The organism is Effusibacillus consociatus (genome assembly GCF_042652925.1).
GTDB classification, from domain to species: Bacteria; Bacillota; Bacilli; order Tumebacillales; family Effusibacillaceae; genus Effusibacillus; species Effusibacillus consociatus.
This window is the reverse complement of sequence record NZ_JBHSHC010000153.1, coordinates 1-57,671: the sequence shown is the minus strand read 5'-3', so window position 1 is coordinate 57,671 and position 57,671 is coordinate 1. Positions and strand designations below refer to the sequence as shown.

57 protein-coding genes are annotated in these 57,671 nt (G+C 45.6%); 12 read left to right on the top strand and 45 right to left on the bottom strand.

The genetic code is table 11. From position 1 onward, the window contains the following. Window positions 1-248 precede the first annotated feature (248 nt). From metK to ACFO8Q_RS21985, 5 genes are all read right to left on the bottom strand, one after another. Window positions 249-1,445, bottom strand: coding sequence for a methionine adenosyltransferase (metK, locus tag ACFO8Q_RS22005; protein WP_380029147.1), 1,197 nt, complete (start codon window positions 1,443-1,445; stop codon window positions 249-251). 211 nt (window positions 1,446-1,656) lie between these two features. After that, window positions 1,657-1,890 carry a small, acid-soluble spore protein, alpha/beta type gene (locus ACFO8Q_RS22000; RefSeq protein ID WP_380029145.1) on the bottom strand — a complete coding sequence of 78 codons (234 nt, stop codon included), beginning with the start codon at window positions 1,888-1,890 and terminating at the stop codon, window positions 1,657-1,659. Window positions 1,891-1,996: 106 nt separating this feature from the next. Further along, complete coding sequence (locus ACFO8Q_RS21995; protein WP_380029143.1) at window positions 1,997-2,455, bottom strand: hypothetical protein; 459 nt, start codon at window positions 2,453-2,455, stop codon at window positions 1,997-1,999. A 55-nt stretch (window positions 2,456-2,510) separates the two neighbouring features. Next, window positions 2,511-3,278, bottom strand: a complete 768-nt coding sequence (locus ACFO8Q_RS21990) for a WecB/TagA/CpsF family glycosyltransferase (protein ID WP_380029141.1) — start codon at window positions 3,276-3,278, stop codon at window positions 2,511-2,513. Between the two features lie 32 nt (window positions 3,279-3,310). Next, window positions 3,311-4,270: an LCP family protein gene (locus ACFO8Q_RS21985; RefSeq protein ID WP_380029139.1), complete on the bottom strand. Its 960-nt coding sequence runs from the start codon at window positions 4,268-4,270 to the stop codon at window positions 3,311-3,313. Window positions 4,271-4,453: 183 nt separating this feature from the next. Here ACFO8Q_RS21985 and csaB point away from each other — a divergent pair, with 183 nt between their 5' ends. Together csaB and ACFO8Q_RS21975 are read left to right on the top strand one after the other, a co-directional pair. After that, a complete protein-coding gene (gene csaB / locus ACFO8Q_RS21980; RefSeq protein WP_380029137.1) occupies window positions 4,454-5,563 on the top strand; it encodes a polysaccharide pyruvyl transferase CsaB in 1,110 nt (369 codons plus the stop codon). A 37-nt stretch (window positions 5,564-5,600) separates the two neighbouring features. Next, window positions 5,601-6,497, top strand: coding sequence for a polysaccharide deacetylase family protein (locus ACFO8Q_RS21975; protein WP_380029135.1), 897 nt, complete (start codon window positions 5,601-5,603; stop codon window positions 6,495-6,497). A gap of 215 nt (window positions 6,498-6,712) precedes the next feature. Here ACFO8Q_RS21975 and ACFO8Q_RS21970 read toward each other — a convergent pair whose 3' ends face one another. The 3 genes from ACFO8Q_RS21970 to ACFO8Q_RS21960 form a co-directional block, all read right to left on the bottom strand. Continuing rightward, window positions 6,713-8,323, bottom strand: a complete 1,611-nt coding sequence (locus tag ACFO8Q_RS21970; protein WP_380029133.1) for a stalk domain-containing protein — start codon at window positions 8,321-8,323, stop codon at window positions 6,713-6,715. 172 nt (window positions 8,324-8,495) lie between these two features. Then, on the bottom strand, window positions 8,496-9,359 hold the full coding sequence (locus ACFO8Q_RS21965; protein WP_380029159.1) for a YitT family protein: 864 nt from the start codon (window positions 9,357-9,359) through the stop codon (window positions 8,496-8,498). Window positions 9,360-9,426: 67 nt separating this feature from the next. After that, window positions 9,427-9,606, bottom strand: coding sequence for a hypothetical protein (locus ACFO8Q_RS21960; RefSeq protein WP_380029131.1), 180 nt, complete (start codon window positions 9,604-9,606; stop codon window positions 9,427-9,429). Window positions 9,607-9,747: 141 nt separating this feature from the next. Between ACFO8Q_RS21960 and ACFO8Q_RS21955 the strand changes: the two genes are divergently transcribed. Further along, window positions 9,748-10,284, top strand: a complete 537-nt coding sequence (locus tag ACFO8Q_RS21955) for a peroxiredoxin (RefSeq protein WP_380029129.1) — start codon at window positions 9,748-9,750, stop codon at window positions 10,282-10,284. A gap of 320 nt (window positions 10,285-10,604) precedes the next feature. On the opposite strand, the gene ACFO8Q_RS21950 is transcribed toward ACFO8Q_RS21955, so the two are convergent. The 15 genes from ACFO8Q_RS21950 to ACFO8Q_RS21880 form a co-directional block, all read right to left on the bottom strand. Beyond that, window positions 10,605-11,123: a DNA-binding response regulator gene (locus ACFO8Q_RS21950; protein ID WP_380029127.1), complete on the bottom strand. Its 519-nt coding sequence runs from the start codon at window positions 11,121-11,123 to the stop codon at window positions 10,605-10,607. A 187-nt stretch (window positions 11,124-11,310) separates the two neighbouring features. Then, a complete protein-coding gene (locus ACFO8Q_RS21945; RefSeq protein WP_380029125.1) occupies window positions 11,311-12,096 on the bottom strand; it encodes a TIGR00266 family protein in 786 nt (261 codons plus the stop codon). A 13-nt stretch (window positions 12,097-12,109) separates the two neighbouring features. Beyond that, the gene (locus tag ACFO8Q_RS21940; RefSeq protein ID WP_380029123.1) at window positions 12,110-13,735 is read right to left on the bottom strand and encodes a putative polysaccharide biosynthesis protein; all 1,626 of its coding nucleotides are present in this window, start codon (window positions 13,733-13,735) and stop codon (window positions 12,110-12,112) included. Between the two features lie 115 nt (window positions 13,736-13,850). Continuing rightward, window positions 13,851-14,360, bottom strand: a complete 510-nt coding sequence (locus ACFO8Q_RS21935; RefSeq protein WP_380029121.1) for a hypothetical protein — start codon at window positions 14,358-14,360, stop codon at window positions 13,851-13,853. An 8-nt stretch (window positions 14,361-14,368) separates the two neighbouring features. Next, on the bottom strand, window positions 14,369-15,010 hold the full coding sequence (locus ACFO8Q_RS21930) for a C39 family peptidase (protein ID WP_380029157.1): 642 nt from the start codon (window positions 15,008-15,010) through the stop codon (window positions 14,369-14,371). 125 nt (window positions 15,011-15,135) lie between these two features. Beyond that, complete coding sequence (locus ACFO8Q_RS21925; protein ID WP_380029119.1) at window positions 15,136-15,612, bottom strand: hypothetical protein; 477 nt, start codon at window positions 15,610-15,612, stop codon at window positions 15,136-15,138. 365 nt (window positions 15,613-15,977) lie between these two features. Further along, entirely contained in the window at window positions 15,978-16,118 is a 141-nt protein-coding gene (locus ACFO8Q_RS21920; RefSeq protein WP_380029117.1) for a hypothetical protein, read from the bottom strand. A gap of 53 nt (window positions 16,119-16,171) precedes the next feature. Further along, the gene (locus ACFO8Q_RS21915) at window positions 16,172-16,723 is read right to left on the bottom strand and encodes a sugar phosphate isomerase/epimerase family protein (protein WP_380029115.1); all 552 of its coding nucleotides are present in this window, start codon (window positions 16,721-16,723) and stop codon (window positions 16,172-16,174) included. Between the two features lie 18 nt (window positions 16,724-16,741). Beyond that, entirely contained in the window at window positions 16,742-17,620 is an 879-nt protein-coding gene (locus ACFO8Q_RS21910) for a sugar phosphate isomerase/epimerase family protein (protein WP_380029113.1), read from the bottom strand. Window positions 17,621-17,648: 28 nt separating this feature from the next. Continuing rightward, the gene (locus tag ACFO8Q_RS21905; RefSeq protein WP_380029111.1) at window positions 17,649-18,734 is read right to left on the bottom strand and encodes a Gfo/Idh/MocA family protein; all 1,086 of its coding nucleotides are present in this window, start codon (window positions 18,732-18,734) and stop codon (window positions 17,649-17,651) included. 139 nt (window positions 18,735-18,873) lie between these two features. Continuing rightward, window positions 18,874-19,842 carry a sugar phosphate isomerase/epimerase family protein gene (locus ACFO8Q_RS21900; protein WP_380029109.1) on the bottom strand — a complete coding sequence of 323 codons (969 nt, stop codon included), beginning with the start codon at window positions 19,840-19,842 and terminating at the stop codon, window positions 18,874-18,876. Between the two features lie 16 nt (window positions 19,843-19,858). Then, window positions 19,859-20,878 (bottom strand): Gfo/Idh/MocA family protein, encoded by a 1,020-nt coding sequence (locus tag ACFO8Q_RS21895; protein WP_380029107.1) that lies wholly within the window; start codon window positions 20,876-20,878, stop codon window positions 19,859-19,861. A gap of 50 nt (window positions 20,879-20,928) precedes the next feature. Beyond that, window positions 20,929-21,915 carry a LacI family DNA-binding transcriptional regulator gene (locus ACFO8Q_RS21890; RefSeq protein ID WP_380029105.1) on the bottom strand — a complete coding sequence of 329 codons (987 nt, stop codon included), beginning with the start codon at window positions 21,913-21,915 and terminating at the stop codon, window positions 20,929-20,931. A 203-nt stretch (window positions 21,916-22,118) separates the two neighbouring features. Beyond that, window positions 22,119-22,592, bottom strand: a complete 474-nt coding sequence (locus ACFO8Q_RS21885; protein ID WP_380029102.1) for a hypothetical protein — start codon at window positions 22,590-22,592, stop codon at window positions 22,119-22,121. 80 nt (window positions 22,593-22,672) lie between these two features. Continuing rightward, window positions 22,673-24,676: an esterase/lipase family protein gene (locus ACFO8Q_RS21880; protein WP_380029100.1), complete on the bottom strand. Its 2,004-nt coding sequence runs from the start codon at window positions 24,674-24,676 to the stop codon at window positions 22,673-22,675. A 688-nt stretch (window positions 24,677-25,364) separates the two neighbouring features. Between ACFO8Q_RS21880 and ACFO8Q_RS21875 the strand changes: the two genes are divergently transcribed. Beyond that, window positions 25,365-25,838 (top strand): GNAT family N-acetyltransferase, encoded by a 474-nt coding sequence (locus tag ACFO8Q_RS21875; protein ID WP_380029098.1) that lies wholly within the window; start codon window positions 25,365-25,367, stop codon window positions 25,836-25,838. On the opposite strand, the gene ACFO8Q_RS21870 is transcribed toward ACFO8Q_RS21875, so the two are convergent. The 3 genes from ACFO8Q_RS21870 to ACFO8Q_RS21860 form a co-directional block, all read right to left on the bottom strand. Next, a complete protein-coding gene (locus ACFO8Q_RS21870; RefSeq protein WP_380029096.1) occupies window positions 25,769-26,095 on the bottom strand; it encodes a YnfA family protein in 327 nt (108 codons plus the stop codon). The genes ACFO8Q_RS21875 and ACFO8Q_RS21870 overlap by 70 nt on opposite strands. Window positions 26,096-26,138: 43 nt before the next feature. After that, the gene (locus ACFO8Q_RS21865) at window positions 26,139-27,761 is read right to left on the bottom strand and encodes a CPBP family glutamic-type intramembrane protease (RefSeq protein WP_380029094.1); all 1,623 of its coding nucleotides are present in this window, start codon (window positions 27,759-27,761) and stop codon (window positions 26,139-26,141) included. An 81-nt stretch (window positions 27,762-27,842) separates the two neighbouring features. Next, window positions 27,843-29,342, bottom strand: a complete 1,500-nt coding sequence (locus tag ACFO8Q_RS21860; protein WP_380029091.1) for a S41 family peptidase — start codon at window positions 29,340-29,342, stop codon at window positions 27,843-27,845. A 200-nt stretch (window positions 29,343-29,542) separates the two neighbouring features. On the opposite strand from ACFO8Q_RS21860, the gene ACFO8Q_RS21855 reads away from it, so the two are divergent. Further along, complete coding sequence (locus tag ACFO8Q_RS21855) at window positions 29,543-30,409, top strand: polysaccharide deacetylase family protein (RefSeq protein WP_380029089.1); 867 nt, start codon at window positions 29,543-29,545, stop codon at window positions 30,407-30,409. 208 nt (window positions 30,410-30,617) lie between these two features. On the opposite strand, the gene ACFO8Q_RS21850 is transcribed toward ACFO8Q_RS21855, so the two are convergent. Then, window positions 30,618-34,313: an S-layer homology domain-containing protein gene (locus tag ACFO8Q_RS21850; protein ID WP_380029087.1), complete on the bottom strand. Its 3,696-nt coding sequence runs from the start codon at window positions 34,311-34,313 to the stop codon at window positions 30,618-30,620. Between the two features lie 145 nt (window positions 34,314-34,458). Next, window positions 34,459-35,457 carry a copper amine oxidase N-terminal domain-containing protein gene (locus ACFO8Q_RS21845; protein ID WP_380029084.1) on the bottom strand — a complete coding sequence of 333 codons (999 nt, stop codon included), beginning with the start codon at window positions 35,455-35,457 and terminating at the stop codon, window positions 34,459-34,461. Window positions 35,458-35,742: 285 nt separating this feature from the next. On the opposite strand from ACFO8Q_RS21845, the gene galU reads away from it, so the two are divergent. Continuing rightward, window positions 35,743-36,624 (top strand): UTP--glucose-1-phosphate uridylyltransferase GalU, encoded by an 882-nt coding sequence (gene galU / locus ACFO8Q_RS21840; RefSeq protein ID WP_380029082.1) that lies wholly within the window; start codon window positions 35,743-35,745, stop codon window positions 36,622-36,624. A 19-nt stretch (window positions 36,625-36,643) separates the two neighbouring features. On the opposite strand, the gene galE is transcribed toward galU, so the two are convergent. The 3 genes from galE to ACFO8Q_RS21825 are packed head-to-tail and all read right to left on the bottom strand — an operon-like array spanning window position 36,644 to window position 39,069. Then, entirely contained in the window at window positions 36,644-37,636 is a 993-nt protein-coding gene (galE, locus tag ACFO8Q_RS21835; RefSeq protein WP_380029080.1) for a UDP-glucose 4-epimerase GalE, read from the bottom strand. 15 nt (window positions 37,637-37,651) lie between these two features. Next, window positions 37,652-38,074, bottom strand: coding sequence for a GtrA family protein (locus ACFO8Q_RS21830; protein ID WP_380029077.1), 423 nt, complete (start codon window positions 38,072-38,074; stop codon window positions 37,652-37,654). Then, window positions 38,071-39,069, bottom strand: a complete 999-nt coding sequence (locus ACFO8Q_RS21825; RefSeq protein ID WP_380029074.1) for a glycosyltransferase family 2 protein — start codon at window positions 39,067-39,069, stop codon at window positions 38,071-38,073. Before ACFO8Q_RS21825 ends, ACFO8Q_RS21830 begins: the two co-directional genes overlap by 4 nt. A 498-nt stretch (window positions 39,070-39,567) precedes the next feature. Between ACFO8Q_RS21825 and ACFO8Q_RS21820 the strand changes: the two genes are divergently transcribed. The 3 genes from ACFO8Q_RS21820 (at window position 39,568) to ACFO8Q_RS21810 (ending at window position 41,727) form a co-directional block, all read left to right on the top strand. After that, on the top strand, window positions 39,568-40,755 hold the full coding sequence (locus ACFO8Q_RS21820) for a hypothetical protein (RefSeq protein ID WP_380029072.1): 1,188 nt from the start codon (window positions 39,568-39,570) through the stop codon (window positions 40,753-40,755). Between the two features lie 105 nt (window positions 40,756-40,860). Next, window positions 40,861-41,313, top strand: a complete 453-nt coding sequence (locus ACFO8Q_RS21815) for a response regulator (protein WP_380029070.1) — start codon at window positions 40,861-40,863, stop codon at window positions 41,311-41,313. 114 nt (window positions 41,314-41,427) lie between these two features. After that, the gene (locus ACFO8Q_RS21810) at window positions 41,428-41,727 is read left to right on the top strand and encodes a toxin-antitoxin system HicB family antitoxin (protein WP_380029068.1); all 300 of its coding nucleotides are present in this window, start codon (window positions 41,428-41,430) and stop codon (window positions 41,725-41,727) included. Between the two features lie 354 nt (window positions 41,728-42,081). On the opposite strand, the gene ACFO8Q_RS21805 is transcribed toward ACFO8Q_RS21810, so the two are convergent. Next, window positions 42,082-43,014: a tyrosine-type recombinase/integrase gene (locus ACFO8Q_RS21805; protein ID WP_380029066.1), complete on the bottom strand. Its 933-nt coding sequence runs from the start codon at window positions 43,012-43,014 to the stop codon at window positions 42,082-42,084. Between ACFO8Q_RS21805 and ACFO8Q_RS21800 the strand changes: the two genes are divergently transcribed. Beyond that, window positions 42,995-43,312: an aspartyl-phosphate phosphatase Spo0E family protein gene (locus tag ACFO8Q_RS21800; RefSeq protein WP_380029063.1), complete on the top strand. Its 318-nt coding sequence runs from the start codon at window positions 42,995-42,997 to the stop codon at window positions 43,310-43,312. The genes ACFO8Q_RS21805 and ACFO8Q_RS21800 overlap by 20 nt on opposite strands. A gap of 4 nt (window positions 43,313-43,316) precedes the next feature. Further along, window positions 43,317-44,024 carry an EAL domain-containing protein gene (locus ACFO8Q_RS21795; RefSeq protein WP_380029060.1) on the top strand — a complete coding sequence of 236 codons (708 nt, stop codon included), beginning with the start codon at window positions 43,317-43,319 and terminating at the stop codon, window positions 44,022-44,024. 955 nt (window positions 44,025-44,979) lie between these two features. Here the strand turns inward: ACFO8Q_RS21795 and ACFO8Q_RS23900 are convergent. From ACFO8Q_RS23900 to ACFO8Q_RS21730, 13 genes are all read right to left on the bottom strand, one after another. Continuing rightward, window positions 44,980-45,189, bottom strand: a complete 210-nt coding sequence (locus ACFO8Q_RS23900) for a hypothetical protein (protein ID WP_417323482.1) — start codon at window positions 45,187-45,189, stop codon at window positions 44,980-44,982. An 882-nt stretch (window positions 45,190-46,071) separates the two neighbouring features. Next, the gene (locus ACFO8Q_RS21785) at window positions 46,072-46,530 is read right to left on the bottom strand and encodes a hypothetical protein (protein ID WP_380029058.1); all 459 of its coding nucleotides are present in this window, start codon (window positions 46,528-46,530) and stop codon (window positions 46,072-46,074) included. Then, entirely contained in the window at window positions 46,514-47,368 is an 855-nt protein-coding gene (rfbD, locus tag ACFO8Q_RS21780) for a dTDP-4-dehydrorhamnose reductase (RefSeq protein ID WP_380029056.1), read from the bottom strand. The genes ACFO8Q_RS21785 and rfbD overlap by 17 nt, the downstream gene beginning before the upstream one ends. Beyond that, on the bottom strand, window positions 47,365-48,399 hold the full coding sequence (gene rfbB / locus ACFO8Q_RS21775; protein ID WP_380029053.1) for a dTDP-glucose 4,6-dehydratase: 1,035 nt from the start codon (window positions 48,397-48,399) through the stop codon (window positions 47,365-47,367). The genes rfbD and rfbB overlap by 4 nt, the downstream gene beginning before the upstream one ends. Window positions 48,400-48,417: 18 nt before the next feature. Further along, window positions 48,418-48,963, bottom strand: coding sequence for a dTDP-4-dehydrorhamnose 3,5-epimerase (gene rfbC, locus ACFO8Q_RS21770; RefSeq protein WP_380029051.1), 546 nt, complete (start codon window positions 48,961-48,963; stop codon window positions 48,418-48,420). Window positions 48,964-48,976: 13 nt separating this feature from the next. Continuing rightward, on the bottom strand, window positions 48,977-49,720 hold the full coding sequence (locus ACFO8Q_RS21765; protein ID WP_380029049.1) for a sugar phosphate nucleotidyltransferase: 744 nt from the start codon (window positions 49,718-49,720) through the stop codon (window positions 48,977-48,979). A gap of 29 nt (window positions 49,721-49,749) precedes the next feature. Then, window positions 49,750-51,156 carry a sugar phosphate nucleotidyltransferase gene (locus ACFO8Q_RS21760; RefSeq protein WP_380029047.1) on the bottom strand — a complete coding sequence of 469 codons (1,407 nt, stop codon included), beginning with the start codon at window positions 51,154-51,156 and terminating at the stop codon, window positions 49,750-49,752. 18 nt (window positions 51,157-51,174) lie between these two features. Continuing rightward, the gene (locus ACFO8Q_RS21755; RefSeq protein ID WP_380029045.1) at window positions 51,175-52,317 is read right to left on the bottom strand and encodes a glycosyltransferase family 4 protein; all 1,143 of its coding nucleotides are present in this window, start codon (window positions 52,315-52,317) and stop codon (window positions 51,175-51,177) included. Window positions 52,318-52,360: 43 nt separating this feature from the next. Then, window positions 52,361-53,761 carry an O-antigen ligase family protein gene (locus ACFO8Q_RS21750; RefSeq protein WP_380029043.1) on the bottom strand — a complete coding sequence of 467 codons (1,401 nt, stop codon included), beginning with the start codon at window positions 53,759-53,761 and terminating at the stop codon, window positions 52,361-52,363. 35 nt (window positions 53,762-53,796) lie between these two features. Continuing rightward, complete coding sequence (locus tag ACFO8Q_RS21745) at window positions 53,797-54,822, bottom strand: glycosyltransferase family 2 protein (protein ID WP_380029041.1); 1,026 nt, start codon at window positions 54,820-54,822, stop codon at window positions 53,797-53,799. A 5-nt stretch (window positions 54,823-54,827) separates the two neighbouring features. Further along, entirely contained in the window at window positions 54,828-55,817 is a 990-nt protein-coding gene (locus tag ACFO8Q_RS21740) for a glycosyltransferase (protein WP_380029039.1), read from the bottom strand. Next, window positions 55,817-57,283, bottom strand: coding sequence for an MATE family efflux transporter (locus ACFO8Q_RS21735; RefSeq protein ID WP_380029037.1), 1,467 nt, complete (start codon window positions 57,281-57,283; stop codon window positions 55,817-55,819). The genes ACFO8Q_RS21740 and ACFO8Q_RS21735 overlap by 1 nt, the downstream gene beginning before the upstream one ends. A 28-nt stretch (window positions 57,284-57,311) precedes the next feature. After that, the gene (locus tag ACFO8Q_RS21730) at window positions 57,312-57,563 is read right to left on the bottom strand and encodes a DegT/DnrJ/EryC1/StrS family aminotransferase (protein ID WP_380029155.1); all 252 of its coding nucleotides are present in this window, start codon (window positions 57,561-57,563) and stop codon (window positions 57,312-57,314) included. On the opposite strand from ACFO8Q_RS21730, the gene ACFO8Q_RS21725 reads away from it, so the two are divergent. Next, window positions 57,477-57,671, top strand: a 195-nt coding sequence (locus ACFO8Q_RS21725) for a hypothetical protein (protein ID WP_380029161.1), incomplete at its 3' end; no start/stop codon positions are given. The genes ACFO8Q_RS21730 and ACFO8Q_RS21725 overlap by 87 nt on opposite strands.

Here is a 57,671-nt window from a genome sequence, read left to right as displayed (position 1 = left end):
CTCTAATCCTTTTGACCTATGTATTCCATACACAAGTCCTATTTTCCTGCTTCCAAGACCTATTTTTTGCACTGATTCGACAAATTCAGCCAAAAGCTTACAGCCGCAAGCGATAATTCCACAAAAAAATGCCGAAAAAAATTGGGAGGACACGGCAAGTACCGTGTCCTCAGTGCAATGGGGTAAGGGTGATATGCTAAAGTATACGGTGGGTAATTTTGGTTTGTGGGGGTGGATTTTATTTCGTATTATACCCCCGCTTGCTGACGCAGGATCGCCGCTTTGTCGATTTTTTCCCAAGGAAGATCAATGTCGGTGCGTCCAAAATGACCATATGCAGCTGTTTGACGATAAATCGGCCGCCGCAGGTCAAGTTCTTTGATGATGCCTGCCGGGCGAAGATCAAAGTTCTCTGTTACAAGACGAACAATCAAATCTTCATCGACTTTGCCGGTACCGAAAGTATCGACCATGATGGAAACTGGGCGAGCAACGCCGATTGCATATGCCAATTGAACTTCGCACTTATCGGCCAGTCCGGCCGCAACAATATTTTTCGCCACGTAACGTGCAGCATACGCGGCGGAGCGGTCCACTTTTGTCGGATCCTTACCGGAGAATGCACCGCCACCGTGACGAGCATATCCACCGTAGGTATCCACAATGATTTTGCGGCCGGTCAGACCTGCATCCCCTTGCGGGCCACCGATTACGAAGCGGCCGGTAGGATTAATGAAATATTTCGTGTCCTCTGCCAGCAGGTGGGCAGGAACCACTGGTTTGATCACATGCTCGTGCAGATCTTTTTCAATCTGGGCATGTGTTACTTCTTCCGCATGCTGAGTGGAAATTACGATCGTATCAATGCGAACCGGCTTGTTTCCTTCATACTCGACGGTGACCTGAGTTTTTCCGTCCGGACGCAGGTAATCGAGAGTTCCGTTTTTCCGGACTTCCGTCAAGCGGCGTGAAATCTTATGTGCCAACGAGATCGGCATAGGCATCAATTCTTCCGTCTCATTGACCGCGAACCCGAACATTAAGCCTTGGTCCCCGGCACCAATTGCTTCGATCTCCGCATCGGTCATCGAGCCTTCACGCGCTTCCAAAGCTTTATTGACACCCATTGCAATGTCTGCCGATTGCTCATCAATGGATGTGATCACCGCACATGTATCGGCGTCAAATCCGAATTTGGCACGTGTATATCCAATTTCGCGAATCGTTTCCCGAACTACCTTCGGAATATCAACATATGTATTGGTAGTGATTTCTCCGGCTACCAGCACAAGACCTGTAGTTACCGAGGTTTCGCAAGCAACACGAGCATTGGGATCCTTTGCCAAGATGGCATCAAGTACGGAATCGGAGATTTGGTCGCATATTTTATCCGGATGTCCTTCTGTAACAGACTCCGATGTAAACAAGTAACGACGTGTCGTCACGGGTATCCCCCCTAAGATAAAGAAAATAAATGATCTCTAAGAATATAAATCAATTAGCAATACTATCCTAAATCGACGGGACTGTCAATGCATAGCGTTCATCAACCGGCAAAAAGATATTCGTTACATAGAAAGTGAAAAATACGGGAACAAAAATACAAGGAACACTCGCGGTAACGAGTGCTCCCGTTCAATAAAAAATTATTCGGTTTTACTGGGTACCCATTTGGCCGGCCAGTTGACGCTCAGCGAATGCGACCATCCGTTGGACCATTTTTCCCCCTACGGCTCCCGCATCCCGAGTGGCAATATGCCCCCAGTAGTCTTCACTTCCTTGGTAGACCGGCAATCCAAGCTCTGCCGCAATTTCATACTTCATGTCATCCAGTGCTTTATGTGCTGCAGGAACAAGTTGATCGCCTTTTCTTCCTGATCCTAATGCCACGCGGATCGCCTCCTTGACCAGAATTCCGGATCCATCAGTCTCCGGTACTTCTAGTCTGCACCCTGACCAGAAAGCTACACTGCTAAAATCATGGGTCAAAGGGCAATTATTGTATCGTGTACGCTCCCCGTACCACCAGGTAGCTGTCGCCGCCGCTGGTAATCTTGAGACCTCGTCCGTCATTTCTCGCAAACAGCAACAGGTGGTTCGTCGCCACCGCATTCCCGGTATTCAAGTCAACTCCGGCTGTTACATCAGACAACCCTCCACCCGGCCCCGAAATTGCAGTTGCCGTTCCGTTCCGGAGAATCACTTCCAGTCCGGCTTCCGTGGATGCTTTCAAAATTTGTCCCTGCTGCATCTTCACCACAGCAAAACTTCCGGCGGCGGTACCCGGCGTTCCCCCTGCAAGTTTGCTGTCCACGTAGCTCTTTGTTACAACCGGATCATCCGCAGACCCGGGCACGGCATCGTTGGTGGCTTTCCCAACCTGTCCAAGCATGAATCCAACACCAAGAGTTAACACCATCGTACCGAGAAAAGCCGTGCGTTTACGAAAAGACATTGAATGTACGTCCTCCTTAAAAAGGTGGTTTCCGATGGTATTCGACACTCTTTAGTCAAATCCTTCCGCTTCTTGTCAAAAAACGCTGTCGCAGAACAGCAACGGCAAACCGCGGAAGCGCCAATTGCCTGCGCCAACGGCTTGGTTGTTTGAGCAAACGATACAACCATTCCAACTGCATTTTTCTCCAGAAACTCGGTGCCCGCTTGACGGTGCCCGCATAGATGTCAATACATCCTCCCACTCCGATGGAGACAGGCACGTTTAATTCATGCAGATGATCCGCTATAAACCTCTCCTGTTTTCCCAACCCGAGTCCGACCAGCAGCAAGCGGGGCGACTGCCGGCGTATGTCCTCAATTATTCCAGGAATATCCTGCTCCTTGAAAAATCCGTCTCTGCCGGCAAGCTTCATGTTCGGATATATACGGGACAAATTCTCTAATGCCAGCCGATTGGACTCCGGGTTTGCTCCCAGCAGATAAACCGGCCACCCTTCCAGATGTGCATTTTCGAACAAAGGGGGCAGCATGTCCGCTCCCGTGACCCTTTCCACGATTCGGCTGCCGAAGAGTCGGGCGGCATAGACGACCCCAATTCCATCGGGAGTGATCAAATCCGCACGCTGCAAAAGGCTCATCATTTCCCTGTTTTGATTTGCAAACATCACGATTTCCGGATTCGCAGTGACCACTTGGCGAGGCAGCCCGTCCTCCATCCAGGACAAGATCAGCTTTATCGTATCCGCAAAAGAAAGGGTGCTGAAGGGCACCCCCAAAATGTCAACTGTATTTGCAGTTCGCACCTGAGTGCCTGACTTCATGACTGATTCCCCCGCATAGCGCGACCCGGCACCTATGGTGCCTCGTCGCGACTTGTACTCCCTGAGTGTAACCAATTCGCGAGCAGCTTTTGAAGCCGTTCCTGCTCGTCCCTCTCCACAAAAAAATACCACAATCCGTCTTCGGGGGCTACCTGATTTACTCCCTGAATCGATTCTGTCTGCAAGACGCTTGGATTGAAACGATAGTACGATTTCGCAAGCAGCCACAATTCTCCCGGGGGTATCGAAGTTTTCAGATGATCTCCCAAGATCTCCAGAATCTGAAAGGTCTTCGGAAACGTATCGATCGTCATTCCCTTGTCGATCAGAACGCGCAATACCTGCTGCTGCCTGCGCATCCGTCCCGTATCGGCTTCCGGATCATAACGAAAGCGCGCATAATCCAGAGCCTGTTTTCCATTAAGCACTTGTTCCCCTTTTCTGAGATGAATGTGTGTTCCGTCAGAAGGATCATCATAGTCCATGTTTTTTTCGACATGAATGGGAAGACCGCCCAACAGATCGACAAGCTTGCGGAAGCCGGCAAAATCCACCACCACTGTATGATCAACAGGGTTTTTCAACCATTCCTCCACCGTGCGCTTCATCAGTTCCGGTCCGCCGTAGGTCATTGCATGATTGATTTTCGTATACCCGCGCCCTGGTATTTTCACGCAGGTATCCCGGGGTATTTGAATCACATTGACGCCCGCATGTTCCGGATCGCATACCGCAAGCATGATGGTGTCGGCGCGTGCTGGTTCCCCCGCGCGCGAATCAAGTCCCAACAACAGAACTGACATAGGGCGGATTTTCTTTCGAGACAGGATCGATTGCGACAAATCCTGTTCCGCTTCAAAAAGGGATTCCGGCAGGTGATTGGGCCCGGCAAAATTCTGTTTGTCCATCTGGTGAGTAGAAGCCTGATATCGAAAGCCCACTGCTAGTATGACAAGCATGGCAATAGGTAATACGATTCTGCGAAATCGCATATTCATTCCCCTTTGGCTCCGAATACTTGTACAACTAGTTTTCTCGAATCTTGCTGTTTGCTTCCCATGAATCTTTTGCCTGCAAGCGTTTGAGAGTCTAGAGTCCCTTTCCAGAATCGAGGGGAATTGATATACTTATTCTGTGTTTTTCGTGCTGGATCGACAAAACGGAGGGGGACAAGCATGCCACGAATTCTCATTTCCGGTTACTACGGATTTGACAACCTGGGTGATGATACGGTTTTGTTTGGCATCTTGTCAGCCATTCGGAAATTGGATCCCGACGCTGAATTGGCAGTCCTGTCCAATCAACCGAACAGAACACGGGAACTGTTTGACATAGAGGCATTCAACCGCTGGAGTCCGGCTGTGATCACTCGCGAATTGATGCGTTCCGATCTCCTGGTTATGGGAGGCGGGTCCTTGTTGCAGGATGTGAGCAGCCCTCGCAGCGTTCTTTATTATCTTGGAATTGTGGCGATTGCCAAAATGCTCGGCAAACCCGTTGTGTTTTACGCGCAAGGGGTAGGTCCGATCAACAGCCCGATCTCCAAAAGGTTAATCCGAAATATAGTCAACAAAGTGGATCTCATCACAGTAAGGGATGACAAATCGTACGACGATTTAAAAAGATTTGGTGTGCTCAAGCCGCCCATCTATGTAACAGCCGACCCGGCGCTGGCGATTGATACCACCCTTTTTTCAAAAGATGACGGTGCCAGAATCCTGAAGGAATTCGGTATTACTCCTTCGTCTCAAGACAGCACAAAACGGCTTGCAGGGATTGCCATCCGCAACTGGAACACGACACATCCTTATCAAAAGGTATTGGCAAAAGCTTGTGATGAACTGTCCCGGCGCGGCTGGCAGGTCGTGTTTATTCCGATGCAGTATCCTCATGATGTCCGGGTGTCAGAGCAAGTTGTTGAACTGATGCAGGAACCGGCCGTGGTTCTGGACCGCCAATTTTCATTCCGCGATATCTCCAGCATTATCGCCAACATGGATATGATCGTGGGTATGCGTCTTCACTCCCTGATTCTTGCATCTCTGTACGAAGTTCCATTTGTCCCGCTGTCTTATGATCCAAAAATTGACCGCTTTGTGCATCGGATGGGTCTTCCGCAAGGGGAAAGGGTAACCAGTGTCACATTTGAACGTTTGCATGACCAGATCAAAGCTGTCGAGCAAAATCGGGAAAAAATCAAACTCAAAATGCGGGAACCGCTAAGACTCCTCCGGCAGGAGGCGGAAAAAAGCGGGGAGCTCGCAGTGAAATTTTTAAAGCGGTAAGACCTGTTCTGTTTCTCCTGGGGAGGGGAATCCTATTTTGCGGAAAAATCCTATATTGAAGAAATTATTTTTAGCGGGTGTTTTGCTGTTTTCTGTCGGATGCACACCGGGCGTAAACAAATCGGTTCAACAGGATCTTCGACCAACAACTGTTGTGCAGACAAGCTCCGTTAGCCAACCGGCCACCGTGGCTCCTGCCGCGGTGCCAGAAGAATCCAAAACTCCGGAACCGGCGGTGAAACCAGCCGACACGGCTGTGAAAACAGTGGAGAAAGCTGTGGCCAAAAGCATCCCAATCTTGATGTATCATTCCATATCGGACAATCCGAAAAATTTGCTCTGCCTTTCACCGAAACGGTTCGCGGAGCATATGCAGCACCTGAAAGATGCGGGGTATAACACGATTACATTCAGGGATCTGGAAGATTGGGAAGCAGGAAAACCAATACCGGTCAAACCGGTCCTAATTACGCTAGATGACGGTTATCGGGACAATTATACTGACGCTTATCCGGTATTGAAACAATTGAACCTGAAAGCCACCATTTTCATGACAACCGGATTTTTCAATCAGCGGATGAACCTGACGGAAGACATGGCCAAAGAGATGATGGGCAGCGGTTTGATTGAATTCGGATCCCATACGGTGTCTCACGGAGATCTGACCACACAAACAGACGAACGACTGCACAGTGAAATCATTGAATCGAAGCTGGAACTTGAATCAAAACTGGGCGTTCCGATCACCGCATTCTGTTACCCGGCCGGTCGCTTTAACGAGAAAACTCTCAGTTATGTGAAACAGGCCGGTTATCGATTGGCCGTAACAACACGACCCGGATGGGCCGAATTGTCCCAGGGGGTTCACACCCTGCACCGGATTCGGATTAACGGCGATTTAACGACGGAACAATTTAAAAAGATGCTTCCTTAACGGACCGCTTTTCAAGCGGTCTTCCTCTATTTCTGGAAAAAACAGTAGAAAGTTGGGTTTCAACAAATGGTGGATGAAGCCTGTCTATGCGGTGGCACTTGCATCGGTAATATACGGTTTGTACTTTCTGCTCTACAAACAATATGGGTAACTAGATTCGGATCCGCCCAAACGCACAAATGACCGCCTCTCGGTCAAGAGGCGGTCATTGCAGTTTATAAGGACTGAACGTTAAGAATTTGTACGCCCAAAATGCTGTTGGTTTCGGGGAAGTCTGTTGTACCGTTTCCGTACGCCTTCCAGCCGTTGAGCAAATAATATTCGCCATACGCGTACTTAAGAGCGAACCCGGCAAAGTTAATGACATTGCCATTTTCCACTACAGTTGGGCTCGGAGAAAGTCCTATATACACCACATCATATTCAGGACCTCCGGAAGACCGCTGCAAACGGCTTTCCGTCAACCCGGATACAGTTCCATCCGGATAAACGATCACCGTGTACTCACCCGTAGGCAGGGCCAGCGAACGCCAATTGGTCTGCCCCTTGGGCATGATCAGGAAGCTGCCTTTAAAACTGTCGGTTACTTTAAACGTAACCTTTACACCTTTATCAGCTCGTCCGATCAGACTGTCCAGATGGGCGTTAAAGTTCGTTTCAAAGGTTTGCTGGGAGATGCCAAATGCACGATAAAACGGATTCGTGACATTTGCTTTCACATGGGAGATGTAGGTTTTTACCTTCTCGAATCCGTACCGGTTGATCAGATAATCGACGGCCATCCAGTCTTGAACCTCGACGTTATAGCCGGGACTCGCCTCAAGGGTATCTTGCGATTCGTTGAGAAGGCCAGTCAATTTGCCTGCCTTTTTGGCGTCCAGCACATGGTGGCGAAGTTCTGTTTTTCTTCCTTCTGCAACTACGTTGGAATAGTTCTCATATTCAACTTTCAATCCTTCCCGCCAAGCAAGGCCTTCGTTGATCCAGCTGGGCATCGCATAGAGCCCGTTTTGGTTGAACAGCACGTGAACCAATTCATGGGCGAGAACATTCTTGAAGTCTTTCTCGGACGGCAGCTCCGACAAAGGGATATAAATGCTATTGCCATATGCCAGCCCCGAACTGACTTCTACGGCAGCGTTGACAGTTTCAGCGGGGTGTCCATGATTGAGAAGAATTTGACGGTAGCCTTCCTTGTCTGCAGCGAGGTAAATACGAACCGGGTGGGTAAATGGGAGCGTAAAAGATTGACTCACCTTTTGACTGATCTTTGAATTTGCAAGCAGAGTCTCCACTTGCCGAATCCTCTCGGCGGGTACCTTCCCATCCCCATTCAGGACCTCGATTTTGGCAGCTGTTCCTGTTTCGGAAGCGGATGTGCTTTTCACAGTTACCGTAAACGGCGTGGTAGCCGTCTCGGCTTTCCAATCCACTTCCGCCCCCAAAGCTTCAGATACAAAACGAAGCGGAATCAGGGTTCGTCCCTGTATGACCTGTGTTGCCACATCCATTTGAATCGGCTGGTCATTGCGAAAAATCCGGTTACTGTCCAACGGGATCCGGATTCTTACCCCGTCCTTCTCCGCGAAGGCGCTCCAGGCAGTCGGATCCCACCACACATTTGCCCCCATAGCCTCAAACAAAGCACGGAAGGGGACAAACGTCCGATCCTTGATCAACTGCGGTTGTACATCAAAACTTACTTTTTTTCCGTCTACTAACACGAGAATCTCTTCACCTGATGCATGAGCTGATGGAGGCACCAGAGAGAACCCCAAAATCACGACTAACCAGGCGGCGATCCAATGCTGCAGCTTTTTCCCCATTGTCCAGTTCCTCCTCTTGCACTCATCCTAGCCTCCAACATCCTGCCCGGCAACAGTCCAAATGTTGGCAACCCGTTGGACTAAGTTCGTCCGTCGTCGTTATCACTATTTTATAGAGAGCACTAGCGAAAAAACTATGGGAAAAAAGGATTATTTTAACATGGAACCTTATTTAGTGAATGTTTCGTTTCTTGAAACGCCCGCCGCGCACTTCCGCGATCGTTCCCACAGCCAGGAATGCCTCTGGGTCCACCTCTTCCACGATCGATTTCAGTTTCGCTTCCTCCAAACGGGTGATCACGCAAAAAATTACTTTTTTGTCGTCACCGGTATAACCACCCTCCCCGTTCAAATAGGTGACCCCACGGCCAAGCCGTGCGAGGATTGTTTCCCCGATATCTTTGTGTTTTTCACTAATAATCCAGACCGATTTGGATTCTTCGAATCCCTCAATTGTGATATCGATCATCTTAAAGGCAATGTAGTAGGCAATTAGCGAATACATCGCGCGATCCCAGCCGAATACAAATCCCGCACTTGACAGAATGAAGATATTAAAGAACATTACCGTTTCGCCAACCGAAAAAGGAGTTCTCTTATTGATCAGAACAGCAACCATTTCAGTTCCATCGAGAGACCCGCCGTAGCGGATTACCATACCGACGCCGATTCCCAGAATAATTCCCCCGAAAACCGCTGCCAGCAACGGATCGTCGGTAAGACTCGGAACCGGATGAAGCAGCTGTGTGCCAACCGACATAACAGCAACTCCCAAAAGCGTCGAAAGAGCGAATGTCTTTCCGATCTGTTTGTACCCCATTATCAGAAACGGCAGATTCAGAAAGAATAGAAAAATACCAATCGCCCAGCCGGACAAATGGGCAAGAATAATGGAGATTCCCACAATTCCGCCGTCGATAATGCGGTTGGGGATCAAAAAGATTTCAAGACCCACAGAAACCAAAACAGCACCGACAAAAATGAACAATGCCCGTTTTGCATTTTTAGTAATTGTCTTTACTTTCGTCTGACTCATTTGTTTCATTGTCGTGTTCGGTTGGCTCATTCTTCTCCTCCTCCAGACTCTTCCTGACTTGTTCTCTTTATTGAAATTCCTTGTGAAGTTCCTCAATCACCAAATCAATCGCGAACAGCTGCCCTTTAATAAAATCCCGCTGGTCTTCGTACTCCGGTTGTTTCAGTTTGTTTTGCAGAACAGACTGTCTGATTTCCAATCGCTCAATAAACGATTGGATCTTTTCCCTTCGATAGGTCATCGCCATACCAGTTCCTCCGAATCGCAATCTTTGTATACAATTGTATACCAAACCGGCCATTTTTGCAAAATGGGCATGGTCATATGTCTCCTCCGCTGCTCCCCACGCATATGGTGTGCTGAGCGAATCCCCAGGGAGGAAATTCGAATGGATATGCCTTTTTGCGCCAGCCGAGACGATCGGGCACCGTTTTTTTCGGCCAGCGCCTATTCACAAGGAAAAACGATCGAAGTCCAATCTGATGAGTACCAGGGCCGCTGGTTGATTCTGTTTTTCTATCCCAGTGACTTCACTCCTGTTTGACAGACCGAATTGGCAGCGGTCGCTGCCATTTACCCTCAGCTGCGCCAATTCAACGGCGAGGTTTTGGGCATAAGCACGGACAGTATTCCCTCACACAAAGTTTTTACTGATCTCTCTCCGGCGGTAAGACAGGTGCAATTTCCGCTGGTAAGTGACCGGAATCACCGGATCAGCCGCGCGTATCGAGTGCTGGATCCCCACACGGGGGCGGCCCATCGGGCGACAGTGATCATAGACCCGGAAGGAATCATTGTGTCCAAACTGGTGTATCCCAAGGAAGTGGGCCGAAATATCCACGAGATTCTGCGTTTGCTCATAGCGATCCAACACGGAAGACAGACCGGTAAGGGCGTTCCGGCCAACTGGGTTCCGGATAGGTAGGATCCGGTTTCTCTGCTATTTGCAATCTTCTCTCGTGCGTTGATTGCCGATTGTGCCTCGGCAGCAATGGATTGGGAATTTTCTGAAGGAGGAGAAAATGAGGGGACAAAACCCGCCTAAACGAAAGGAATTTAGTATCAACGGATTTTGAGGGCCTTATTTTCTGTTTTTAGAGATCGTTTTTAAAAATAACAGATTTTCAAGTCTTTATATAAGCATTTTGGAGTCGTGATGGCTGCAAAATCATAGAATAGGGCCCCGAAAATCCCTTATTCGGAAAATTGACGTTCCAAACAGCGAAATAAGGCCTCAAAAATCCTCTAATCCCATCTTCCATCTAGAGAATAAAATTTTTTCCCCTCCAAATCAGGCTGGTACGAGCGAATTCGTACTTGACCGCTTGCGGGTTGGAGCCATTTTTTCATTACGAGACTGTGCAGCAATTTACGTGCGTATTTATTCTCGATCTTCAGGTGGGTACAAACATCTTGTGGAGTAATGGGGTGGGCTAATCGGAGGTGATTTTGCCTTTGACACTGATCCGAAAACTGCCACCGGCTCAAGTCCCGCCCATGGGGACCGTATCCGTCAATTTCGAAGGCGACGCGAAAATACGGTCGAATGTAAGCAAAATCGAGGTATCGGTGTCCATCTTTAAAGTCGTACACTTCATATTCCGGATGCAAATGGTTAAATTGACCGAAAGCGGGCCACCAGACTTGTTGCAAAAACAGTTTTTCCGCATGTCCATGCCCTGCTTTCAACCGCCGCAATCTTTCTCCTCTGCGTTTTTCCTGATGGAACTTGATAAATTCAGAATGATCCTCATCAAAAGTCACACACTCGCCTCCTGACAAATAGACGCCGCTCAATTCCTTTGCAAATATAACCGAATTACGCGGGATACCTGCTGATGGCTGAGCGGCGCAGCTTCATTTTTGACAGTTAAATTTTACCATGCAATAGTGGGTTTGTAACATCAAAGTTAAATGGCCTTTTGCGTCAATTCACTTCGTGGATTATTTATCAATCTCCGTCAAACAGATCCCCGATACCGCCTAAGATGCTGCCTTCGCCGACACGGCTGCCGCCCGCCTGCGGTGCTGCGGCGAATACCCGGCTTGCCAAGCGGCTGAACGGCAGGGATTGTACCCATACCTTACCGGGTCCGCGCAGCGTTGCAAAGAACAACCCTTCTCCGCCGAACAGAGCGGTTTTCACTCCGCCAACAAACTGAATGTCATAATCGATCTCTTGCGTGAACGCCACAAGACATCCTGTGTCGATTCGCAGAAGCTCACCCGGCTGCAGTTCTCTTTCATAGATAGTGCCGCCCGCATGAACGAAAGCCAAACCGTCACCTTCCAGCTTCTGCATAATGAAGCCCTCGCCCCCAAAGAATCCGGTACCGAGTTTGCGCTGCAGTTCGATTCCGACAGATACGCCTTTTGCGGCACAGAGGAACGAATCTTTTTGGCATACCACTTTACCGCCAAGTTCGCTCAGATCCATCGGAATGATTTTGCCGGGATAAGGAGCCGCAAAGGATACGTGCCGTTTCCCTTGTCCCGCATTGCTGAATACGGTCATGAACAAACTTTCGCCGGTCAGCATCCGTTTCCCGGCGCTGAACAGTTTACTCATAAAGCCTTTTTCGTTGCCGTCTCCAAAAATGGTCTCCATGGTGATCGCATCTTCCATCATCATCAAGCCACCCGCTTCTGCAATGACGCTTTCCTGCGGATCCAGTTCAATCTCGACAAACTGCATGTCGTCTCCATAAATCTTGTAATCAATCTGATGAGCGTTCATGAAAAATTCCTCCTTATTGTCTCATGAGCCATGGATAGCGCTCGATTAACCGGTTGAGTTTGGGCCCGATTTTTGGAATGAAAGACAGTTCGCGGCGGGTAATACTGCCCATCACGAGTGTCAGTATGCCATAGAAAATTCCGCCGAGCGGCAGGATAATCATCAGTTCAACGGTTGCAAGCAAACGGGCTGATTCGATCACATCCTCGAACAATCCCAGCAGGACCCGATGACTGCCCCAAAGCATGAATCCCATCACAATCGATGCCGCTAAAGGGCGGGTCAGCATCATTCCCAGCTTCAGCCTGACTCCTGTCAGCTTAAACACACTTCGAATGTTTAACCATGACGAAAACAAGTACGCGAGTGAAGCGGAAACAGCAGCCCCTTCGATACCGAGAACCGGAATCAACGCAAGGTTTAATGCAAACTTGGAACCGGTACCAATCAGCATATTTCGAACCGGAAGATACATATATCCGATGCCCTGCAGCATATAAGTGGTAAGGATCTCAAATGACATCAATATGCCCATGAACGAGACGATTCTCATCACATTCGCGCCATCCGTGTGCCGGAACAACATCATATCGATCGGTTCCGCCAACACAAACAGGACAGCGGTTGCAGGAAGAATGGTCAAACTGATCAGGCGAAACGAAATATCAATCCGTTCCTTCATGAGGGTTTCGTTCTTGCTGCTGACTGCTTCCGTGATTGCCGGCAAAAGCGAAGTTCCGATCGCGGTAGCCACCGTGACAGGAAGCTGAATCAAGCGATACCCGTCGTTGGTAAGAATTCCGAAAGACTCGGTTGCTTCTTTTTGTGCAACCCCGATCCATTTCAACAGGTTAATCACCGTATATGTATCGACGAGCTGAGCGATCGGCAGCACCAAAGTCCCCAGAGAAATCGGAATGGCGTATGCAATCAGTTTTCGCAGCATCGGCCAGGAGTCCGGGCTTGTCCTTCCGGTTCTCCTGTTCTGAAAACCTCGCCGCATTTTCGCAACAAAGTACATGACCATCAGAAGACTTGCAACAGCGCCGACCATGCCCCCGAACGTAGCGGTGGCAGCCCCGTATGAAACATCGTATCCCAATTTTAAAACCAGGTAAGTGCCAGTCAGAATGACAGCTACCCGGACAAATTGCTCAATCACTTGCGACATGCCGGAGGGCGCCATGTTTTGATACCCTTGCAAATACCCCCGGTAAGCGGCCAAAATCGGCACCACCAAAATGGCAAAAGCCAGCGCACGAATCGCCAACGTTGCCTGCGATTCACCGGCAAGAGCGGCAAGCCAGGGAGCCCCGAAGAAGAGAATGACAAATGCGGTGACACCCGTTGCCAGCATCAATCGCATGGACAGTTTGAAAATCTGTTCGGCACCGTCATAATCGTTCTCGACTGTTCGCTCCGCAATTGCCTTCGATAGCGCGAGCGGAAACCCGGCTAACGCAAGATAAAGCGCGATGATGTACAAGTTATATGCAATTTGGTACAATCCCATTCCGTAGCTCCCGATCATATTTTGCAGCGGAACTACATACACAACACCGAGAATCTTCGAAATCATCCCGGCTAGCGCCAGAGCGACCGCACCTTTTACAAACGTTTGGCTTTTCGTTGTGTTCATTGATTCCTCCCTAGTCTCACTACGCTCCCCAACATGATACACCATTTTCCGACCCCATCCAATAACAAAGACTTTGACAAATATGTGTGAACAGAAAGACCCTCCCAACGGAGGGTCAAAAAGATTTTTGATAATGTTCCACCAGTAATTCTCCCGTTTTAAAATCAAATACGAAGGAGTGTTGATCCGGTCCTTTCATGTGGACACACCAAACGATTCTTTTTGCATTGTAGTCCTGGGGAGCCACGTAGATATCCTCGATTGTGTCAGAGTCAAACCCCTTCTCTTTAATTTTTGATAGAATCTCGTTCTTTGCCATCCCATCTTTCAACAAGACCGAACCAGTCAAATGAATATAGCCCTTGCTGTCTCCATCAAGCCAAACGATTTTCTCGTTTCCTTCTCCATCTTTGCCAATTAGCATCGTAACTACGGGTCCGGGAGGCGTACGGCGCACGATGTCAATCGATTTTAAGAGACCGTTCTTTAATGTATACTCTTTTGCTTCATTGACGGATGGTGCAAATGATTTGCCGACAATCTCAGTTTGATTTGTGCATCCATTTAAGCTGAAAATCAGGAATGCACCCGATAAAAGGGTAAACAGTCGTTTGATGGCAACCACATCCTAGACTAATTGTATAGATAGGGAGCAAATTTTACCGACCAGAGGCCTGAGTAGTTTCTTCCATATGCGACATAAACTAGCTCTGGTGTAGTGCTCCAGTTATCGTGAATTTGCATATACTGATGGCCGGAAGAAGATCCATTATACACATATTCATCCCAACCAATTCCCGTTACCGTATGCCCCCTGTTTGAATCTCCCTTATTATAATAAGTTTGTCCGGTAAATGTGATGACGCTTGGACCAATCGCAAGGTCAGATTTCACGGTAGCCCAAGTGGGTAGGTAATGTTCAACGGCTTTTGCATACGAATAACCGTGGTTTCTTGCATAATTCTCGATACCTGGACGAATATTGGAGATCAGGGTTGATCCCTCATTGTTTTGAGAATCATACTTCGTTCCCATGTAGTAACGGAGGTCAGAAATTTCCTGGTCATGTGTCATTCCGGAGGTAAGCCTGCTGTATCCATTTGCAGACCAGTATTCAATTACATTCGATGCAGCAGTCGGAGCGCAGCCAGATGGTCCTTGCCAAAGGCTGCTGTATGTTTGGTTCCAGTCAGGGACTGAATTATTGTAAGAGGCATTGTGGGAGCCAGTCTCAAAACTTAAATTGTCAGTAACTCCATCTGAATCAGTTCCAATATCTCCCGTGACAACCTCACCAATCGTTTTCCATAGTTTACGGGATTCCTTGTTATATTCTTTTACCTCTTTAGCAATCGCTTTGTTGTCATCTTTGGACAGTTGAATACTTCCATCGTCTGTAATTATTCCGCAGTGCCATCCTCAAAGTCTTCTTTTAAACCAAAATAGGAAGGTCCTAGCAAAACAATCTTATCAGAAACCACCTTTTTATTGGATACCTTCTTTTGTTTGAATCTACTAATTTGAGCGTTATCCATTACGCTCCTCTTCTTGCTGAAACTAAGAACGGGATATTCATCTTTGTTAGAGCTGACTTCAATGTAGCCAGCCGGAGAACCATCGACAGTAAGATTCACGATATAACTGATTTGGGTGTGAGATGCGTCAAATACCGGTATTGGGTCTTCCACCTTAACAGACTTATTCTTCCAAGGAGACTCAGCATTTGTCTTGCGATCTAAGATGACTTGAAAGAGAGCCGCTTTCCTTGCTTCCTTCACCGATACTGCTGATGAATCGGATGCAGAGGATGTAGATGGAAAAACCATACTTGTGAGCAGTACCAGCGCAGACAACACATACAACAACTTGCGTTTCATACTATTCCCCCTTTTATACAATAATTTGGTATTCGAGTAAACATATTCAATATCATATTACCTGATTCCTTTTAAATTACATTTGTACATTAAAATTTAATACAAAAATATTTTTAACAATAAAAAAAGAAATTGAAAGTATTACCAATGAATTGGACCTTCCCGGCTGTTCGAAGAGTAAGTGTGACTAAATACTTTTAAAGGACTCGATGATGCTGTACTTAAAAGAGGAGTGTAAAGAGGAAAAGTGAGGAATGCGACTATACTATAAAATGCGGGATCTTGAATCATAAGTCGCAATAAAAAAGAAAAACTTCTGTAACGATCGATTCGAAATCCTTTCGTTCAGAAGTTAAGATCGAAAATTATGTATATCCCTTTGTCTTCAAATTCCGGTAACTAACCGCCACACTTTCTAGTGCTGAACGTTTGCATACATCTTGCTCGACAAGCAGCCAAGTTGCCCCCACCACTTCACTTGTCCTGATGATCGAATCAATATCCATCCTGCCCGTCCCTATCTCGGTAAATGACCGTTCCGGCGTATCTTCCATGTCCTTTAGGTGAACGAGGGGACAACGATTGGCGTATTTTCGCATATATTCGGTCGGTGATACATCGGCATTTGTGCCCAGTAGACATCCATCTCCAGCATCAGGAAGTCAGGATTGGTCCGTGCAAGAAGAAGATTCAGAGCATATTCCCCGTCAAACCGTACACACTCAAAATCGTGGTGATGATAACAGAGCTGGATGCCTGCCCTTTTACATGCTTCCCCGATCCGGTTCAATGACTCCGCCAGCTCTTCGTAGTCTCGCTTCCCGCCCTGGCTGTCTTTTGGAAAAGGGCAAACAATATATTGCAGGCCAATCTCGACACCGAATTCAAGGACTCGAGACAATTTATTCTCTAACTCTGTAATGGGAACATGGCTCGAAACGGGCGTCAGTTCAAGATCACTCAAGACATCTTTTAATTCCTTCCCTGTAAAGGAACCGTATCCGGCAAATTCAACTCCCGTATAGCCGATTTCCTTCACCTTTTGCAAAGTGCCGATAAAATCCTGTTCGATTTCTTTGCGCAATGTGTATAGTTGTACCCCTACGTTCAAAGACATCTCCCTGATTTCTTACCGGTATTCGTGAACCACAAACTGATCCAGATGCTTGAGTGACAAAAGAAGCCCTTCCCGCTCCCGGTCATCCTTAAAGACCTCGTCGTGCAGCCCCTCAATGTCAAGGTTGCCCCGATAGCCGATTTCCGCCAGAGCGGAGACGACCTTTTTCCAGTCCACATCGCCAAATCCGGGGGTCCGGTGACGGAACGTCCCCTTTTCAAAGATCCCGTTTCGCCGCAGCTTCCATGGAATCACTTCTGCATCTTTGGCATGTACATGAACAATTCGATCGCCATATTCATGAATCACTTCAATATAGTCGATCATCTGGCACACCAGATGCGAGGGATCGTACTCCAACCCGATTGCTTTGGAAGGAACCGCTTCAAACATGAGATCCCAAGCGTTCGGTGTAAACGCGATGTTGATGCCGCGAAATGGATGGTTCTTAAACATCGGGCAATTCTCGAAACCAATTTTTACACCTAGAGTTTCAGCCTTATCTGCAATAGGAGTAAATACGTCCTTAAAATCGGGAATATTCTCTTCCACAGATTTTTCCGGATCACGCCCGGCAAATGTACCGACAACCGGGACATTCATTTTGGCTGCCATCTCCATAAGACGCAGGAGATGATCATTCGCCTCTCCCCGTTCTTTTGGATCCGGGGCCAGATGATTGGGATAATACCCGAGCGCTGAAACTTCAATGTCCAGACCGCTCAGATGTTCAAATACCTCACCGATTTCCCGTTCACTTGCAATTGACGGATCAAGCGGATCACCAGGCCAGATCAACAACTGCAGGCTGCGAAACCCATTCCGGCAGGCCCACTCCGCCTCTTCTTTCGAATAGCGGGTAAGATAGCCGATTCTCATATTCTTCGCCACACTTCATCCCTCCACCCGAGTCCCATTTTTATTGATCCAAACGAATCTCTCGTCCTTCCTGAGCCGAGCGATACAATGCATCCAGAATCCGCGAAATGCGCAGTCCTTCCTCTCCCGAACAAAGCGGTGTCGTTCCCGAACGAATCGCTCGGGCAAATTCCCGGATCATCGGAAGACCCCCGTCTCTTTCCAGGGAAGCCTGCTCATCAGTACCCCAAGAAAACTGCGGCAACATCCCAACCAGCTGTCCACCCCGTTCTCCGTAGTACATCACCCGATCATTCTCACACTCAAGGCCACCCGTTTCGCCGAGCAGTTGCAGGAACCTTCTTTCCTTTTCAATGTTCGCCGCCCAACTTACATCCAGCGTTAAGGTGGATCCGTCCGTACAGCGAACAAACGCGGAGGCCATATCCTCAACGTCAAACACCCCTTGCGGGTTCGCGACATTCCATGTCCGTATCTGCCGGTCAGGCCGGTCACCGAACTTGCGATAGGTTACCCCGCTCACAGCAACCGGTTCCGGATTGCCCATCAGCCACAGTGCCAGGTCCAGCATGTGGACACCCACATCAATCAAGGGTCCGCCGCCTGACAGTTCCCGAGTTGTAAACCATCCGCCCCAGCCTGGAATGCCCGCCCTGCGCATCCAGCCGGTTTTTCCGTGGTAAATGGGACCCACAGCCCCTTCCGCAATCAAATTCTTCATCCAATGGGAATCCGGACGAAACCGGTTGTTGAGGGCAATCATTAAGGTGCGTCCGGTTTCCTTTTGAACACGGACCATTTCCTCCGCCGCTTGCAGTGTGGAAGCCATCGGCTTCTCGCATAATACGTGCTTTCCGGCTTGCATCGCGTCTATCGCAATCGGCGCGTGATAGACATTTGGGGTCGTGATGAGAACCGCAGCAATATCTTTTTGCTCAAGCATCTGGCGGTAATCGTCAAACACCGTCGGGATATTGAATTTGGCGGCAGCCTGTCTGGCAGTCTCCTCCACCGCATCAAAAACGGCCACTACCTCGACATCAGCTATTGCGGCACAGCACGGAAGGTGCCGATAGCGGGCAATCCCTCCCGCGCCTATCAGACCAATTCGTATTTTGTCCGTCATAAGTAACCCTCTCTTCCAATCTTTCGGGTCCCCATTAACATGGCGAGACTTGGGCTTTAGCCCTTAGCGAGACCTTGCGCGGCCGTGCCGCGGTTCCCGTTTATTCCTACTTTGCCTTACGTCACTTTGATGGGATGTTTTACGCCCACCACGCTTCGGTTACCGGATCGTTAAGTATCACCTGCTTCAGGTTGGCCACACCTTTGCGGACCCCCTCTTCAACCGACATCAATGCATCTTCATGCTCGATACTCAGCACATAGTCATAGCCAACCAGGCGAAGTGCAGAAACAATGTCCGCCCAATGCTTCAGGTCATGACCATATCCAACAGTGCGGAAGATCCACGAACGCTCTTGTACATTCCGGAAACTCTGTGCGTCAAGCAGCCCGTGTGTGTTTACATTCGTCGGATCAATGATCGTATCTTTTGCATGGAAGTGATGAATCGCATTCTCTTTTCCGAGAACCCGAATCGCCTGAATCGGATCAATCCCCTGCCAATACATGTGGCTCGGGTCAAAATTGGCCCCTACGACTTCCCCAACCGCCTCGCGCAAACGCAGCAGAGTTGCCGGAGTATGAACCGAAAACCCGCCGTGCATTTCGAATGCCAGCTTTACACCGTGACGGGCAGCGAAGGTTCCCCATTCACGCCAATAAGGGATCACTTTTTCACGCCACTGCCACTCCAAAACTTCCGTATAATCATGCGGCCACGCTGAAATCGGCCAGTTCGGATACTTCGCATCCTCATGATCCCCCGGGCAGCCCGAGAACACGTTGATCACCGGAATTTCCAGCAGCTGTGCGAGTTTGACCGTTTTGACATAGGTCTCATGAAATCCTTTTGCAATCTCTTTGTTGGGATGCAGCGGGTTGCCATGACAGCTCAATGCCGAAACCATGAGTCCTCTGTCCTCAATCGCATTTTTCCATTTCCGTCGTGCGTCCGCATCTTCCAGAAGCACATCCGGGTTGCAATGGGCATCTCCCGGATAATTCCCCGTTCCGATCTCTACCGCGTCCAATCCGTGAGCTTTCACGTGATCAAGCATCGCTTCAAAGGGCATTTGTTGGAACAATACTGTGAACACACCGAGTTTCATACTGGTTCCCCCTTTATTAAATCCTGACGATTCGTTTCGTCTCGGCCGATTCCAAAGCTGCCAAGATCACTTTCAGCGATTTGTAGCCTTCTTCCCCCGAGATCGCCGGCTGCGTTCCCGTCAGAATATGGTCAATGAATGCATCAATAATTCCGCTTGTCGTCTGTGCGGTATTGGTAGCAACAGCACCGACCTGATGCAGGGTACGATCCCCGTTCGAGTACTCAACGATCACACCGTACTCGGGATCTTCCGCCAACCGCAAGGTCCCTTTTTCACAGTAAAAAACGGTGCTGTTATCTTCTTTCGGTTGATAGCTCCAGCTGGCAACCAGTGTTCCGATCGCCCCGCTTTCCGTCTTGACAATGCACACCGCATTATCGTCCACATCCGTATTTTGCTTGGCCAGTGTATCAACAAACGCTCCCACTTCAACGATTTCTTCCCCGAGCAAGTAACGGAGCAGATCCGCTTTATGCACACCCAAGTCACCCATCGCACCGATGAAAGCCTGCTTTTTCTGGAAGAACCAACCTCCAGCCCCATCCACACTCCATTGTTCCGGTCCTCCATGACCGAATGCCGTGCGGAATGTCAGTACGCGCCCGAGCTCACCGCTCGCCAAAATCGCCTTGGCTTTCTGATGAGGCGGCATTAAACGCTGGTTATGACCAATCATCAGCAATTTCCCGCTTTTTTCTGCGGCCGCAATCATGGCCTGCGCTTCTTCGTGCGACGTTGCCATCGGCTTTTCGCACAGGACATGCTTTCCAGCTTCCAACCCCGCAATGGTGATTGGAGCATGTGACACATTTGCCGTACAAACGCTTACTGCATCAAGACCATCGTGCTGCAGAAGCTCCTGATAGTCGATGTACGCTTTCGCTCCGTACTTCTCCGCAACTTCTGCTGCACGTTCTTTGTTTCGATCACATACAGCCACAATCTCCGCGTTTGGATTCAGGTGATACTCCGGCAAATGCCGATGCTTCGCGATACTTCCGCAACCGATTACTGCAACTTTCACTTTCGACATGTCACATTTCTCCTCTCATGAAATCGATTACAACATCCTGCAAGAGGGCATCAAGCCCCGCATGACTGACGAATTTCCAAGGTATACGGCAAAATGGTATGCAGGACCGGATCCGGTTGTCCCTGCAGCATGGCAATCAATTTGCGCATGGCTTCCGCCCCAATTTGATATTTCGGTTGGGCAATTGTGGTGAGCGGCGGATCGACAATCTGAGCCATTTCGATATCATCGAATCCAACGACCGCCAGCTCTTTCGGGACTTTTACACCGTGCGCTTTCGCTTCCAGAATCGCCCCGATCGCCATTTTGTCATTGGCTGCAAACAGAGCGGTCGGGCGACGTTTCTCCTGGAGCAGCTTGCCCATTAAACTGCGACCCGATTCAAGAGAAAAGTCTCCTTGCAAGACCCACTCTTCCTTGATTCCATTTTCCCGGAGCGCCCTTCTGTACCCGAGCAGCCGATCCCGGCTCAGAATGATGTCGGAAGGACCTTCGATATGGGCAATATGAGTATGGCCCAAGCGGATCAAATGGGAAACAGCTTCATAAGCGGCTGCTACATTATCGATCGCCACAGATGAGAATTCCCCCTCTTTGAAATGTTCGCAAGCGAGTACCACGGGGCCGATTTTCCGGATCGAATCAATCTCCTCGACAGATGAACGGGCAAGGGTCAATATGATTCCATCGGCCCGCCTTTCCTCAAGCAGCTTCAAGTAGTTGTTCTGACGCTCCGAGCGGTTGTCCGTGTTCCCCAAGATGACCGTATAGCCATGAGCAGACGCCTCATCTTCCATTCCCCGGATAATCTGCGAGAAAAACGGGTTGGTAATGTCCGGAAAAACGGCAATCACCGTCCGGGTTTCCTGTTTGCGCAAATAGCGGCCAAGCCCGTTTGGCTGGTAATTCAATTTTTCAATCGCTTCTTTTACTTTTCTCTGCGTCTCGGGAGTATAGGGCCCTTTGTCGGTTAACACGCGGGAAACCGTAGCGGTGGACACTCCTGCTGCTCTCGCCACATCCTTGATGGTTGCCATTTTACCCTCCTGTAAACGATTACATCCAAGTTGAAAGATTTGCATACGAATTGACTCGTATGCCCCTGGTTACTAACAACTACAATTATTAGAATATTATGTTTCTATCTTACGATTAGGAGAGTCGGAAGTCAATCTGTTTTGAGAGGTTTTTTTGAAGAATGGCTAAGGGTTAGCATGAGAAAAAGGATAGGATACTTTCGTTAGCACTCATAAATGTCATTTAAAATTTCACCCGTTTGGTCGTCCACTTCCATGTGCGAAACTTTGGTGCATCCAGGCATATGGTAATAAACGATATACTTTCCCCATTTATGTTCAATTCCATCAAATGTTACATCTTGCTTAACTTCTTTAACGATTCGTACAACATCGTTTTCTTCTATTCTTATAAACCATTTCGAACCCCAATCATAATACCAAAGTGCTGGAAGTACTAAGATTAAAAACACGATGATCATTTCAATGCGCGGAAACTTTCCATTCTCTTTATAACGACGTAAAAGTCGAAGAGTTAAATAAACTAAAAAAATTGCTAAGTAACCAATAGCCCCTGCAAGAAGGGTATACGTTAAATAATAAGCTAACCCCATCTCAGTTTGGGTAAAAATAACAAATAAAAGTATAAGAAAAAAAAATATAGTAAAGACTATTAAACTATTCTTGATCAATTTCATTCACAACACCCCCTTCAATTTATACAAAAAATAGTTTTAACCGCAAAAAAGTCTGTCTCTTTTTTGCGGTTAGATTTAACTTAGTAATCCCATGAACCTTCTAGCATTTGTGCAACATAATCATCCATATATGGATATTTTCTCATCTTCGAATGATTACCATAGGTTTCGTGGAATAGGTAAACACGATCATTTGCAGCTATTTTTGGTAGATTGAAATTATAGTCTGGGTCTTGATCCGACCCCATAGCGGTATCAATATTTATTACATCATCGGTAATATCTTCGTACGTTAAGGAAATACCAGCATTCAGAAAACGATTCCTTACATCTTTGTCATAGCTCCCGCTGAGCCATCCAACAAAATTGAATCCACGAACTTTGTCATTAATTTTATCATACCCCGGATCAAATCCACCAAAAATAAAATAATGGGTATATGAGTGTTGATTTGTGAACGGACTACAATATGGGTCTGTGTCTGTTTTCGTATTCCACAATTCACTGTCATCTCGGTCCATATCATCATAAGTCGATAATGAAGAACCGAAATGTGGTGTACCTAAGGTAATCAAACGTTTTACACTTGAAGAACCGGATAAATTTTCGATGTAATAACGGGAAACTAATCCGCCTTTACTGTGTGCAAGTAAGTTGACTACCTGATATTGACCTATTTTACCTATTGATTTCATACCACTGATAAAATTTTTTAAATGTTGAGCAGCTTCTCCAACATGGGCAGCAAGTTCATTGTGATATTCGAATGCAAACAGATCACTGTTCGCCGTGTAATAGTGGCTACTTTCTAAAACTGCACCTAACTCTGCGTAATCGGATGTGGAATTAATCTTGTGTACATCAACATTACTGTAAGTTGAATAAGAATACGAGTCATAGGATTTACCGGTATATGTCTGAAAAGTTGCAATATAACCTGCGGCTTTAGGTTTTGGTTCTGTATTATACCAACTATTTGCATACCCCCAAGTTCCATGATGGCCCCATAAACCATGAACCATTATTGCAGGAGTATTACCGCTTTCAGTCGTAATGGCAGACAGGGTAACAATATTATTAGTTCCATCTGAATAGAACTTATTTACTTTATAAAGTGCTTGGTAGGTTTTCGACTTTCCTTCTTTCTGCTTTGTCTCCTCAAATGAGATCACTCCGGTTTCCGGGATTTCTTCAAGGCTTGGATCGAGTTCTACAATTAAATCCGATTTCTTTGGTTTATCTTTGATACGTTCAGCATCAATCTCTAAGCCGGGAAAATTTGCAATTTTAACTTTTCCCTTTGGTTTCTCTTTCCTAATATCTTTTTCTGGAATATTTTGTGGAATAGATTGTTTGAATTGACTATCTGAAGCAACCAACAATACCCCGCCGCCAATTAAGTCCGCCTCAAACTTTCCTTTAGCTGATTTTACCTTTTCAACCGGCTTTACCTTACCCATCCCAAAATCATATGTAAAAAGTTTTGGATCTTTTACCTTGGTGGCATCTTCATCGTACGGAATAGAAATATTAAATCTGAGATCTTTATTCTTTGTGCTTAAATAGACAGTCTTTAAGGACGATACTTGGTTTAACATAATTATCGGATTCTCTTTTATCAAGAACTGTCGCAAAATAGGTCCAGTCCCTGTGACCGTACCGGTAATTCCAAATTTATTTTCAGGAATTTGAACAGTACGTTCTTCCGCACCGTCTAAGATCCCGTCATTATTTTGGTCCGGATTAAGTGGATCGGTATGAAAATCTTCAACCTCAACTTGGTCATCTAATCCATCACCATCCGTATCTGCTTTTGTGGGATCTGTACCGTATTTTTGATTTTCTTCATTGTCAGGGAATGAATCAAAATCAGTATCTGCCTCTAGAATAAATAATCCAAGCTTATCTTCCTGTGCATTTGATAAACCATCTTTATCATAGTCTTTGTTAGGATCAAATACCAAACCAGCATTAGGCCCATGACCTTCAACTTTTTCCGTATCGCTAAAGTTTTTTGCATAACCGGTACTTGTAAGGAGCGATAATGTGAGACACATACTTAACAATCTCAAGCTTCTTTTCATAAATCGAACACCTCTCATAACGAAATGAAATTTGTTCCATAGTTAGTTTTTTGAGTAAATTTTTTAATACTTACTCACCTTTTTCACGCGTGTTTAATTTTAATTTACAATATTTTCATGTTCTATTCAACTTATATTTTCCGACAATTATCGACGGTTTGTGACGAAGTGGGTACTTCACAATAAAATTCTGTTTTTTCAACTTGTGGTAACACCGAAGTCTCGTAATTAAATGACGGATGACCTGGTCGTATTGTCAAAATTCAACCTTTCGAAACCAGACTCGCTCTTGTTTTCGATACATTTGGTATCCATTGACCTTTTAGTCTCCTACTTAGATAATTGATTCATGCCGAAAATATCCAGGGAGGGGCATTACTGAAGGGAGCAACACAAATTCTTCAAACAATCAAGAAATGAGTACTAGTTTAGAAGGAAGAATGGATTCTTGGAAACGAAAGTTGAGGTTTGACAGGTTAGAAACCAAAATGCCCAGCCTGGAAAGCAGAAAGGATCATCTCGAAATTACGGTTGGTCAAGTAAAATTGAATTACTTACTTTAATCACAATTCTATTGAATAAGTAACGCAACATTTTCCGATTCCTGATCGCATAACAGCCTGCCCATCGACAACCTCTTTTGCAATAATTGATAATCATTCGACGCGCGGAAATTAATGATGCTTTGGTGGTTAAACGAATTATAAGAGAGGCGTATCAAGTTCCTATTAAGTACGAGGTTCGTTTTCAAGCTGCCCGTATATCCCTGTCGAACAGCAAAGAAGATATTAAACGCCATAGGGTCTACTTGTTGTATGTCGATAACAAACCTATTGGGACAGTCACCATCAAAAGGCTTTCGTTCGGATGCGAAATATCTCATTTGGCTGTGCTTCCTTACATGCAGGTGGAGGGATGGGGGAAGTGGTTGCTCCGGTTTACCGAACGAGAAATTTGCAAATTGGGGCGGAAACGAGCTTTTCTCTTCACTTCGGAAGACCATCCTTGGCTGTCAAGGTTTTATCAAAAAAATGGATACAGAAGAGTTAATATACGCAGATCGTCGTTCACGGGAATACGAATGGCCCAGATTTATTGCCGGGGAGCCCACAGCATCACAGATACCCCCAGCAAACAGATCATCACTCCGATCCAATCATAGAAGTCAGGTGTTTTCCGGTCAATTCCCCATCCCCATAAGACGGAGAGGATTATAAAAACGCCGCCGTAAGCAGCGTATACCCGGCCAAAGGAAGGGAACTTTTGAAGCGTTGGAAGGATACCGTACAGAACCAGAATTAGGCTCCCAACTATCCCGTACCAAACTGGCTTGGCTTCTCGCAGCCACAGCCAAACCAGATAACCTCCTCCTATTTCCGCTAATCCGGCCAGGATAAATAAGAAGACAGCGTATAACATCACAGATCTCTCCCTTAGAAGGAAATTGCAACCGATCCCCCCTTCAGGGGGAACCTCCTGTTGACGAAGCAACATCCTGCTGTCCAACCCACTTCGGCTGCAAAACGCGGGAATACCGGCCCACGAGAGCGGGCAAAACCATCCAGCCGACCGCCCATACCTTGTCTGTCCACTCCCCGTCGATGAACAGCGGCAGACACATCCAGACCGTATCAAAAATCACATGGGCAAAAATCACCGTCTCCAGATCATAGCGCAGGAAGCACCAGCCGATGAGCATGCCAAGCAGCGTCAACTCAAGAAATCGGGTATAGAAAGGATGCACCGGATAGAGAGAATGGGCAAGAGCCCAGACTACTGCCGGGATCAGCAGAGCCAGAAACGTACTGCGCAGGTATCTTTTCAGAAGACTCATGCCAAGCAGTCGGAATGTAATCTCTTCCCCAATCCCCGCCGTCCATGCAAGCACGGGAAACAAACCGGGTACAAGATAGTTCCAGGGAGTCATTGTAAAATCGGCCTCCTGCCACACGCCGAAATACTTTTCCGAGATCCAATAGAAGATTGCCTGCAGCCCCAGCCACAAAAACGCGAGCAAATACCCGCGATACGCAGCCGACCGAATTCGTTCCGGCCAGGCTCGATCTCCCCAAGGCAGCCATTTTCCCGGCCACAGCCGATTTTGCAGGGCACTTCCGGCCACTGCTGTGACGTAGGTAGCCCCGCTTGACAAGACCCCAATAGCACAGACAACCGTAGCAATGATCCAAAGGTTCACTTCTACCGGCCAAGCGGCAGGCAGGAGCCAGCTGGCAACGAAAAACGGCCATTCATTCAAGTTCGAAACCAGCGCGATTCCAAGCAGAACCAACCCCAAGACCAGTCCTCTTTGCCAATTGACCTCATGCTTCGGATAGACAAATGCCACTACGATCGAGAATACCACGAACAAAAACATTCCGAGCAGACTGATCCCCGTGAGAATCATGCCGTAAGAATCCTGTTTTTTCAACCAAGCCCGATCGGCTTTCGGGATCAGATATTGGCTCTGAAAGGCGGACACGTGACTCCCCGTGATTCCTACAGTGTAGACAAGCTCGGATTCACCAACCTTCCAGCGCATATCCCGGAATTTGTACACATACGATTCACCCCAATAGCCCTCTTCGTCCCCATTCAGCTCTTGGGTCACTACATTCGAATAGTCGATTCCTTGCCGTTCCAATTCTTCCCGTGCCAATCGCAAAGCCTGTTCTTCAGTAAGTTCCGGTTCATCCGCCCATTCGTCGCGACTTATTTCATACCCCAATACCCGGCCGTCCGTTTCGTCGATTGACACCTTGTACGAGTCCCTCCGGGGGGTGAAATGGGTCACTTCCCAATAGGACAGCGGTCTTGCGAGCTTGTTCTCCGCAAACTCTTCAGACAATTCGTGCCGCTGCAAGTACGCATCCATGTCGGTATCGCCCTGATAAAGCTCGGTACGGATCATCCCGGACACACCCAAGCCTTGACTCCGTAAAAAATCGGCAGCGCGTTGGGCCGCATCCGAGCGATTCACGAATGCCTGTCCGTTTGGCGATAGATCCCCAACTGCTATCCAACCAAAAACAAGAAGTCCAAGCAAGGACAATATCCAGAGTACAGGGTACTTGCTGCGTCGCATCCAGTCCAATCCTTTCCGATCTGCCGTTCCCTCTTTCTGCCCATATATAGCATATTTCGGACGACAAATCCAGCAGTCCGCTTATTGATCCTGAATCTGAATCAACGCCCCGGTATTTTGCAGTGTATCCGGGAGCAAAGCGTCCTGAAGAGCCTCCAGTGACAGATAGGAAACCCCATTCTCTATAAAAAAGGGTACAGTTCGTTGAACCGGTTGATCATTAACGGTCATTGTTCCGGCGGGAACCGATAGTTTGGCAAGGCGATCCTTGTATTTGAAGGAGATCGACTGATCAGTTGGATTCCACATTACTTCCGATCCGAATGCCTCCAGAATAAACCGCAGCGGAACATAATACTTACCGTTCTTTTGGATGGTTTTCAGGTTCGTGATTTCAATCTCATTGACGTAAGTTTTGTTCTTGGCGAGATCAAAACGGACACTTTTTCCTCGTTCGGGATGAAGCACTTGAAGGGCAAACGGCACCTGCAGCTCCCGAACATGAACGGACAAGTCCGGTTTTAGGCCGCTTCCCTGCGGAGAGGTCCCATCCACGAAATAAAACTGGCCGATCGTAAACTTCAGGATAGATCCGTTCTCCAATTCCTTGCCCGCCTGCATCACGCCCTTACCGAAGGAACGCTGTCCGATCAGCTTTGCCCGTTTGTGTGCCTGCAGCGTACCTGCAAGCAGTTCCGAAGCGCTAGCACTGTCGCCATCAATCAAAATTGTGAGAGGCAAATCGACACCTTCCGAATCAGCACTGACCCGGTGCTCGTAGTTCCGTTCTTTTGCATGAACGATCAGTCCGCTTTTTAAAAACCGATCCGCAATATGAAGGGAAACATCCATCAATCCGCCGCCATTTCCCCGCACATCCAGGACCAGCGATTTAACTCCCTTGCGCTGCAGGTCGGCCAACGCCAAATCAAATTCGTCCCCTGCCGTCTCGCCGAACGACAGCAGCCGGATATACCCCGTCTCCGCATCCAACATGCTGGAAGTAAGATTCGGAAGCTTGATCGCCTGTCGGGTAATCGTTACTGAAAATGGGGTCTGGCCAGTACGCTCAATTTGCAGAGTGACCGGAGTTCCTTCCTTCCCGCGGAGCCACCCCGTCACCACATCAAGCTGTTGACCTTTTGTGGTCTTGTTGTCTACGGACACAATGCGGTCCCCTTTTTTCAGACCGGCAGACTCAGCCGGTGTTGAGGCAAACACTTCCTCCACCAAATAGCCGTTGTCATCCTGACCCAGGCGGATTCCAATCCCTGCATAGCTTTGATTGATTGCATCGACAAACTGCTTGTATTCTTCCGGAGTGAAATATTCGGAATAAGGGTCGTTCAATACATCAAGCATTCCCTGTACCGCTCCACGCAGTAATGTATCTTCATCTACATTCGACCAGTGAAGATCCCGCAATGTTTCAAACACTTGAAACAAAGTGGATTGATTCTTATTCTGCGACTGTTCCTGCGCCAGAACAGCAGCCGGCATTCCCAGAACTGCCGCCGGAACCGCCAAGCTGAATGCCAATGCCCCTGCCGTGAACCTCTTTTGCCATGAACGTTTGTGCATATGTACCCCTGTCTCCTTCCAGTATCCCGTCAATCTGTCTACAGAATTCGACGTCTGGGGACAGTTTCCTTTTATTGCTATTGTCAAAAAACACTTGACTAAAATTACCGGACTCCATTTTGAAAAAACCAGAGGAATTTTACTCTCTCACATGCTAGTATTATTTTTGAAATACCAGTTAATGTGGAAGGAGAATCACTTTGAAATATATTTACCATCTTCTTCTCTTCCTCCTCATTGGCGGACTCGTGTCCGCTTGCGAGCCATCTGCAAAGGCGGTCGAGAAAAAGCAAGGTCCCGTGTATTACCAGGACAAAGTGATTGTTCTGATGTACCACCATATCGACCCGAACGAATCAGGAATCACCATCTCTCCTGAACGATTCAAGTCACACCTGGATGCCCTTCAACAGAAGGGATACAACGTGATCAGCATCGAGCAATATCAACAGTTCTTGAAAACAAGAGCCGCGATTCCACCAAATGCAGTTGTCCTGACATTCGACGACGGCTACGAAAGCTTCTACACTCATGCATTTCCGGAACTGAAAAAGCGGTCCCTGCCTGCAACGAATTTTATAGTGGTGAAGTCAACCGATGTGGTGAATCCGAATATCCTGCCTCATCTTTCGTGGGATCAAATGCGAGAGATGAAAAAACATGGAATCAGCTTTTATAATCATACCTATGACCAGCACCGGGTGGGCCAAACAAGCAAAACTGGCGAGAAAAACCCATTACTCGCCAATCCGCTGTTCCTTCCTGGTGAAAATCGACCGGAATCAGCCGGAGAATACCGTGCCCGAATTAAAGAAGACCTATCCTTGGCCGAAAAGCGTCTGGAAGAGGAGCTTGGAGAACAACCGAAATTCCTTGCATTTCCGTATGGGGCCTATAATGATCAGGTAATCGAAGTGGGAAAAGAACTGGGGATCGAGTTATTCTTTACTATTGAAGAAGGAATCAACGATCGCAACCAGACTCTAATTTACCGCCTGAACGCAGGGCGTGCGGACTTGTCGGCGAATGATCTGATTGCGAAAATTGAGACCTACCGCACAAAATAAATCTGAATAGAAACGACTAAACCTGCAAAACTGCGGAGCTGCTCAGGTTCTGTGATAACGGAATTTCGAGTCCTTATTTTTAATTTTTGTGAGCTTGTTTGGACACTCAAACTAGAGGAATAAGGCCCTCAAAAACCGTTAAACTTACCGTTTCGATGAAAAAGAGGATCCCAGCCTGGCTGAGATCCTCTTTTTGCAAAGTCACATATTACTTAGGCAGCTTCTTCAGATTCTGCATCATCTTGTAGGCGATAGATGAAGCTTCTGCCCGGGTGAGTGGAGCTAACGGATTAAAACTGAAGGTTTGCTTCTTTTGTCCCTGCAGCAATACGTTTGGCGAACCTTTCATAATACCCAGTTTATTGACTGCAAGAACTGATGGCGCCGCATAATAATCAATTACAGTTGAATCTGTAAAGACTTTGCTGAGAGCTTTCTGTGCAGCTTCCTGGTCGCTTCCAACTTTCGCATTGACTGCACGGGCAATCATGATTGCGGCATCCTGTCGCGTCAAACTTCCTGTTGGATTAAAGGTGCTCGGGCCTATGCCTCGCACAATCCCTTTGCGATATGCAGTCTCAATATGTTTATAGTCATATAACTGCCCGCTGATTTCTACATTTGGTACGTCATAGAATGTCAGGTTGTTAGGATCATAATCAAGAGGGGCATCAATTGCCTTAACCATAATCTGAGCAAATTCACCGCGGGTAATGAGGTCATAGACACCGAAATCACTATTGTTTTTGGGCAGCATGATTCCTTTTGACATCATCGTTTCAAGGAAGTCGCGTGCCCAAGGATGTCCCTGGACATCATTATACCCACGACGCAGCATCATTACGGTGTAGTATCCGAATCCGTCAAATTCTGCTGTAATAGTATGTTTGCTTGTATTTACGACTCCGCCAAGGTTTTGCCATTCGTTGTTATAAAAACGCCAGACTGACAAAGTGTTCCCTATGGCATCCCGTAAAGCCGGATCATACTGAAGGACTATCTCACCGCGATTCGTGGGCTGTAACCACTTACGTCCGGCATAAAACTCCGTTCCGGAAGAATAAGGATCCAAACCATCGACCGGCTTGTAAATCGAACTCGATTCGTCATAATATCCTGCATCCACCCAATACAGCGGGCTTGCAAACATATAATTATAGATTTTCGGATTGTTAATCAACAGATTCTTGCCCGCAGTCGTAATACCGGATACTTTTTCAACAGTTCCATCGTTTTTGCTCGCCATTCCGAAACGAACCTGCTGCTGATCGAACAAATAAGGCGGTGAATTGTCTATTCCACTAATATTTCTTACATTCCGGAACAGAGTATTTTTAGGCAATTTTATTTCAATCGACTTGTTAAATGCACTAATGGTATTGCCGCCCAATGGTGTTTTGTATTGAGCACCAATGGTATTTTGATTTGCGTAATACAAATCGATAGAACCGTTTATCGGGGTGCCTGCCCGAGTCACAGTAAATTTGATTGTATTCTTTCCGGGTTTCAAGTTCCGAACTTCCACCCCAAACAAATGCTGCTCTGTCGGATCATTCGGATCAGGAATCCGAGCGGCTGTCTCTTTATTGATTATCACGGAATCGGCATTTTCGGCCCGAATCTTTACCATCCAGAAGTTCTGATTGATGATCCGTTCTTTCGGCAATTCCGGACTCTTGATTTCATACGGAAGCACCTCGCGTATCACTTCAAACGTCATATTTGCGGGTACACCGGCTTTAGTACCGATTACTGTCACGCTTGTCGTACCAGGACTTGCCAACGCCAACTTAAGATCCACCCATTTTGGTGCGGCATTGACCTCGAACCAATGTGTCGCTGTGGTCTTGGTTGTTCCGCCGTAATAATAGGTGTTTGTCAGTGTTGCTGCGTCTTTCTCACCTCCAAAAAGGTCCGCTCCATTAATCAAGATCTTAACATTATCCATTCCACTGTATGGAATCCGGAAATAGCCATCTTTATCGGTCGTGTAATATTTATTGTCCCCTGTATCCCGAACTGTCACGTTATTGACTGTGCTATCAAAAGCACTGGTCTTGGGAATCGGTTTCCCAATCTGAGGCAAATCCTGAGAGAAGACAAAAACCGTCAAGTTGATCTCAATCGGAATGCCATTGGCATCTCCATGAACCAGGATCGTATTTGCACCAGGTTGCAGGGATATTGGAGTACCCGATACCTTCAACTCAATCTTGTAATTATCCGGACTTGTATTCGTCCATGGGGCTGTAATTTCTGTTTCATTGACATAAACCTTGGTTGAAGTTTCCGCCCCATTGAAGTTGGCAAATCGGGCTTTAATCTCCGACAATGCAGTTGTTGTCGTGAAAACTTGGCCATTATAGACATTGGTTAAGTGAATGGTTGGGGCCGGTACATAATTGACTGTAAATTCTTTTTCGTCGGTTTCGGTCCCTTCGGTGAATCGGATTCTAATCGTCTGCAAGCCTGTTAAAAGCTTAGTTCCTGCAATCTGCACAACATGCATGGTGTTGTCCGTTGATTTGGCTGTAGTCACATCGGCAGTTATATCAGTCCAAGCAGTGGATCCGTCCTGTTTTTGTTCAACAGTAATCGTTGGGGCCGTCGCATTTCCCAAAGTAAATCCTAATGTCAACGGTGCTTGAAAAAGATCGAAGCTGGATGCTGCTTGTGTTTTCGATGAGTAATCAAATGTACTCCCGTTGAAATTCGCGCCATACAATTGGTTACTGTCGATGATATACAGATCTGTTGTTCCACGGTAGGTAAATGCAAAAATATTGGTCTGGACTGTCGATCCATTATAAGTTAACGAGGCTTTAATCTCGTATTTTTTCCCGGATTGAAGACCGGATAAGCTGGTTGATGTAAAAGTATAGACCTCATGAACTCCGCCATTTACGATTTCCGGCGAAGCCGTAACTAAAGCAGGAGTAGTATCTGTACCAATCGAACTGCCGGTTTGAACATCAATCAAATCCAAACTAAGCCCAACCTTCGTCGGATCCGGATAGATGCTCTTTGTTACAATAATTTTTCCTTTAAGCGACCCCAGCGGGTTACCTGCATTACTGGAAGTTTCCCCCAAGGTTGGATATACCCTTTCAGAAGGCTGTTTGGCTGTTTGGTCCTTTAAGCTTTGATTCTTGCTCGTTCCTGCAGCCGGGTCAGTTTCCAGATTAAAGGAGGCTTTCTGATTAAAGAGTACCGCTTGTCGTGTTGCGGTATAACTTTGACTGGAGTTTTTCGCAACGATTTTAATTTCGTTGGTTCCATATTCCAAAGGGATTCCTGAGGCGATCCACATGTTCCCTCCACCAGGAACACCAACGATTCCGTTGATCGATGTTTCCGTGGCGTTTGGAGCATTAAAAGTAAAACTGATCGTTTTGGAATTGGTCGTACTCTCATCAACATAAACGGTGCTGTCAAATCGAGTGCCATTGGTTAATTTTACATCATAGACTATAGGAACATTCGCAAAGTATACATAAGCGGATTCAGCAGGGGAATCCTGTGTCTGAATATCGTTTCCTGATGTATTTTTACCCTTAATAATAATCTTGTTTAAGCCGGAAAACAGCTGAACATTTTTAAAGGTGAATGTTTGGGATGAAATGGTTGGCGTCTGTGTACTTTTGGCCGTTTGTGCCGGCTTGTCATCTGCAATTTGTTGTATTTCATAAGTAATGGAAGACCCAACCACTTGTGTGCTGAATATACCTTTAATATCGACTGTAGGTGCATTCACTGTAGTCGGATTGTTTTTATCCGTGCTGAACGAAGTTATCGAGAAATAATTAAAAGCAAATGCTTGCTTCACCGCCCCTAACGGTAAGAGCGATGCCAAAAGCGTGAGACTCATTATCGCTGCCAGGAAGCGGCGACTCAAAATACTCATGTGTAAAATCCTCCCTCTGCACAAATTGACTCGTACCTACATATTTCGTCAGGTTCGGGACGCATGCCTGCAGTCTTATGCGGTTTTCAGCAAGTTAAAAAGCCTGCCGCATTGCAGCAGCAGGCTCTTTCCCTTACGCGTGGTCTTATTTAACGATTACCATGCTGGATTGTGCATCCCATTGTACTTCCTGCCCGAGGAATTCAGAGATAAATCGGACCGGAACCATGGTGCGGGCACCTGTGATCTCAGCAGCTTTATCAATCTTCTTCACCTGTCCGTTGACCTTGATCTCTGCGGAACCGATTGGAAGCTCAATTGTCTTCCCGTCTTTTTTAATGATGACCGTCTGAGTTTCCGCTTTCCAGTTGACTTCAGCCCCAAGCGCGTCAACAATGGCTCTCACCGGAACCATGGTGCGTCCTTCTTTAACGTAAGGCATCGCATCAAATCGAGGTTTTTTGCCTTTCACATATACTTTTACATCCTTGGTATCGCCCTTTTCTTTATACACCTTGCTTAACAATTCATACAGCTTGTCCGATTTCGGATTGGCGGAAAGCAAAGATTCCACATTCTCTTTGGCTTTGTCAACCTTCTTGCCTTTGATCTGAATGGTTACCAACACTTCAACTTCAGATTCCGTTGCAGTGCCTCCTTCAATATCGGTTTCGATCTTTTCTTCCACCGCTTCTTCTGCTACTTCGTCAGTCGGTGCCGTACCGTCTTCCTTCAGCATAGCTGTCAATTTCGCAATGACAGCTTTTAATGCTTCATCGCTCGGAGCCCCTTTTCCGTCTTCAAGATTCTTCAAGAGGCTTTCCAGAGCACGTTCAATTCCCTTGTATTTGTTTTCGTGCTTCTTCTGATGACCTTTCTTCTTGCCCTTGCCTTTTCCATCTTCTTTGTCTTCGTCTTCCTTATCCTCATCTTGATCCTGATCGTCTTGGTGTTCTCCATCATCCTCACCAACAGTTGTATCAGTTGGCGCAGTGGAATCGGCAGGGTCAGTGGTCGTGCCATCGGTTGTTGTAGTGGTTTCGGCTGTGGTGGTAATCGTAGTGGACGATGTTGTTTCGGCTGCAGCCGCCGGGGCTACCATAGTCATAAACAGAGCTACAAACCAGGTCAGAACCTTTCTCATTCCCTAAACACTCCTTTATGCGTAGTTGGAAAAAATTTGAATTCCTTAATGGTGAACATCACCTGTATCGACACTATACCCATTAACCATTTTCCATCTCATGAGTCCTAAGCCCCATTTTTAATTAAAATTAATTCCATAAAAAGTCCTACCCACAAAAACGGTCACTCTCCCCACCGGCTAGATTTAGCCAAAACGGATAAAAATAACATTGAATCACTGAAGGATTTCGAATGATCTTGTAGAATATATTTCTGTTATTTCGTAAAAAAAAGGAGTTCTGCCATGACTATTCGCAAAGCGGTGATTCCGGCAGCCGGACTCGGTACACGCTTTCTTCCCGCTACCAAAGCACAACCGAAGGAAATGCTGCCGATTGTGGACAAACCGACGATCCAATATATTATCGAGGAAGCCGTTGCCTCCGGTATCGAAGATATTCTCATCATTACCGGGCGCAACAAGCGGGCGATCGAAGATCACTTCGACCGTTCCGTAGAACTGGAACTGCTGCTTGAAAGCAAAGACCAACAAGACTTATTGGAAGAGACCAGGCGGATCTCAGACATGGCGAACATTCATTACATCCGCCAAAAGGAAGCACTGGGTCTGGGGCACGCTGTCCTGTGTGCCAGGAACTTTATCGGGAATGAGCCGTTTGCCGTGATGCTGGGTGACGACATTGTGAACAGCACACAGCCTGCTCTCCGCCAATTGATCGAAATTTTTCACCAAAACGGCGCCAGTGTATTGGGTGTTCAGCAGGTGCCATTGGAAGAAACGAATCGTTACGGCATTATCCACCCGGAACAGATCGGGGAACGTTCCTATCGTGTGGATCATGTGGTGGAGAAACCCTCCGCGAATCCGCCATCCCAGTTGGCAATTATCGGACGCTACATTCTGGAACCGGAGGTCTTCAAGTACCTTGAAGCAACAGAGCCCGGAGTGGGAGGAGAAATCCAACTGACCGATGCGATTGATGCTCTCTGCAAATACCACAAGGTCTTTGCATGCGAAATTGCAGGCAAGAGGTATGATATCGGCGACAAGCTCGGGTACCTGAAAGCGAACATCGAATTCGCCCTGCAGCGGGAAGAGATGAAGGGCAAGTTACATGAATACTTGAGTTCTCTTGGCGGCGAATACAAAAAAGATCCCATGTAATAACGGGATCTTTCTTTGTTTATCGTCTGTATCCCTCCGGATGAGTCGAATGCCATTTCCAGGCCGATGCAATCATCTCCCGCAAGGTAAATTGCGGCTTCCAGCCAAGCAATTGTTGGGCCAACGTGGAATCTGCGACCAAGACCGCAGGATCGCCCGGGCGACGTTCCGTTTCCACAACCGGTATCTCTCGTTCCGTCACTTCTTTCGCCATCTCGATCACTTCGCGAACCGAATAGCCATTCCCGGTTCCGACATTCAGCGCTCCGCTGCTCATCCCCTTTTTCAACGCTTCCAGGGCGAGAATATGAGCGTCCGTCAGGTCGAGGACGTGAATATAATCCCGGATACAGGTACCATCCGGCGTATCGTAATCGGTGCCAAACACTTGAATGGCCTCTCTCTTCCCCAAAGCAGTCTGCAGCACCAGAGGAATCAGATGGGTTTCCGGATTGTGGTCCTCACCTATCACCCCGGTCAATTCCGCCCCCGCCGCATTAAAATACCGCAAGGCCACCCATTTGATCCCATGCGCCTGTTCCATCCACTGCAGGGCTTTTTCCACCATCAGCTTCGATTCCCCATACGGATTGACAGGCTTCTTTTCGAGGTACTCCGGAATCGGAATCTGTTCGGGAAGCCCGTAAACAGCCGCTGTGGAGGAAAAAATGATATTGCGCACTCCGCACTCCTTGAGAGTAGTGAAGAAGCGAACACTTTTTGCGGTATTATCCCAGAGATACATCTCAGGATGTTTCATGGATTCGCCCACCAAGCTTTTCGCGGCAAAATGGATCACGGAATCAACACCGTGTTTCTCTACGATACTCGTAACCAACTCATCGTCCGCAATATCACCCTGGTAAAAATGGGCTTCATCCACCAGCACGGCCTGGCGATGTCCCGTCGAGAGGTTGTCCAACACAACCGCTTCATACCCTCGTTTCAACAGCACCTTTACCGTGTGACTGCCAATGTATCCGGCTCCGCCCGTAACAAGTACACAGGACATTTCCCCACCCCATTTCTATTCGACGACCGCCTCGTTCACTTTCTGTCGAAACGTAAAAAGCCGATGCCCAAAATAGTTCGACACAGTATAAACCCCTGTGCTGATCAACACAGCGAGGTTCTCCACGATCTTTGTATCTGCCCGGTCAAAGATCGACAGGAATACAGAGGAGACATGCAATCCAAGCCAGTACGAGAAAGCGTAACAAACCAGAATCACCAGAATAAACTTCCAGAAACTTGCTCTCACGCTGACATCCGACCGGAAAGTGAAACTCCTGTTCAGAAAATAGCTGCACACAGCACCGACACCGTTCCCCAGAAATGTCGACCACCAATAATTCAATTCAAATACATTCAGAAACACATAAATCGACGACAACCCAACGAGTGTGTTGAGAACACCGACCAATAGAAACCGGATAAACGAGTTGTTCATATTTGTACTCTTTCTTCTATGATTCCACGAAGCGATTCAAGTTCCTCCTCCACAATATAGAGAGGCCGGCGCTTCACTTCTTTGTAGATTTTTCCGATGTACTCCCCAATCAACCCTAAACAGACGAGTTGAATTCCGCCAATAAACCAGATGGAAATCATCAGGGATGCCCATCCGGCAATGGTTTGCCCCTGCAGTCTTTCCACAAGCGCGTAAAGAGCCGTAAAAATGCTGACAATGAATAAAATAAATCCTACAAGCGTTACCAAACGGATCGGAGTCACGCTGAAAGAAGTGATTCCATCAAACGCGAACGCCAGCATTTTTCTCAGCGGATACTTCGATTCACCGGCGAAGCGCTCATGTCTGTCGTAGTAGACTTCTGTCGATTTGAAACCGATCAACGGGATCAGTCCACGCAAAAAGAGGTTCACTTCTTCAAAATTGGCCAGGTTCTCCAAGACCCGCTTGCTTGTCAAGCGATAGTCCGCATGGTTATAAACAATGTCAACGCCCATCCACTTCATGAGCTTATAGAAACCCAACGCGGTGTTCCGCTTGAAAGAGGTATCTGTGGCGCGGCTTTTCCGTACACCGTACACCACCTCATACCCCTCATGGAATTTGAGCATGAATTCCCGGATCACTCCGAGATCATCCTGCAGGTCCGCATCTATTGAGATTACACAATCGGAAGTGTTTTTCGCTTTCATCAAGCCTGCAAGCAGCGCTCTCTGATGCCCTGCATTACGGGCCAATTTGAGACCTGTGACAAATCTGTTCGATTGATTGGATTCTTCAATGATGTCCCAAGTCTTATCTTTACTGCCGTCATCAACCAACAGCATTACGCTTTCCTCTGCGATCAGATTCTCTCGAATCAGATCGGTCAGTACTCCGCTTAATCGGCGGATCGTTTCGGGCAATACTTCTTCTTCATTGTAGCAGGGAACCACGATACTCAAGATCGGGGCGCCTCCCGCGTATGTCTTCATTACAAGAATTCACTCCTTACTGTGCATCCATCAACATCTCCGAGTATACCATAATCGAACCCAAATTCTGTAGGTGGGTTTCACCAAATTCATGATTTTACCAATTTCATTTGCTATAATCATAATGTACACAAAAAATAACCACCGGAGGTTGGCAGCCAATGGTGGTTACTTCTTAAGCCACTTCATTTTAAACTAGCTTCACGTTGAGCGGAGGAAGAACTCCACCCAAGGCGGGTTGTATAGAGTCCGAGTGTTCCAGCACTCGGCTCTTTATTATTTTATCCAACTGTAATCAAAAGTTTCCAAACACGAACTTTTTTTCTTTAGCTTCGTAAACATTTTCTTTAGATTCATCATAGCGCACTAACCGAAAAAGTTCAACAGTTCAAACAAGGCTAGATCCGACTCAATAGGACCAGATCAGAAATTTGTTCGACCAGGTGCAAAATGGTATCATTAGTAAGGCATTTTTCGATAGGAAAGGGAAGATTTCAATTGAATTTCAGATCGGATCGACACGTATTCTTTTTTGTGCTGCTGCTGTTTGCTGTAAACAAACTGCTTGTGATGTCCGCGGTGGTGTGGGCAACTAAACATCTGATAGATAATCTTTCAGTAGCAGGTTATCTCAAGTACATAATCATAGACAACTTCTACAAATGGGATTCGGGATGGTATGGAAGCATAGTGGAAAAAGGGTACACCCCGAAGAGTTCCGCTTTTTTCCCACTGTATCCGATGCTTATCTACGCAGGACATCATCTGTTCTCCTTATCGATTCCAATGGCGGGGGCTTTGATCTCCAATCTCGCTTTTCTTGCGATGCTTTATTTTGCATATAAACTGCTCCGCGTCGATTACGAACAAAAAGACGCCCGAAAAATCATGTGGCTGCTTTGCCTGTTTCCGACTTCGTATTATTTTTCGGCAGTTTATACAGAGTCTCTCTTTCTCTTGTTGATGGCTATCACCCTCTACTGCATCCGGACACAAAATTGGACAGGCGCTTTGGCAAGCGGATGGTTTGTCAGCATCACTCGGAATACCGGGGTGTTTTTAACCGTCCCTTACGCACTGGAAACTTTCAAAATCAAAACTTGGGGAGACTTATTCTCTTTCCTTCGCGGCAGCAAGACCCATTGGATCCAGATCCGCTGGAAACCTTTTTTCCTTGTGTTTCTGATGCCGTTACCGTTTTTCGCTTATATGGGATACTTATGGTTCAAGTTCCAGGATTCTTTTGCGTTTATGCACTCCCAGGATCAGTTTGGCCGAGGATCTTTAAATCCGTTTGTAACGATTTATAAAGGATACGAGACCAACCTTGCCTACCTGTTGAAAACCGACCACATCGAATGGTATGGGATCTATTATTTTGTCGAAGTATTCGTGGTTTCTCTCGCCTTGCTCGTCTTGGTGGGAACAATTCGCAAACTACGGTTGTCCTATTGGATAATCATATTATATTCGGTACTGATTCCATTATCGGCACCCGCCAACGGCCAGGTCATTGATTATTTTGTTAGTTTTATCCGCTATTCTTTAGTGATTTTCCCTTTATTTATCGGTCTTTATGAATTGATAAAAGGGAAAAAGCCGCTTTATCTCTTGACGCTTGGAATATTTGCGGTCTTGCTGCTGGCTCTTACTTTCCACTGGTCGGTTGATCAATGGGTTGCATAAGAAAACGTCGAATTTTGTTGTTGATTTTAAAATTTAAATCTGATATCTTGTTGCTACCTCTTTATTAATTGCATTACATTTTTAAATGTAAGGAGGATAGTTCCAGTGAAGGTGTTAATTGTTGACGAATCCACAGTGGCTTACGGGAACATTTCCCTTCTGGTGGAGCGTCTCGGGATCGAAGTCGTGGGGAATGCCACAACAGAACGAGAAATCGAGAGCACCATTGCCCGACATCAGCCGGAACTGGTGCTGATTGACACTCGCTGTTCTTATCTCCAAGGGCCAGACACCATTCGTAAAATCAAACGGCTGAATCCCGGCACAAATGTGGTAGCCATAAGCGTGTTCGAAGATCAACAAGATGTGAAACAAATATTCGAATCCGGAATCAGTGACATCATCACCAAGCCCATCGAATCGGAACGGCTAATTGATTCATTACGTCGCTTGGGATTATTACAGGAACACAGTTCGAAATCCCTGAATGAGTCAGTTAATGTTGAGGAAACTGTCGAAGAAGCTGCTTCCGTGACAGAAGAAAAAGAAACTGTTTAAGGACGATAAATAAAAACGGGTCTTCGTCGAAAAAGCGGAAGATCCGTTTTTGGTTTATTAGTACTTAAACTTTCCTTATCGGACGTAGTCCACCCCGCTGATGAGGGTGGGTGCGTGATTGAAGTCCTTGAACTACCCGGTTGCTTAAGCCAAGGTGAGGCCATCCAGGAAGCCTTAGAGATGATTGAAGATGCAAAACGAGCGTGGTTAGAAGTGGCACTGGAGGATGGTCGCGAGATCCCCGAGCCGGCACGAGACATAGAGGAATATTCCGGGAAACTCAATATCCGGATTCCGAAGTCCCTCCACCGAATCTTGTCCGAGAAAGCGAAAGAAGAAAACGTGAGCCTGAATCAATATATCAATTACCAGTTGTCCCGAGGAGTGGGATATCAACAGAAAAAACCTCTTTAATCCCGGCTATGTGCCGGGATATTTTTTCCTACTCCGCCATTATGCACAAGTTTCTGCGGTTGGAATATTTTTCATTTCAATTTATGAAAGGAATTGTTTAGGTTGCATGGTATAGTAATTAACTATTGGTCAAAAACCGGGAGGAACATATCCGAAAACAATCGGGAAATTCAAGAGAGAATGCGGTGAATAAGAAGTGAGGATACTTAAAGGTAATAGCATGTCGTACAAGACGGGTTGTTCGACATGATATTTTAAAAAACGACCAGAACCGACAAATAATTTTTTATTTTTCATTATACCCCAAAAAAATACGATTGGATACGAATATTATATTATTGTCTTATTTAGCTTCTATAAAATATCTTTTAAGCAGTCTTCCACAAAATCGGGGGCTGCTTTTTTCATTTGTTCAACTGTATGCAGATATCGTTGGGTAGTTGTGATTTCTGAATGTCCAAGGGTTTCCTGAACTTGTTGCAATGAAGCTCCGTGAAGTAAGGCTAACGTAGCGTTCGTATGTCTAAGCCAATGAGGGGTCACCTTTTTCACCAATTTGCTTTGTTCACGAGCTTTCTGAATAATTCGCTCCACTTGCCTTGTTGATAGAGGGAAAAGCCGTTGAGAGCGAATAGGCAGTTGGCAGAGTAAGTTCCACAATGTTTGCGGTACTTTCACTTCACGTTGTTTTCCTCCCTTCCCCTCCATCACTGTTAACCAAACAGAAGTTTCCGCCGGATCGGTATGAAAATGTCCCCATTCAATAGATACCAACTCTGACACCCGCAGCCCCAATAAAACAAGCGTTAAGCCAAGCAGATAATCACGATACCCCTGTTTTCTTAATTGATTCAATAGCTGTGTAAGTTCTCGCTTGGTGAGATAGTGATTTTTGCTGGTTATCGGCACTTTAGCTGTATGTACAGAGGTTGTCGGATTATGGGAAAAAACACGAATATTAGGGTCACTTCCCCATTTGTACAGGGATCGCAACGGGTCGATCAGACTGGCCACTGTTGCGGGAGCCAGAGATTTGCGACTTTTGCTGCAAAAGCCTTGCTCTAAGGAAATCTTATACACTTCAATTTCTCGCCATGTAATTTCACGTAGAGGTTTGAAAGAAATGAATTCACGGAATTGATCAATGGCTCGACTATAATTGCGACGAGTATACCGGGAGCGATTACATGTCGTTAAAAATATCTCAATGATTTGCTCATCTGAATATTCTTCGGTGTATTCCGTATAATTGGAGACTGGAAGCGACATGATTCCTTGCTGTATCATGAATTCTTTTATCCCCCTTCTTTGTGTCGAACAACCCGTCTTGTACGAACTTCATTTTACTCCAACATTTTACTCCAAAAACAAGAAAGGAAAAGTAACCGTGAAAGAACAAGCCAATCTGGAACAACTAAAAAAACGAATAGAGGCAATACGGGGACAACTTCATGTTGCTTTTCAAAGCAAGAGGGCATTTTCTGATCCGGATGTTTATCGTCTAAGCCTAGACCTGGATGATCTTATTGTAGAATACCAAAACCGCAGCCGATTGGATTTCAGGCAGATTAAATCATTGAGGTGAGGTAATGAATGGAAATTTATGGAATGGAATCGAATTGTTCCCTCTGTACCAAAGGATTGTGCGCTTAACCCAGTCTTCAACTGACTTTGCGTATGAAGCGACGATTCGAGGAAAAGCGGCTTCCGGGAAGTATCTTTTGCCTTCTGTATTATTTCGGCAAGCGCAAGGAAAACAGATGTTGTTAGATTACAAGGCACGGCATATCGCAATTCGTGAAGCTGCTTCGTTTATCAAAGACTCCCTCTTGTTTCTCAACTGCCACGCTCTGTCGTTACAAGCGGGATTTATTTTTGAAGATGTAACGAAGCTGGAACTTCCAATCCAGCAATTAGTATTGGAAATCACCGAACAAACCCGCATTGATAATGTAGAGTCTTTAAAACAAGAGTTGACCGCGTTACGGGAACTGGGCATGAAGGTCGCACTTGATGATTTTGGTGCAGGCTTTTCAAATTTTTGGCTTGTTGAAGCACTAGAACCTGACTATATCAAGCTTGATCGATCCATCACCGCCAATGTGGATCTGTCAGATCAGGCTCGCAGGGTCATCGAAGGCATGGTGGCATTTGCTGATAAAGTCAAAATCCAACTCATCGCAGAAGGCATTGAAAGAGAAACACAGAGAGATATATTGCTGGAACTGGGTGTTACGTACGGACAGGGGTTCTTCCTTGGTCATCCGTTCGCGCTTCCAAAAACACAACAACTATGAGGGAAAAAATGGCTAGAATCGAGGGTAACTCATCAAAGGGACGAGGCCCAATGTGTGAAGGAACGGGACATTCACACATGGGCCTCGCCACCCACTATGAGAATTCAGGCTGCACCAACAACGGTGCAACTAGCAATCAATGTAACACAAAACGCCCCTTTCCTCAACGAAAAAGGGGTTAGAAATTTATTACAAACGCCAATTTTCAGATTTTACCAGTTTTCTCTACGAAAAAACCGTGGTAAAATTTTAATAGAAAAAGCAAAGGTGAGCGTCTTCACCCTTTTGTTTTTTCTCCTCTTAATCTTTAGGGTCTGGGTACGAACCAGATCCTCTTTTTTTCTGTTTATATCTTTTTTGTTTATGCATTATTATTTGTGTGTTCTTATATTATATCAATCGACAAAATATTTACATAGGCCCTAAGTCCTATTTAGTTCGGTAACTATCGTTAAGTTAGTGACGATTTTCCTGTCGTGCCAATTCTTTCATATAGGTCTGAAGAACTAAATAAATTCTTGCATCCAGCAACAGCATCCATATAATTTGTTATGTGGCCACATTGCCATCATCCATAGGAGAGGGGAATTTCCGTTGAAACTATTTAGGGCTTGCTGAACACTTTCGATTGTAAGCCACTTGGGGCTGACGGAATACGTTGAATAGAAATCTGAAAAACGGCAAAAAGAAAATCCGCAGCTTGCGTTCGAAATTCATCGCAAGCAGTTGCAGCGCAATAACCGTCTCACTTGACTCACGGAGGCGTGCTAGAATACGCCCCAGACCGAAGGAGCGTTTCCCTTCTCAGAATTTCCCTTTGATAGCATTTCGTGCCGATGCATCCCGTCGCCTGATTTCGATCACGTTCCTCTTCTTTTTTCGGACGACCGTGACTCGGACCGCTTCAAGGCGGTATAGTTCGGAAATAATGAGCAATTGCGGTATTGCCAAGCATTCAGTCTTTCAATCCACTTTTTGAGGCGAGGATTTCCACAAGCGGGAGATTGCGCGACACGTAACGAAGCTGTTTGCCTATTGCTTTGCGAATGACTTTGACACCGGCCAGGCGTTTCTTGGCAACCCCAAGGTAACGTTTGTGGGCCGCTTGACGATACGTTCTTGATTTCCTAGCTTCACCGACGAATGGCTGATGCAACCAACCCATCGATGATCTGATCGAGTTTCTCCCGTGCTTCGTCCCACAACTTCAAGTCGGTGGGATACGAGATGTTCACCGGTGCGCATGTCGCGTCGAGGATCAAGGTGCCTTTATTATGGGGTTGCTCATCGCCAAAGCAAGTATTGATAGTACGGGTTTTTCGTGATCTGATGGACGGTCTACCGGTCATCAAGTTTCATACGCTCCTGAATCTAAAGCGCACCCAGCCATGCGGACCGACAAAGGAATTTGACCGCACATCGATTTCTTGAATGGACTTGGCGCATTTATCTTCTGCGCGCCAATACGGGATCATAGCGCCAATTGGCCCCCATCGATTGTCTTGATTCAATTTGCCTCCAAAGGGTAAGAAATGTTCCAATAGCTAAATTTGGCTTTCGATTTTACGGTACATAATTGGCTCTCTCCAAGTGCACAATTTTCCAGGAAAATCTCGCGATTTACTTGTACTTTATTTTCGACTTGAAAGTCTTCAATCCCTTGTAAAACCTGAAGAAATTCACTATTCAGCAAGCCCTATTTAATTCTCCAAACAGCTCGTCTATTGTCGTAAATAACCCTGGCCCCACATCACTCCAAAATAGTAATGGTATATAATCATCCAGTTTGAGGCTGGATCTCAATCACTTGCTGTCCAAGGAACTCCGAAATCAACCGCACAGATACCAAGTCCAGCTCGAAGTAATTTGAGCTGTAGCATCAATGTGACTGTTTCCCCGTTTCCCTTCATAGTAACACTTCCAATTGGATGTATATGATAACCGCAGTTGGAGAATAATTGACCCATTCGACTTTGGAGCCCAAAACTTAAGATACGGCACGAACAGGTATCATCGTAGACCAAACAAGGGTGTTGATGGGAGATAGTTATTTCTGAATTGCTTGTTGCAATGCTTTCAATTCTTCAAGTGAAAAGCGAGATAGTAAATCTTGCTTCATCGCTTGTTTCTGTTCGGGAGTCAAATTTTCTTTGTTTCGATATTGGTTCGCATAATTTATAATATCTTCGGTTGAAAATTTCGATGCAGCATAGGAGATCACTTCTTCCTTATTTTTAAACTGCACATTTTGCCCCGCACCATTACCGTCAGACCCTGCGGAACTTGGGACATTCTGTAACCCCGCTTTGGCAATGGCTTCATCGATGGTTTTCTTAACTTCAGGATCTTCTGTCAGTTTTACTACTTCATTAGCGAGCTTGTTAGTGACATAAGCCTTGGCGCCCCATGCCCCTCCGAGAATAACTACTCCAACAACACTGAGAATCACCAATATTTTTTTCATGTGTAAAATTCCTCCATCCAGCGTGTCATTCCGTTTTTTCACTATTTAAGAACTCCCGCAATCCTTCCCTCCAATGCCGCAAATCCTGAAGTCCATTTAATCGGATCGACATATGATCCAAAACAGAATAGCCGGGGCGGGGAGCTGGCCGCGGAAAATCCGGCGTAGTACAAGGATGAACGTTTATTTTAATTCCTGCTTCTTCAAAAATCGCAACCGCGAACTGATACCAGGAACAAGTTCCCGAATTTGAAGCATGATAGGTTCCATATAACTCTGTCCCTATTAATTCTTTAATAAAATGAGCCAAATCCACGGTGTAAGTTAGGGAACCGATCTGATCATTCACAACCATCAATTCATCACGCTCTTGGGCTAATTTCAACATTGTCTTGACGAAATTTGTCCCATGCTTTCCATACACCCATGAGGTTCTAACAATGAAGTAGCGACTCGAAAAAGCCTTAACAAACTCTTCCCCGATTAACTTTGATTTGCCGTAGACATTAACTGGATTTGGACTATCAAACTCGGTATAGGGGGAGCCTTTCTTTCCGTCGAAAACATAATCAGTGCTAATATAGACAAGTTTTGCGCGGACCTTCTCGGAGGCAACAGCCACATTTCTCGTTCCAACCGCGTTAACCAAATAAGCAGCCTCCGCATCCTCTTCAGCCTGATCCACCTTGGTATATGCTGCCGTGTGAACCACGACATCCGGCTGAACTTCTTGAAGAATTTGGTCCACGTGTTGATAGTTTGTTATATCAAGTTCCTCCCGGGCAAAAGGAAATACTTCGTACCGCTTGGAATCAATTTTTAATAGCAGGCTCAGATCTGACCCCAATTGCCCTCCTGCCCCGGTAATCAGAACTTTCATCTGTCACTCTCCTGCCTGGCCTCTACATATTGGCCATATTGTTTTTGGTAATATTGCATGTACTCGCCGCTTTTTATCCGTTTCCACCAGTCTCGATTCTCCACGTACCATTGAATCGTTTGTTCAATTCCCACCTCAAGCGTGTATTTCGGCTTCCATCCCAATTCCGTTTGAATCTTTGTGGAATCAATCGCATAACGGCGGTCATGTCCCAACCGGTCAGGAACAAAGCGAATCAAGTCCTCTGGCTTGCCTAACGCCTTCAAGATGTGTTTTACAATTTCAATATTCGTCCGTTCATTGTTTCCGCCTATGTTATAGACTTCTCCAAGCTTGCCCTTGTGAATGACCAAGTCAATCGCCGTGCAATGATCGTCAACATGCAGCCAATCTCTCACATGAAGACCGTCTCCGTAAACAGGTAATTCCATATTCTCCATCGCGTTGGTCACCATCAAAGGAATTAACTTCTCAGGACACTGATACGGCCCGTAATTATTGGAACAACGAGTTATATTTGCCGGAAGTCCATAGGTTTCATGGTACGCACGCACTAACAGATCCGCGCTTGCTTTGCTGGCCGAGTACGGGCTGTTGGGCGCCAAAGGCGTGTCTTCTGTAAAATACCCCGTCTCGCCCAGAGTGCCGTATACTTCGTCAGTGGAGACCTGGATATATTTTTTCACGTTATACTTTTTAGCCGCATTCAGAAGTACTTGTGTTCCGCAAACATTGGTTTTCACGAAAATGTAAGGATCTGTAATACTTCGATCCACATGGGATTCAGCAGCAAAGTTAACGATCACATCCACTCCACCAGCAACAATTTGATCTACCAGTTCTCGGTCACAAATGTTACCGTGGACAAATGTATAGGCTCGATAGTTCTCTATGTTTTTTAAGTTTTCCAGATTACCTGAGTAAGTTAATAAATCCAAATTAATAATTTGATAGATTGGATACTTGTCCACTATATAGCGGATAAAGTTGCTTCCAATGAATCCAGCCCCACCGGTGACCAATAATTTCATTCTATCTCACCCTTTGTATCAGAAGTTAATCTCCGCATCTTTCAGCTTTGGCTGTTTTTTATCTTTTTCAGAAAGTATTGGGTTAGTTGTTGGCCAAGAGATTCCCAACGCATGGTCATTCCATAAGATCCCTCGGTCATGCTCCGGTGAATAAAACTCATCCACTTTGTAGAGAACCTCGGTATTCGCTTCCATCGTACAAAATCCATGTGCAAATCCTTCAGGTACAAGCAGTTGCTGCTTGTTCTCCGCACTTAAAGTTACCGCAATCCATTGACCAAAAGTTGAAGAATGTCTTCGAATGTCTACCACAACATCATAGATTGCACCCTTTACGACTCTAACCATTTTTGTTTGAGCCTTTGGATACAATTGATAATGAAGTCCTCTAATTGTTCCTGCTTCCACTGACAGCGAATGATTGTCTTGAACAAAGTCATAATCCAAGCCCAGTTCCTGACATTTTCGTTTGTGATAACTCTCCATAAAAAAGCCGCGAGAATCTTCAAAAACGTCCGGTTCTATAAGAAGTACCCCATCCAGTTTGGTTTCAATAATCTTCATGCCATACTCATCCCTATACATTTAAGTTGCCAAAATGAACCCCAAAATCGAGACCGTTCGCCAATTCGTTCGCTTTCACCATCGAACCGTGAGTTCCTGCGTCTGTCCACCAACCATGTAAGACATCATAAGTCAGCTGGTTTCGCTTAATATACGCGTTGTTGACATCCGTAATTTCCAACTCACCACGAGCTGAAGGCTTCAGGGCTTTAATAATCTCGAAGACATTGTGATCATACATATATATACCAGTCACCGCATATCTGCTTTTTGGATTAGCGGGCTTTTCTTCAATCGAAATAATCTGATCCTTATCCAATTCCGGGACGCCGTACCGTTCAGGGTCATGAACTTCTTTAATCAGGATTTTTGCACCCTGACCTTGCATTTTAAATTTCGTAACATAAAACGAAATATCGTCGCTAAACACATTATCTCCCAAGACCACCGTCATAAGATCATTCCCGACAAACCCCTCAGCCAAGCCTAATGCCTGCGCAATTCCACCTGCCTGATCCTGAACCTTATAAGTGAAAGTTACTCCGAACTCATATCCGCTTCCCAACAGATTAACCACATCCCCCATATGTTCCCTGCCGGTGACGATGAGAATGTCTTTTATATCCGCTTGTCTTAACTTATAAATCGCATGATAGATCATCGGGTACTTACCGACAGGTAGTAAATGTTTATTCGTGACTTTCGTCAAGGGATACAATCGGGAGCCTGTTCCCCCAGCGAGGATGATTCCTTTCATGTCCTATTCCTCCCGAGATTTTTTTACTGCTATTCTCTTGAAGCTGCTATCTCCCTATGGGATAACTTCGACGCTTGACAATGAGCTTCAACTTCGTCCCATGTAATATAGAGCCGTACTATATCCTCCTCGATAAGCTCACTGCCCGTTTGCACTTCAATGAATTGAAGATCGGTAATTGCCTTAATCGCGTGTTTAGCGCCAGCCGGTATTCGCAAGACGTCCCCCGATTTAACAAGACAGATTTCGCCGTTAAGCGCGAATTCACCCTCACCGCTGATGATCGTCCATACTTCACTTCTTTTAAAATGCAATTGGTAGCTTAAGTTCTTTCCGGCTGAAATACCGATTCGTTTCGTTAGAACTTCACATCCTTCAGCAAACCTAGTGTAATCCAAGACTCGGTACCAACCCCAACGCCTTTCTTCATACATCGGTCTTTGGTCGAAATCAGCCACCAATTCCTTAATCCGTGGACTGGAATTCTTCTCTGTTACCAGGATCCCATCGGGGCTTGCAGCCACAACTACATTCGACAGCCCAAGAACCGTCACAGGAATATCCAACTCATTGATCAAGTGGGTGTTAACCGAATCGTCACTGATAATGCCTTTTCCAATCACTTCAGTTGCCATCTCTTCAGTCAGCGTATTCCAAGTGCCGAGATCTTTCCAATACCCGTTATACGGTAGGACCACAATATGATTTGCTTTTTCTACCACCTCATAGTCAAAACTGATCTTGGGCAACTTTTTATATTGCTCCAGCAACTCTTCATATTGAATCGGGAACCCTTTTTCAGTTAGTAATGAGAGGAGGTACCCGAGCTTAAAAGCAAAGACACCGCAATTCCAAAGGGCTTGTTGATTCATTAACTCTTTAGCCTGTTCTTCGCTTGGCTTCTCTTTAAAATGACTCACATTCGCAACAGAATTTCCTATTTGGTCAGTTTCAGGGATAATATAGCCGTACCTTGAAGATGGATAGGTTGGGGTAACGCCAATAAGAGCCAAATTTGCCCCTGATGAAACCAGCACATCCTCCAGATCTTGGACCCTGCGAAAAAATCGGTCTTCTACATAAGGATCGACAGGCAGAATCGCGATAACTTCATCCATAACCACGCCTTTAGCCGAATACAAATATACAGTAGCTAACGCAATCGCAGGAAACGTATCCCGTCTTTCCGGCTCTAAAATAAGGGGAGCTTCATTACCCAATTGGCTTTGCATCATATCAAGCTGCGCTTTACTTGTGGCTATCACAGCAGAGTCAGCTAAACCAACCGATTTTAATTGACCCCACACTCGCTGGACCATAGACTCGAGTTGGCCATCCTTATTCTCCAAGACCTTGAGGAATTGCTTCGATCGAGAGTCGTTGGACAGCGGCCATAAGCGCTTTCCGGAACCACCCGATAACAGTACGAGTTTCAATATCCTCACCCCTTACATTTAGTAGTAAACTCTTTGTTTATCCGTAAACAAGGCAACTTGTTCCCCCACATACCTCCGAAATTCTTGCTGAAATCTTTCAGTAGAAAAACGCAAAGAATTGTCTCGACAATCCTGAGGTATAATCCCGCCGCCATCCCGATCAAAAAGCTTCACGGCATCAACAAGAGAGGACCAAGTTTGCTCGTTAAAAAATACGCCAGTAGGGTTATCAGCATTTAGTCCCCGGATTGTCTCCAGAGCCCCACCTTTGCCATACGCTATAACCGGTGTTCCACACGCTTGGGCCTCAACCGAGGTGATTCCGAAATCCTCCTCTGCCGCAAATACAAAAGCCCGTGCATGCTGCATGTAATCTTTTAATACATGGAAGGGTTGGTAGCCTAAAAGAGTAACATTCTTCCCTGCTTTAGCGCAGACTTTTTCAAAATCAGGCCCATCACCAATGACAACCAGCTTTTTATCCGGCATTTGCGAAAATGCTTCGACAATCAAGTCGATCTTTTTATAAGGAACCATTCGAGAGGCCGTCAGATAGAAATCTTCCTTGCTGTCGCAGAAAGTAAACGCCTCAACATCTACCGGGGGATAAATTACGTCAGCATCCCGGCCATAAACCTTATGAATCCGCCGGGCAATAAATTGAGAGTTGGCCACGAATCGATCAACACCGTTTGCCGTCCGGTAATCCCATAGCCGAATCTTATATAACAAATATTTCGTTAGCCAACCTTTGACACCTGTATCCAAACCGGATTCTTTCAGATACTGGTGTTGCAGATCCCAGGCGTAGCGGATAGGGGAATGGACATAGGAAATATGCAACTGATCCGGTCCCGTTAATACTCCTTTCGCTACTGCATGGGAACTGGAAAGGACAAGATCATATCCGGATAAATCAATCTGCTCCACAGCGAGCGGCATTAAGGGGAGATACTTTCGAAATGTGCTTTTGGCAAAAGGGAGATTTTGTATAAAGGTAGTTTTGACAGGCTTGTCCAGAAGGAATCCTCTTTGACCTTCGGGCAAGAAATCTACAACGCTAAACAAATCCGCTTCGGGGAAAAGCTTAATCATTTGCTCAAGAACTCGTTCTGATCCTGCGTAGGTATCAAGCCATTCATGGACGATTGCAATTTTCATTATAAATCCCCTTATCGCTAAATAAGTTTAAACTTACAATATTTTATTTAGTTAATTTATTTGATTTATATGCATTAACATCAATTATCGATGTTGCAGCAATAGTCATCCCAAAAATAAACCAGATATGACCAAATACATAAGTAAAACCTGTCAACACGTTGATAAATAAACAAGTTATTAATGAAGCTGCCAAAGCTCCGGCCCAACACATTATTCCATCAGATTTAGTTCCATTGTTGTACCTTTTAATTGAAAGCAAAAGACGATTTAGTATATACCAAGTCATCATGATGAATAAAACCAAGCCAAGGATACCCGTATTCACTAAAATATTTACTATCAAATCATGCGATGTCACACTTCCCCAGCCAACACCGAGAAAAGGGTAATCTAAAAAGTACTCCCAGGCTGTTTCGATCGAGGCAAGTCTCTCCAATCCAGAGCCGGTATTCAATTTATCGAATAAAAGGTTACTAGTAAGAATTTGTACTTTAGGAGTAACAAGATATATGACGCCACACACTAACGTGAGACTTATTATCCCCCAAATACGAAGTAGACGAAACTTCAGCCGAAATGAGATTAAAAGGATTACAAAAAGCATAACTAAAAGGCCAATGTATGCGGTAGCAGCAGTAGACAAAATTAAAATGGAGCTCATTATAACCAAAGAGAATCTGTCTAAAAATGGAGATAGAATGGTCCGCTTAGTTAAAACTGCAACTAAGACTATTGGAACGACAGTTAACAAAAACTGAGACAAAATCGATGGTTCAACCGCTACAGATGAAATTCGTTTAAGATTAAGATCCAAAAATTCTCCAGTAAAGCCTTGTGCCGCTGGATTAATGTTATTATTGAAAATAAAATATGGATATGGAATATCTATTTTGTCAAATATAAACTGTAACCAGCCCCACAAGCTAACGAATATCCCCGATAAAACATACGCTTTGAGACTTGAAACGAATTGAGAGAGCTGTGTATTTTTAGTAGCCACCAATATTGTAATAATAATTCCGTAAGCTAGATATAAAGTTTGTGTAATATGACGCGAAGTGAAAGTAAGGGCTGTAACCTCTGAACTATAGAGATTGGCCGACTCTACCAAGAGGTCACCGTCGATCATAATAGGCATAATCAATGACACCAAAACAATTGTCATAAATGCCATCAACAAGATGATTGAAAAACTTTGTAATGCTGGCACTTTTATATTTCCGGATTTAATAGTTTGAAGTAATACACTGACGATCCATAAGAAGCCACAAAACATGGCTATCTGTAATCCAGAACCTGATGAGGCTGATTCAAAGTTAGCTACTGCTGTTGCAGAAAACGGTATAAAAAAAACCATCAGGATATAAAGCCATCGAGGGGCCATTAAAAATAGTAATAAGCTTACCGGAATGAGAATCCATCCTATTGCTGTTATAGTCATTCCTTGCCCCCTTTCTAATTTAAACCAACCAATGACTACTCTTTGGAGAGAACAATCTTGAAGAGCATATTCACTCTCTTAAATTGACCTCTAAGAATGTAATTGATCATCCTGACTAAAAAACCCAAATACAAAGTAGGTAGGCACCAAGGGAAAAACTTACGTGTGTAAACTAGACGACTTTTAACCGCGTGATATTCTGCGATATAACTTTTTTCTTTACTCCTAATATGGCTGCCTCCTATTGTGGCACCTTCCTTGTGATAAACAACACTACTAGGTTCATATAACAGAAGATAACGATTCCCAGCTCGTGTTGACCAGTCAACTTCTTCACAATAAAGAAAATAGTCTTCACTTAAAAGTCCGACATCATTTAAAAAGGAACGAGAAACAAGCATGGATGCTCCCACCACATAATTCATTCGTGATTCAATATCGTGAACATCAATGAAATCTTTTAAATTCTCTAAAGCACCAATATGTTTAGCTAATCCAATCCACTTGTTATATCTTGCCCCTCCATAAGCCTGAACCTTATCTGGCTGATGATAATAGAGTAGTGTTGATCCACATATCCCGGCTTCTGGTATTTCCTTTATTCGCTGAATCATTTTCGTGAGTGCATCGGTCTTGATTAAGGTATCGTTATTTAGCAACCATACATACGCAAAATCATTCCGAGCCAAGATATAGCGCAATCCTACATTATTGCCACCCGCAAACCCCAGATTGGCTCCATTTTGAATCAAAATCAATGGAACATTCTCATCCTGGGAATTACCACCGGCTTCTGCATTCTTCCGATCATACTCAATGTAATGAATAGGCTTGGCAACGGGAGGAAAGGTGAGGTATCGAAGCTCCTCGCTTTCCCACATTAATGTTTCTAAACGTCCCTCAGCCCAAGCCTTAATATAATCTAACGAATCATCCTGAGATTGATTATCACAAACGATCACTTGGTAATTAGGGTGGTCGTTACGAAACACGGTTTCCAAACATTCTATAGTATCTTTCCAGCCGTTCCAATTAAGAATAAGAATATAAATCTTGTTCATATTACTCATGAACCACCCAATATAAACTTATATATTTTTACAAACCAGCGCGGCCTGTTATATGCTTGTTTAGGTATTTGTTGTAATATAAACTTGCCAAATAAACTAAGTCCAAAATATATACATAATCCTCGAATTATCGCTCCATCAAGAATTGCCTTTTTTATATAACCTTTACATCTCGAAAATTCGCCTCGTCCATAGGATTTTGCAGCCTCACCCAGAAAAAAAACCGTTCGTCTCTTTTTTACATAACGATGCAACTCTGGATATCTTGCTTCAACAACACCTAGAACTAGCATCCCTTCTTCGAACCCATTATGTTTTGAGAGAGGACTACTAGTTATGTTGTTATCGTGTCGCCTGTATTTTCCTAAAACCTCATTGATAACAACACACTTGCCTTGTCGAAATACTTCAATATCAAACAACCAATCATTGGTATATTTCAATCTATCATCAAATCCATGAGTTGGAACCGCAGCTGATCGGATCATCATTGTTGAAGGTAACATTAAGTAACTTGCATCGAATAATAATTCAATACCCCCTTCTCTCAATCCGCGTTTCCCGTTGTATAATTCACTGAAAAGCCCTAATATTTTTCCACTGTCAGATTCGAACACTTCTGCATCATGACAACAACCTACAGCATCCGGCCGACTTTTCAGCAGTTCAACTTGTTTTTCTATCTTTTCCGAAAACATCAAATCATCGCCACCCAACCACGCGATAAAATCCCCGGAAACAACGTTTAAACCCCTGTTAAAATTGCTGGCGATCCCTGTATTTTTATCACTCATCACAAGTTTAATTTTGTCAGGATGCTGGGACCCATATTTTTGGAGAACTTTTTGTGTTCCGTCTGTCGAGCCGTCATCTGTAATGATAATTTCAATATTTGAGTAGGTTTGATTCAGAACGCTGTTAATCGTTTCATGAACAAAGTCCACCTGATTGTAAGTAGGAATAATCACACTGACTTTTGGTTCCACTAGAATCTTTGTCTCCTTTTCAGATAATGAACTAAACTGTTTCGCTCGGACTTGGCTGTTCCAGATAAGACAAACCCACCAAGTATACAAGTAAACAAAACAACCTTCATCCAATCAATAGATTGCTCGTTCCACGACAAGGCACTGGCAATAATTATCAATATCAAACCAAAAATCCATGTTGACTTTTCGCGTATAGTTAATCGCAATCCATGTCGTGTTTTTGAATACCAATAACAAAAAGCCAGATAGATTACATACAAAACAACAAAAACAATCCCGACTATCCATATTTGGCCAAACACAAATAATGCCAGCCATGCACCTATTGCCATACCCATATTCCATAGAAACTCTGTCTTGAAAAACATCCGCATGTCCCCATATGCCAACATAGGGGTTGCCAGAACCCATGCAATTGCCTTGAGATAATCACCAAGTAACATCCATTGAATGATTTCTAAAGCGGGAAAGAATTCTTTTGTATAGAGCAAAGATATCACTGCAGATTTACCTAAAATCATTACTGTGATAAGCGGAACGACCAGTATTAGCATGATTCTAAAGACTTGAGCTATTAGTGCAGAGCGTCCTTCAATATCTTTGGTGGCGGATAAAACAGGCATATAATAGGTACCCAATGAACCTAGAAGTATCATCAGATACGTGCTGTTTAAGGTCCACGCCACATCAAAAATACCTGCTCCTGTTAACCCTCCGTGACGCACAAACATCGCTCGTACCAAAAGCAGTGTTCCTGTGCCTATTAGTCCGGTAAGGATAGTCACTCCGGCAAATTTTAGAAAGTACAGCGCAGCATCCCGGTCCCATAATCTTCGCCAATTCGCGAATAAAGGCGAAAGCCAACCACCCCGCCATACAAACCCGAATCCTGCCATCAAACCAGTAAAACTGGTTACCCATAACAATAGTAAGAGTCCCCAAGGATTCCCCACTAACACGACTAAGGGGAAAGCTGTTATAGCGGCTACTGCGCTGCTGAAAACCTGTACTAGTGCCAATCGTCCCAAGGCACGATAACTGTTAAGCAATCCGCCTAGAAATATGACCGCAGCAGCAAACAATATAGAGGGAATTAAACCACGAATCAGCCATACCGATTGGACGTCTGCGCGATCTAAAATCAGGTTAGCTAGTCTAGGGGCCGCAAACCATACAATAAGACTAATAGTACCGGTCATTAACACAAACAGACTAGCTACCGTTACGATATATCGAGTTTGACTTGAGTCTTCCCGAGTACTCAATCCTTGTACGAGAGCAGTATTCCCCTGCATGGTTGCCAGGCCAACCAAAGTTTGTTGTGTTTGACGCAAAAGCGAGAAAAGCCCCACACCGGCCGGACCACTAACTACCGCAATAACCTTTGTAGCAATGACACCAAAAAGTATTGCAGCAACTGATCCTCCACCTGTTTTCAAAAACGCTTTGAGTAAATTGCTCATTTTTTAAGTCTCCACAATCGTTACTTTTTCACCTATATTGATTTAAAATCTCAACAACCTTTTCGGCTTCATTCCTACTTAGTACAGGACTTATCGGTAAACTAAGGACTTGATTGTTTATCTGCTCTGTAAGAGGTAAGTGCAACTCATTCCATTCACTGTAAGCCGCCTGCTGATGAGGTGGAATCGGATAGTGAATGATCGTCTGAACCCCATGATCAAAAAGGTACTTCTGCAGTCTATCCCTTTCTTTTGTTCTAACTACAAACAAATGCCACACATGCGATTGTGGTTCCGTTACGCTGGGCAAAATTATCTTTTCATTTTTATACCCATTCCTTTCGCTTCGCTCAAGGCACAAAACGGAATGAAATCCGTTAACCTTGAG

Bases quoted from the DNA above. Each gene is read 5' to 3' on its own strand.
- ACFO8Q_RS21995 (WP_380029143.1), bottom strand. From the start codon at position 2,455: ATGTCTTTTCGTAAACGCACGGCTTTTCTCGGTACGATGGTGTTAACT.
- ACFO8Q_RS21990 (WP_380029141.1), bottom strand. From the start codon at position 3,278: ATGAAGTCAGGCACTCAGGTGCGAACTGCAAATACAGTTGACATTTTG.
- ACFO8Q_RS21985 (WP_380029139.1), bottom strand. From the start codon at position 4,270: ATGCGATTTCGCAGAATCGTATTACCTATTGCCATGCTTGTCATACTA.
- csaB (WP_380029137.1), top strand. From the start codon at position 4,454: ATGCCACGAATTCTCATTTCCGGTTACTACGGATTTGACAACCTGGGT.
- ACFO8Q_RS21970 (WP_380029133.1), bottom strand. From the start codon at position 8,323: ATGGGGAAAAAGCTGCAGCATTGGATCGCCGCCTGGTTAGTCGTGATT.
- ACFO8Q_RS21965 (WP_380029159.1), bottom strand. From the start codon at position 9,359: ATGAGTCAGACGAAAGTAAAGACAATTACTAAAAATGCAAAACGGGCA.
- ACFO8Q_RS21960 (WP_380029131.1), bottom strand. From the start codon at position 9,606: ATGGCGATGACCTATCGAAGGGAAAAGATCCAATCGTTTATTGAGCGA.
- ACFO8Q_RS21945 (WP_380029125.1), bottom strand. From the start codon at position 12,096: ATGAACGCTCATCAGATTGATTACAAGATTTATGGAGACGACATGCAG.
- ACFO8Q_RS21940 (WP_380029123.1), bottom strand. From the start codon at position 13,735: ATGAACACAACGAAAAGCCAAACGTTTGTAAAAGGTGCGGTCGCTCTG.
- ACFO8Q_RS21925 (WP_380029119.1), bottom strand. From the start codon at position 15,612: ATGAAACGCAAGTTGTTGTATGTGTTGTCTGCGCTGGTACTGCTCACA.
- ACFO8Q_RS21920 (WP_380029117.1), bottom strand. From the start codon at position 16,118: ATGGATATTGATTCGATCATCAGGACAAGTGAAGTGGTGGGGGCAACT.
- ACFO8Q_RS21905 (WP_380029111.1), bottom strand. From the start codon at position 18,734: ATGACGGACAAAATACGAATTGGTCTGATAGGCGCGGGAGGGATTGCC.
- ACFO8Q_RS21900 (WP_380029109.1), bottom strand. From the start codon at position 19,842: ATGAAACTCGGTGTGTTCACAGTATTGTTCCAACAAATGCCCTTTGAA.
- ACFO8Q_RS21895 (WP_380029107.1), bottom strand. From the start codon at position 20,878: ATGTCGAAAGTGAAAGTTGCAGTAATCGGTTGCGGAAGTATCGCGAAG.
- ACFO8Q_RS21890 (WP_380029105.1), bottom strand. From the start codon at position 21,915: ATGGCAACCATCAAGGATGTGGCGAGAGCAGCAGGAGTGTCCACCGCT.
- ACFO8Q_RS21885 (WP_380029102.1), bottom strand. From the start codon at position 22,592: ATGAAATTGATCAAGAATAGTTTAATAGTCTTTACTATATTTTTTTTT.
- ACFO8Q_RS21880 (WP_380029100.1), bottom strand. From the start codon at position 24,676: ATGAAAAGAAGCTTGAGATTGTTAAGTATGTGTCTCACATTATCGCTC.
- ACFO8Q_RS21870 (WP_380029096.1), bottom strand. From the start codon at position 26,095: ATGTTATACGCTGTCTTCTTATTTATCCTGGCCGGATTAGCGGAAATA.
- ACFO8Q_RS21865 (WP_380029094.1), bottom strand. From the start codon at position 27,761: ATGCGACGCAGCAAGTACCCTGTACTCTGGATATTGTCCTTGCTTGGA.
- ACFO8Q_RS21860 (WP_380029091.1), bottom strand. From the start codon at position 29,342: ATGCACAAACGTTCATGGCAAAAGAGGTTCACGGCAGGGGCATTGGCA.
- ACFO8Q_RS21850 (WP_380029087.1), bottom strand. From the start codon at position 34,313: ATGAGTATTTTGAGTCGCCGCTTCCTGGCAGCGATAATGAGTCTCACG.
- ACFO8Q_RS21845 (WP_380029084.1), bottom strand. From the start codon at position 35,457: ATGAGAAAGGTTCTGACCTGGTTTGTAGCTCTGTTTATGACTATGGTA.
- galU (WP_380029082.1), top strand. From the start codon at position 35,743: ATGACTATTCGCAAAGCGGTGATTCCGGCAGCCGGACTCGGTACACGC.
- galE (WP_380029080.1), bottom strand. From the start codon at position 37,636: ATGTCCTGTGTACTTGTTACGGGCGGAGCCGGATACATTGGCAGTCAC.
- ACFO8Q_RS21830 (WP_380029077.1), bottom strand. From the start codon at position 38,074: ATGAACAACTCGTTTATCCGGTTTCTATTGGTCGGTGTTCTCAACACA.
- ACFO8Q_RS21825 (WP_380029074.1), bottom strand. From the start codon at position 39,069: ATGAAGACATACGCGGGAGGCGCCCCGATCTTGAGTATCGTGGTTCCC.
- ACFO8Q_RS21800 (WP_380029063.1), top strand. From the start codon at position 42,995: ATGATTCCTTGCTGTATCATGAATTCTTTTATCCCCCTTCTTTGTGTC.
- ACFO8Q_RS21805 (WP_380029066.1), bottom strand. From the start codon at position 43,014: ATGATACAGCAAGGAATCATGTCGCTTCCAGTCTCCAATTATACGGAA.
- ACFO8Q_RS21795 (WP_380029060.1), top strand. From the start codon at position 43,317: ATGAATGGAAATTTATGGAATGGAATCGAATTGTTCCCTCTGTACCAA.
- ACFO8Q_RS23900 (WP_417323482.1), bottom strand. From the start codon at position 45,189: ATGGGTTGGTTGCATCAGCCATTCGTCGGTGAAGCTAGGAAATCAAGA.
- rfbD (WP_380029056.1), bottom strand. From the start codon at position 47,368: ATGAAAGTTCTGATTACCGGGGCAGGAGGGCAATTGGGGTCAGATCTG.
- rfbB (WP_380029053.1), bottom strand. From the start codon at position 48,399: ATGAAATTATTGGTCACCGGTGGGGCTGGATTCATTGGAAGCAACTTT.
- rfbC (WP_380029051.1), bottom strand. From the start codon at position 48,963: ATGAAGATTATTGAAACCAAACTGGATGGGGTACTTCTTATAGAACCG.
- ACFO8Q_RS21765 (WP_380029049.1), bottom strand. From the start codon at position 49,720: ATGAAAGGAATCATCCTCGCTGGGGGAACAGGCTCCCGATTGTATCCC.
- ACFO8Q_RS21755 (WP_380029045.1), bottom strand. From the start codon at position 52,317: ATGAAAATTGCAATCGTCCATGAATGGCTTGATACCTACGCAGGATCA.
- ACFO8Q_RS21750 (WP_380029043.1), bottom strand. From the start codon at position 53,761: ATGACTATAACAGCAATAGGATGGATTCTCATTCCGGTAAGCTTATTA.
- ACFO8Q_RS21745 (WP_380029041.1), bottom strand. From the start codon at position 54,822: ATGAACAAGATTTATATTCTTATTCTTAATTGGAACGGCTGGAAAGAT.
- ACFO8Q_RS21735 (WP_380029037.1), bottom strand. From the start codon at position 57,283: ATGAGCAATTTACTCAAAGCGTTTTTGAAAACAGGTGGAGGATCAGTT.